Below are 56371 nucleotides of genomic sequence, written 5' to 3' on the forward strand. Positions count from 1 at the left end.
TGAATTAAAGCCGCTGATCGAAAAAATGGCGGAAGAAGGGCCGGGGGCCCCGTCTCATTTTGAATTTTGGACTTTGTTATCATTATGTTATTTTGCAAAAGAAGCCTGCCCTTGGTTTGTGGTGTGGGAAACCGGGATGGGAGGACGATTTGACTCCACCAATGTGGTGTACCCGTTGGTATCCGTGATCACCGAAATCGGTTATGACCACAAAAAGTGGCTGGGCGAAACGTTGGAAGAGATCGCAACGGAAAAAGCGGGGATTATCAAACCCGGAGTGCCTGTGATATGCGGCAGCGAAAAAGAAGAAGCACTGTCCGTCATCAAACGTGTTGCCAAAGACAAACATTCCCGATTATATATGTATAATGAAGATTTTTCTGTCATCGCACATCATCAGGATCTGGATGAACAAATATTCACGTTTCAAAATGTGTATCGCGAGCTGGAAAATCTTTCGCTCCCGCTGGCCGGGGATCATCAGTTGCAAAATGCGGCAACGGCATTGATGACGTTGGAAATTTTGCGCCAAAATTATGCAACGGTCATCGAGCCGGAGCATTACATCAACGGATTGAAAAAAACAGCGTGGCCGGGCCGGTTGGAAAAAGCGGGTGACCAGCCGCACATCCGACTGGACGGCGCTCACAATACAGAGGGGATCAAGGCGCTGGTTCAAACCATAAAAAAATATGGATCCCGTTATCGCCGAATCGGTTTTATGATTGCCATGATGAAAGACAAACCGGTCAGGGAAATGTTGGAGCACCTTGCGCAAACAGCTGACTTTGTTGTGACAACCTCGCTTGAGGAGCATGCTCGTTCCCTTGAGGCGGAGGAACTGGCTCGCATGTTGAAAGAAATCAATCCGGATTTAAATGTGGTGCCCGTCCAAGGAGAACAAGATGCACTTCACGTATTCCTGAACCAATTGGATGATGATGATTTAGGCATTGTGGCCGGATCGCTGTATTTGGTTTCTGCAGTGCGGCCGTTATTGATGAACCATGGGGGAAGACAGGGACTTACATGAAGGTTGGTGATTTCACGATGAATAGTCAAAAAAGGGTTCACTTTGTAGGAATTGGCGGATATGGCATGAGTGCCATTGCACGGGTTCTTTTGGACTTGGGTTATCAGGTGTCCGGTTCGGATGTGGCCGAAAACGCATTGGTGAAAAACCTGATGGAGCGCGGAGCCGAGGTTTCGATCGGGCACTCGGCTGAGCATGTTCACGGGGCGGACATCGTTGTCTATTCTTCAAGCATTTCTCCGGACAATGTGGAACGGGTGGCGGCCAAAGAACAAGGGATTGAAGTGCTTCACCGTTCTCAAATGTTGGCTCGCCTTTTAAATGACAAAAAAGGGATCGCTGTTGCAGGGGCTCATGGAAAAACAACCACTTCCTCCATGGTTGCCCAGACGCTGGAATTGTGCGGAGTGGATCCGACCTATATCATCGGTGGAGAGATTGTTGCCTTGAAAGGAAATGCCAAAGCCGGCCGGAGCGATTATGTCGTCGCCGAAGCGGACGAAAGCGACGGGTCTTTCCTGGAGTATTATCCGCATCTGGCTGTCGTGACCAATATTGAAGCGGATCATCTTGAAAATTATGGCGGCGATTTTGAAAACTTGAAAAAGGCGTACCGTTCCTTCCTCAATCAGGTAAGGCCGGACGGTGCGGCAGTGCTGTTTTGGGACGATGGATATGTCCGGGAAATGGCGGATGATGTAAATGGCCGTATCATCACGTATGCCATTGAACGCGATGCGGATTACCGGGCGGTGAACATCCGCGAAAATTTGCGTCAGATTCAGTTTACCGTTGTGCGCGGGGAGGAAGTTTTGGGGGATGTGCTGTTAAACATCCCGGGACGCCACAATGTGGCCAATGCTTTGGCGGCCGTCATTGTCTGCTTGGAAGCCGGGGTGCCGTTTGAGCAAATTGTGAAAGCGTTGTTCCGTTTTCAGGGAGCCAAACGCCGCTTCCAAGTGATTGGCGAAGAACAAGACATCTTGATTGTGGATGATTATGCCCATCATCCGACCGAAATCCAAGCCACATTAAAAGGGGCAAAGGCGCTCGACCGCCGGATGGTTGTGGTCTTCCAGCCGCAGCGGTATTCACGCACGCATTTATTGATGAATGAATTCAGCCAGGCTTTTTACGATGCAGATGAAGTGATCATCAATACAATTTATGCACCGCCCGGCGAGCAACCGATTCCCGGCGTCACCGCCGAGCGTTTGGCCGAACTGATCAAGCAAAACAGCAATGCCAATACACGGTTTTTGGCCACCAAAGAAGAAGTGGTTGAATATCTGGTTCAACATCTGAAGCCCAACGATTTGGTGATGACCATGGGAGCCGGCGATATTTGGCGGGTGGCTCACATGCTGAAAGATGAATTGCAAAAAGAACGGGTGAATGAGTAACAATTCATAGCGGAGTCGGAAAAGAGCCGGTATTTCATCGGCTCTTTTTCTGCAGGAAGGATTTATGCTATGCTTTGCATGAGGAAGGAGGAGAGACCGATGAAGTCAGGAAAATGGCTTACGTTGATTTTGATCGGCATGTTGGCCGTTTTGGCCGGATGCAGTGCCGGCGATCGTCCGGCAGAAGAAACCCAAACCGGACAAAGTGCCGCATCCGATAATGATGTGTCCGATCTGAATTGGAGGGTCCCTTCATTTACATATACCAATCAAAACAACGAAACCGTCGGGTTGGATGATTTGAAGGGAAAAGTATGGCTGGCCGACCTTATCTTCACGCGTTGTCCCAATGTTTGTCCGCCGATGACAGCAAACATGTCCAAAGTTCAAGAAGCTCTGAAACAAGCCGGGGTGGAAGCGGAAATCGTATCTTTCACGGTGGACCCGGAACATGATCAACCGGAACAGTTGCGGGAGTTTGCCGAAAAGCACCATGCCGATTTGAATTCATGGCACTTTTTGACCGGTTATTCCCTGGAGGAGATCCAAAAGCTGACCCGGGAGGCTTTTAAGGGTTCCATCTCTCAGCAGGAAGGGCCGTCCCCCGATGTTCCGCTTTTGATCAATCACCCGACACAATTTTATCTGATTGACCAAAACGGGAAAGTCGTGAAATTTTATGACGGATTGAAGCCGGACGCTGACCGGATCATTCAGGATATTAAAAACTTGCAAAAATAAAAGGCTTGAGATGATTCTCAAGCCTTTTTTTTAACGGGAGTTGATGAGACGTTCCCCTTGGCGGGGCAAATAAAGAAAACTGAGCGCCGAGCTGAACAAGGCACCGGCGATGATCCACAACAAGCATTCCAGGGTTGACAATGCATCAACCCCCCAAGCGAATAACGCAATCCATAAGGTTTGGATTCCCAGGTTTACCCATCCGATGAACGTCAACCCTTTTGCCCATTGAGCGGCTGAGAGGGGATATAACCGGCGAATGCCCGGGTATTGTTTCGGATCTGCCAATTGCGGCAATTGCTTGATGAACATCCAGACACAGGCGACATAGACGCCCGCGCTCACCCATCGGTTTGGAAAGATCCCGATCAAGATCATGGCCCAGATGAGCAGGCGGATCTGAATGGAAAACAGCTCGCTTTTCCGAAAAAAGGTGCGCCAATACAAATAAGAAGATGCTTTTTGCCAAGACCAACTGGGAAGGAGCCGGATCAGCCATGTCCGTTTCTTGACAGGGGTTTTGAGCCGCGGCATGTCCATAAACAGGCCGGCCAGCGAATGATAACGGGCTAACGTTTTTGTTTCCGTTTTCTGCATCAACCGCCAGGGATAGGGATAGGCGGGAGCCTTTCGGTAAATGGCAAAGGCTAAAAGCACAAGGCCGATGAGCATGCCTGACGCGAGGATTCCCTGCTGATGCAAAAAAGCATAAGCGGCCCCGCCGTTGAAAAGAAAGCGGATTCCGGTCACCAGACGCACTTGATGCACGGGAAGCAAAACGGTTAACCGCATTTGCCACCATTCGGCGAAGATGTTTGCCACTTGGATGACGGCAAAAAAGATAAAGGAGGCAAAAAAGAACCCATGGCTTTTCCAAACCGCGAGATAAACCGGATAAACCAGCAGGGTGAAAATGGCCAGGTGAATCAGATGGATGGCTGTGCTGTAGATCAATCCGGCCCGAAAATATGGCTTCATCCGGGTTTCCAGAGGCAGAAGAAAAACGGAATCCGCCGGTTGAATCCATGTGCGGATCCGGCTGGATGTCAAGAGCAAGGCATAAGGAAGGGTTAACAAAAGTTCGATCGGAAAATCGGGGGGCAGCCAGATCAGGAATTGTTCGTAAGCAAAATACACAGCAATGAATAAGATTCCCAGAAAAAGGGGCGTCCCCCCGCCGCTGGCCACCATCCGGATGCGTTGCATGGCAGCCAACCAGGAATTTTTCATTCGGTCATAAAAAAGTTTACCGGTATTCATGATCGCTTCCCTTCTATCGCCAACATAAACAATTCATCCAATGCCTTGTTTCGGGTTCCTGCCTGCCGGTTCATCTCGGACAAGGTTCCGGAGAAGCGCACTTCGCCTTCATGAAGCAATACAAAGCGCTCACAATGTTTTTCGGCCGTTTCCAAAATGTGTGTGGACATTAAAATGCCCATCCCCTCTTTTTTTCCTTCTTCCAACAATTGGAGCAAAGAACGGATGGCCAGCGGATCCAACCCGACAAAGGGTTCGTCAATGATCAAAAAACGGGGGCGGACCAAGAAAGCGCACAAGATCATGATTTTTTGCTGCATTCCTTTGGAAAAATTGTCCGGAAACCAGTTTTTCACTTTGTTCATCCGAAAACGTTCCAGCAAGGCCCCTGCGCGCTGTTTAAACTCTTCCCGAGACAATTGATAAGCACCGGCTGTCAGTTCCAGGTGCTCCCATAAAGTGAGTTCTTCATAAAATTGCGGGGTTTCCGGGATATAAGCGAGTTGGGACCGGAACGATTTCGGATTTTCTGACAACGTGTGCCCGTTGATGGTGACGGTGCCGGAAAAAGGGGTGACAAGGCCCAGGATATTTTTGATGGTGGTGCTCTTTCCGGCGCCGTTCAATCCGATGAGGCCCACCATTTCACCGGGTTTCACCGAAAAATTGACATTTTTGATGACCGGATGTTGACGGGCATATCCACCGTAAAGTTGTTTGACTGAAAGCATAAAATACTCCTTTATGCATTGAAAAATGGATATGGTTTACCATTAGTTTGCGTGAAAAAAGAAAGGATTGCAAGCAGGGAAATGATCCGCGGATGGAAAGGAAATTTCAAAATAAAGTAGAATTGGTAAAAATTGTTGATGTTTTTTGCGGGAGGAGGGAAGCGGATGCTTTTGGAGGAAGCCGTTCATCTTGCCTTGAAAGAAGGCGCGACCGATTTGCATTACATTGAGGGGGAGCATCCTTGTGTGCGGGTGAACGGGAAGGTCTTTGTTTTGTGTGCCGGCCGGGGAAAAAGAGAAGAAATTGAAAAGTGCATGGCATCCGGGGCCGATCCGGCGAGGGAGTCGGATTTCACATGGTATTCAGGTCATCACCGGGCGAGGGTCCATTGTTATCAAAAACAAGAACGGCTGGCGCTGGCCATCCGCTTTTTGCCGGATCGCATTCCGACTCCGAAAGAGCTTCATCTTCCCCCGGTGCTGTATCAAAAAGTGATGTTTCAAACCGGTTTGCTGTTGGTCACGGGCCCGACCGGAAGCGGAAAAACGACAACGCTGGCTTCCTTGATCCAGGAATTGAATCGTACGGAAGCCTTACATATCCTGACTTTGGAAGATCCGATCGAGTATCTCCATGCGTCAAAAAAGTCGCTGGTCATCCAACGGGAAATCGGGAAAGACACCGAAAGTTATGTAAGCGGCATGTTGTCCGCTTTGCGGCAAGGTCCGGATGTGATCATGGTCGGGGAGTTAAGAGACACTGAAAGCATCATGGCCGCCCTTCACCTTGCCGAAACGGGGAAACGGGTCATGGCCACTTTCCATGCCGGGAATGTGGAAAAAGCGATTTACCGGGTCATTGACAGTTTTCCCGCGGATCGGCAAAGATGGGTGCGGTCACAACTGGCTGCTTCGCTGTCGGCAGTGGTGGCACAAAAGATGGCCGGACCAAACGGCAGGCAGAAGCGGCCAGTGTTTGAAGTTTTGTTGAACCATCGTTCTGTTGCCCATCTGATTCGAAATGGCGAGATCCACCAGCTCCCTTCCGTGATGCAGGCTCATCAGGCTTCAGGCATGCAGACCATGGAAATGGAATTGAGAAAATTGCAAGAGGAAGGAATCAGTTGCATTGAATGAATTTGGATGGATGACGGCGGTCTTGAGCGGAATTGTTGCTTATTGGATTCCCGGGCTGGCTTATTGGATCGGATCGGGAAAAGTCGGGGAGCCAGTGCGTTATTCATTCCGTTTGAAACCATTGTACCGGGTTTTCTTCGCCATCTTTTCCGCCGGCTTGTCATGGGTGGTTCAATGGAAGCTGGGGACCGGTTGGGAAAGTTGGATGGCGACGGTGCTGGTTTGGTTGTTATTGGTGATAGCATTGACCGACATCTGGTTTTTTCTGATTCCCGATGTGGTCACTTACAGCGGGTTTTTCCTTTTTATGTCGTGGCGTTTCTTTATGGATGGAACCCATGTGCCCGTTTATTTGGCCGGAGGATTTTTCATCACGTCGGGGTTGTCTCTGGTAAGCTGGATCAGCCGCGGGCTGGGTTGGGGCGATGTCAAGCTGGTCGCCATGGCATCCTGGGTGATTGAATGGCCGCAACTTTTGTTGTCCATCTGGTTAGCTACACTGAGTTCCATGCTTCATGTGACCGGACGTCTCCAAACCCGGGGGAGGGCGGCCATCCGTGAACCGCTTCCTTTCGGTCCTCATTTGGCCGTCGGAATGATCCTTTCTTTATTGTGCGGGGATATGCTCCGGGATTGGTACGGGGAACAGTTTTTGCAATTTTCCTGCCCTGTTTTGGTTCTATCGTTCCTATGAATTCATAAACTATATTAACAGGATGATAGAGAGGGGGCAGTCAATCCATGGAAAAACTGAGAAAATCTCAAGTGCAAGTGCATAAAACCGGATTAAAGGTAAGGCTCCAAACCAGACCGGTAGCTGCAAAGCCGAAGCATGACTGTTCCGTCACAGCGGAAACCAAACCGCTGAACAAGCCGAAAACAAAAACGCAAAAGCCGTTTTTGGAACCATGGCTGAAAATGAAAAATTTGACGGCAGGAAGCGTGTGGCCGTGGGAAAAGGCAAAGAATGAAAAACGGGTGATTCAGTGGGCTTCCCCGAACAATCCGTTTCATCATAAAAGAACCGGGAAAAAAAGGCGGTTCAGCCCTGCCTGGCAAATGATATGTTCGGCCGGGGCCGCGCTGGTGATCGGCACCGTCATGGGACTTTCCGTGTTGAATTTGTTTTTTAACGAAAATGCCACGTTTTCCAACCGCACCATTGATTCTCATCTCAATCCGCCGGCGGATGCGGGGGGGAAAGAAACGCCGGTACCGGAACCAACCGGCCGTTCCCAGTCTCTTCCCCCGCTTCAGACCGTGATGTTGCAGGCGGGAAGTTATGAAGAAAAAGCTGGAGCGGAAAAAGCGATGAATCAATTCCGGGTGCAAGGGTTGGCCGCCGTGATGTCGGAACAAGCTCCGTACCGGATTTATCTGGGGATGGCGCCTGACCGGGATCTGGCGTTAAAATTGTCGGCGATTTATCAGGAACAGGATGTCTCCGTCTATTTGAAGGAAGTCCAATTACAAGGAGAAGCGGCATTGGATCCGGAAGTGAACCAAGTACTTCTGGATACATTGAAACAAGGAAACAACCTGGTGCAACAACTAAGCAGCCTGTCAGCCGGTGCCATCCGGGGGAAGGCACAGCAGGAAACACCGCTGAAGGTGCCGGGGGGGTTATCTGAACAATTCCAAAACTTCGTCGTCCGGATGCAATCGGTGAAAGGAAAACTCCCGGGTGACGCCAAGGAATCGGCAGACAAGATGATCCAAGCGTTGGATCAGGCCGTGCAAAGCGGGTTGGCTGCACAAAAAAATCCCGGACAGGCGCTTCTGTGGCAGATGCAAGAGGGGTTGATCCGGTATACGGTTGGTTACGAGAAATTGATTCAATCCTTAAAAGAACAATGAAATTTTTTGGTCGAATGGCTCCAAGGGCATTTGGAATCTTGTTGTAGAGCTTGCCATCTGATAAACTAAAAAATGATATATGAATTGACGGCACCCCGCGAAAGCGGGTGCTTTTTTCCTTGACAAGACAATCTGTAAATTTTTGGAAATTGATTATAACGTTGGCTGGTTTTTGTTTTCAGGCAGGTGTTCATGGATGGATATGAAACGCGAAATCGTTTTGGCTTCCGGATCTCCTCGCAGAAGAGAATTGCTTGCTCGTTTTGGAGTTCCGTTTCGTGTTCAAACAAGCCACATTGATGAGAACAAGGATTTACCCGGTTTGCCGGAAAGAGTTGTGGAAGAACTGGCAAGGCGCAAAGGGAAGGCGGTTGCCGCCGGATGCCGGGATGCATTGGTTATCGGAGCAGATACAGTGGTTGTGTTTAACGGAAACATTTTGGGAAAGCCGAAAGATGAACAGGATGCCGCTTCCATGTTGAGGATGTTGTCAGGAAAAGAGCATCAGGTTTATTCCGGTCTTTCTGTGATCACCGTTGATCAGGGAGAAATCACGAGAGAGGTTGTATCGCACCGGATGACGCGTGTTTGGATGCGACCGCTTTCCGATGAGAAAATCAAATGGTATGTGAACACGAAAGAGCCTTTAGATAAAGCTGGAGCTTACGGAATCCAAGGGTTGGGAGCTTGTTTGGTGGACCGGATTGAAGGATGCTTTTTTAATGTGGTCGGCATGTCTTTGTCCCTCTTGGATGAAATGCTGACCGAAACCGGTTATACCCTTGCACAGGATTAACGTCGGAGATTCATCTCTGCTGCCCTTTGACAACTTGGTTCAATCCTCCGGGAGGAAGGAGTGGAGCGGCCGGCAGAGGAGGATGGAAGATGAAGGAACCGAAAAATTCTTTGCCGATGTTAAAAGATGTTCCGGAGGAAGAAAGACCCCGTGAGCGGATGTTGCGCTTCGGGCCGGAGAAGTTGTCCAATGCGGAGTTGTTGGCTCTTTTGCTTCGGACGGGAAGCACGGGAGAATCGGTCATGGTGCTGGCGCAACGTGTGTTGAGCAAAACGGGGGGTCTGAAAGCCCTCACACAAATCTCACTCCAAGAATTGATGCAAATTCATGGCATCGGCCTTGCCAAAGCCGTGCAAATCATGGCAGGGGTTGAACTCGGGCAACGGATTTCAAGGTTGCTGCCTGAGGAACGGTATGCCATACATTCCCCGCAAGATGCTGCCCGCTACGTCATGGAAGAGCTTCGTTTTCTGAAACAGGAACATTTCGTTTGCCTTTTTTTAAACACCAAGTATCAAGTCATCGGAAAACAGTGCATTTTTAAAGGGAGTTTAAATGCCTCTGTTGTACATCCCCGGGAAATCTTCCATGAAGCGATCCGTTTCAGTGCTGCGGCAATCGTTTGTGTACATAATCATCCCAGCGGGGACCCGACCCCCAGCCCGGAAGATCTCGAAGTGACGGAGAGGTTGGTGGAAGCAGGGAAATTAATGGGGATTGAAATTCTGGATCACCTGATTATCGGGGATCAATTGTATATGAGCATGCGTGAGCACGGCATGATTCCGGAGGAATGACCGGCGATGAATTAGATCAGGTATCATGGGGAGGAGGAATTTTATGTTTGGCGGTTTTGTCAAAGATTTGGGAATTGATTTGGGGACGGCCAACACCTTGGTATATGTCAAAGGGGAAGGAATCGTGGTCCGGGAGCCGTCCGTGGTGGCCATGGAATCGGGAACCGGAGAAATCAAAGCGGTGGGAAATGCAGCCAAACTCATGATCGGGCGCACCCCCGGTAACATTGTTGCGATCCGCCCGATGAAAGATGGTGTGATTGCGGATTACACCACCACGGCAACCATGATGGAGTATTTTATCAAAAAAGCGATGGATCAAAAGATGATCATTCCCCGTAAGCCGAATGTGATGGTCTGCATTCCGTCAGGGGTGACCCCCGTTGAAAAGCGGGCGGTGGAACAAGCATCGACGCGGGCCGGAGCCAAAGAGGCTTACACGATTGAAGAACCCTTTGCGGCGGCCATCGGGGCCGGTCTGCCCGTATGGGAGCCGACCGGGAGCATGGTGGTGGATATCGGCGGCGGCACCACCGAAGTGGCGGTCATTTCCCTCGGGGGAATCGTGACGTGCCAGTCGTTGCGGGTGGCCGGCGACAAAATGGATGAAGCGATCATCCAATATATCCGCCGGAAGCATAACTTATTGATTGGCGAGCGGACGGCGGAGATGCTGAAATTGGAGATTGGCTCGGCGATTCCGACCGATGATGATTCCGGCAAGGAAGAACGGGAAATCAAAGGAAGGGATTTGCTCACCGGTCTTCCCAGAAAAATTTCCATCACTTCGAGAGAAATTGCGGAAGCCTTGTCCGAAACGGTCAGAGAGATTATCAATGCCGTGAAATTGACTTTGGAAGAAACCCCGCCGGAGCTTGCGGCCGATATTTTGGAACGCGGGATTACGTTAACCGGGGGAGGGGCTTTGCTTCGCAATATCGATGAATGTTTGCATCAGGAGACCCACATGCCCGTGATGATCGCGGAAAACCCGCTGGATTGCGTGGCGATTGGGACGGGTGCTTCTTTGGAGCATCTTGATAAATTGAATCCGAAAAATCAATCCGGTTATCTGGAGTCGTTTCGGAAACGTTTTTATTAAAGGGTTGTGAAATGGATGAGGCGCAGTACCAATCGGTTTCTAATTGTGATGGCCCTTGTTGTTGCGATCTTTCTGACCGTCAATGTGACACGGGGGGAAAGGGGAACGCTTACGGCACCGGAAAGCTGGTTTATCAACGGCTTCGGATGGATCCAATCCTTGATTCATCTCCCTGTCCAACCCCTTCTTGCGGCGGGAAATGAAGAAGAAAGCCCCGAAACCGCCATGATGAAATTGAAAGTTCAAGCGCAAAACCTGGAAAAGGAAAATGAGGAGCTGAAAAAGCTTCTCGGCTACAAAAAAGAGCATCCGATGGATACCATTACGGCCCGGGTGGCTTACCGCAATCCGGACCGTTGGAATAACCGGCTGGTGATTAACCGGGGCTCGGAAGACGGTGTCGAGCCCAAAATGCCGGTCATCACTTCCGAGGGATTGATCGGACGGGTGGAAAATGTGACAAAGTACATGTCCGAAATTCAGCTGTTGACGGATTCCGAAGGAGGCCCCGGGATTGCAGCGGTGATTCAGACCGGTTCGGAGGAAGTGTTGGGAATTGTCGAGGGGTATGATCCCCGGAAAAAATGTTTGATTTTAAATAAAGTCTCCGTCACTGCCCGGCCGAAGAAAGGACAAATGGTGGTGACTTCCCGGTTATCGGATGTTTATCCGGGGGGGATTTTGATCGGTACCGTCGACGATGTGAAAATGAGTGAAGGAAAAGTTGAACAGGTGGTTTACGTCAAACCGTCCGCATCGTTTGAGAATCTGGATTTTGTCATGGTGGTGAAAGATCCGGAGAAATTACAATTAAATCAGCTTCAGAAATAAAAACATACCGGGAACAGGAGGGGAAAATCGATGAAAAAATACTTCGTCGCTTTTCTCTCCTTCCTATTTATATTGGAAGGATCCAAATTGCAGTTATTGCTCCCTCAATCTTGGGGGAGCACTTTTGTCATGATTCCGGCATTGGTGGTAAGTGGTTTGATTTCTATTTCTTTCTATTTGCCGCGCCGTTATGTATTATTGATCAGTTTTATCTTCGGATTGTTCCATGATATTGTTTACGGGCCGGCCATCGGGATCAAAGCGTTCACGTTCCCTCTTGTCGCATACGGCACTTATCTGTTATCCGGCGCTTTCTCGTTGTATCAATGGATCGCAGGGATCACCTTCTTTTTGGGGCAATCCGCATATTTCATCATCCTCTATGGATGGTATTGGTTGTTTGGTTTTGCAAAGATGGATTTTTCTTATGCCTTTTGGCTCCATATCGTTCCGTCCATCCTGTTGAATTTGTTGCTGGCCTATCTCATTCATCAGCCGATCCGCTGGATCTATCAGAAAAAACGAAATCGCTCCATTATCTTTGACACGATTTTGCGTTAAGCCTTTAAAGCGCGACACGGATGGAAGGAAAATAAAGGGAGAAAGCGAAATCAATAGTGAGGCGGGTGACGTCAAGATGGGTAAAGTGTTAAAACCGGGCGTAACGATCAAAGGCACCAAAGACGGCCTTCTCTTCTATCTCGATGATTCGCGTCCCTTTTCAGCTGTATTGGAAGAGTTAAAACATAAGCTGGAAAACACGCAAGCCGCAAATATTTGGGATGGTCCCGACATGAAAGTCATCATCAAACTGGGGGAGCGGCAGATTACCCGGACGGAAGAAAAGTCGATACGCGCATTGTTCTCCAAGCGAAAGAACTTGATTATTCACGAATTCCAGTCGGAAGGAAAGCATTATCTGCAAAGGGAAGAAGATGAGATTGAAGTCAAATCGGGGACGGTGCGTTCCGGTCAAGTGTTGGTACATAGCGGAAATCTCCTTTTTCTGGGGGATGTGAATCCGGGCGGAACAATTCAATGCACGGGAAGCATTTATGTATTGGGGGCGTTGAGGGGGCTGGCCCATGCCGGATGTGAGGGAGATGAAAATGCCATCATCGTCGCATCGGTTTTGCGTCCCACACAGCTTCGCATTGCAGATGTGATTTCCCGCCCGCCGGATCGTTGGGACGAGGCCGAAGTGGGGATGCGTTTTGCTTATTTGTCGGATCATCAAATTGCCGTGGAGAAAATTCATCTTCTGGGGCAGTTGCGTCCGGAATTCGAGTGGAAAACAAACAGACGGCGTTTTTTATAGATGACAGATGGTTTGGAGGGTGAGCATTGGGAGAGAGTGTTCTTGTAACCTCGGGCAAAGGGGGCGTGGGGAAATCGACGACTTCGGTCAATATTGGAACCGCCCTTGCTTTGTCCGGGAAAAAAGTGTGTTTGGTCGATGCAGATATTGGTCTTCGAAATCTGGATGTATTGATGGGATTGGAGAACCGGATCATTTATGACCTGATTGACGTGTTGGAGAAGAAATGCCGGATTGAACAGGCTTTGATCAAGGATAAGCGTTGTGATGAGCTTTATTTGATGCCGGCCGCCCAAACGCGGGATAAAACCGCCGTTTCCAGAAAACAAATGCGTTGGTTGATTGCCGAATTAAAAGAGCAATTTGATTATGTGTTCATTGACTGCCCGGCGGGCATTGATGTCGGTTTTAAAAACGCCGTATCCGGTGCGGATGCGGCAATTGTCGTCACCACACCCGAAAATGCGGCCATCCGGGATGCGGACCGGGTGATCGGTTTATTGGAAAAAGAGGAAGTGGCGGCACCGAAATTGGTGGTAAACCGGTTGCGCAAGCAAATGGCCAGAGACGGAAGCATGATGGATGTTGATGAAGTCGTGGCGGTCCTGGCCGTGGATCTTCTGGGGGTGGTTCCCGATGATGAGCAGGTGATCCGGGCCGGGCACACGGGCGAACCGATCGTTTATGACCATCGGAATCCAGCCGGAAAAGCATACCGGAATATCGCGCGCCGGATTCAGGGGGAAATGGTTCCCCTCATGGTTTTGGAAAAAGAAGCCGGCGTGTTCACCAAAATGAAAAAATGGTTGGGATTTGCTTGATGCGACAAACGAAGCAGGCCGGGACGGTCTGCTTTTTTCATATTCCGGATGGGTTGGACATATATTGATGAAAAATGGACAAACGGGTGATAACCTATGGCCAGTGAACATGAGTGGGTTCGGCAAATTCGAAAAAGACGGGAGCAACAATGGCGTCAGATGAATAAGATCAGAGAACGGAATCTTGCCGGAAACCGTTTGGAATCCGGTTCGGTCCCGTGGTATCAGGCATCCGTGAAACAGCCGGAGGAAAACAAAGCCAAACGCAAACCGCTCCAATCATTTTTGAATCAGTGGATCATTGTGATGATTTTGTTTTTGGCAACCGCCGCGGTTTATTCGTTGCCGTCTGCCCGGACCGCTCCTGTGAAACATTGGATATCCCGGTCGCTCACAGAGGAATTTCAATTCGCAACCGTGTTGGACTGGTATCAAAAATATGCCGCCGGATCCCCGGCGTTGTTGCCTGCCTTTTCGGGGAACCATCAAGAAAAAAAAGAGGAGCAGTGGACTGCCCCGGTGGCGGGGAGAATAGCCTTGCCGTTTGATGAGAAACGAAAAGGAGTGGTTCTCGTCACCCCGGAGTCGGCCAAAGTGGTGGCTGCGGGAGAGGGAAGGGTTCAATTTACAGGGTATAAAGAAGGACTTGGCAACACCATCATTATTCAGCATGCCAACGGGACCGAAACATGGTACGGCTGGTTGGAAGATATGAAAGTAAAAGAAAAAGACTGGGTTCAAAAAGGAAAAGAGATTGGTACGGTCAAAAAGATGGAGAATCAATCCTTTTTCTATTTTGCCATCCGGAAAAATAAAGCATTCATCAATCCGGTGAGCGTGATTCCGTTTGATTAAGCGGATGGTTCCGGTGCCCGTTCGAATTCATCCTTTGTTTTGGCTCATTGTCTGTTCAGCGGTATGGACAGGCTATTTTATTGAGATCATCACTTTGTTTGTGCTGGTGTTGATTCATGAATTGGGCCATGCCGCCGCTGCCGGTGCATTCGGCTGGAGGGTGGATTCCATTGAGCTGTTGCCGTTTGGCGGTGTGGTGAAAACCGATGAATGGGGAACGGTGCCGTCCCGGGAAGAGATGACCGTCGCTTTGGCCGGACCGTTTCAACATATCCTGATGATCCTCATCAGTTTGTTTTTCTTCCGGCAAGGATGGTGGACAAAGGAGTGGACAGAATATTTTATCCAAGGGAATCTCATGATCGCCGGGTTTAACCTGTTGCCTGTCTATCCTTTGGACGGGGGGCGTGTTTTTCTTTCGGCGCTCAGTTATTTTTTCCCGTACCGGTTTTGCCTTCACTTTACACTGTGGACGGGAATGGCCGGGTCGCTGGCATTGTGCGTGCTGGCCCTTTTTTGGTCACCCGGGGGGATTTTGGTTCACCTGCTGATTCTCGGCATCTTTTTGTTTTATTCCAATTTGCGGATGTTCAGGCAGAAAAATATCCATTTTGTCCGTTTTCTTCTCTTTCGGCGTCATCATCCCGATCTGTCCCGCCCGGTCAAAAAGTTGCGCATGAAACCCGACACCCGTTTGAATGAGGTGATTTTAAAGCTCTGTAAAGAAAAATACCATGTTTTGGAGATTGTGGATCAAAACGGGGAACTGGTAAGTATATTGCCCGAAGAATGGCTGCTCGATGCTTACATGTCTTGTCCGTACGGCAAAACAACCATCAAGGAATGGTTTGCGTCATGAAATTGGGTGGAGTTGGAAGCGAAAACACTTTGACAATTTCCATTGGAATGTGCTAAGATAAGCGTTGTTGTTATCACCGCTCACAACAGGATTCCAAAAGGCTTGATGCCTTTCCTGCCGGTGGCGAGTCTCTATTTAAGAGGAGGATTGGAAATGTACGCTGTAATCGAAACAGGTGGCAAACAATATCGCGTGGAGAAAGACAGTGTTCTCTACATTGAAAAACTGGATGCACAAGAAGGGGAAACCGTCACCTTTGATAAAGTTTTGCTGGTGAATGACGGTGAACAAGTCAAAGTGGGAACCCCTCTGGTGGAAGGTGCAAAAGTAACCGGTAAAGTATTGAAACATGGAAAAGGAAAAAAAATCACCGTGTTTAAATATAAACCGAAAAAGAATTACAAACGGAAAAAAGGGCATCGTCAGCCGTTTACCAAAGTGGTCATCAGCGGCATTGAAGCCCAATGATCCAGGTTCGGGTGAAGCGTGACGGCCAAAACCGTGTGAAACGGGTGTTGATTACCGGGCATGCCGATTATGGCGAGTATGGAAAAGATATTGTATGTGCCGCTGTTTCCGGCATTTCCATCGGCATGGTGAATGCCATTGAACAAATGTTTGGTGTCCAGGTTCATCGTGATGATGATGGAGACGGGAAAATTGATTGTTTTTTGCCGGATCAGGTGAAAGATCCTGATACTCGTGAAAAAATCGGCTTGTTGCTGGAAGCGATGGTCGTCTCACTCGAAAACGTGGCGGAAGCCTATTCTTCTTATGTTAGAATAAGTGATTGGAAATCATAATGAACAGAAAGAGGTGGACATGATGCTGAAACTTAACCTGCAATGCTTTGCTTCGAAAAAAGGTGTGGGTTCCACAAAAAACGGTCGGGACAGCATTTCCAAACGTCTGGGTGTAAAACGCGGAGACGGCCAATTCGTATTGGCTGGAAATATTTTGGTTCGTCAACGCGGAACCAAAATTTACCCGGGTTTGAATGTCGGCCGTGGCGGAGACGACACCTTGTTTGCGAAAGCTGACGGAATCGTACGTTTCGAGCGTATGGGACGCAACAAAAAACGCGTCAGCATCATTCCGGTTGCAGAAAAAGAAGCAGCCGCTGCACGTGCGTAAGATTGAATTTCAAATAGCATTCCAATGAAAGGTAAGCATTGTTCGTCGTCGGGCAAGTGCTTACCTTTTATTTATGGGTTTTTCTTTCAGGGGCAATCTTGTACAATAAATGGCAAAGCAAAATTTCGGATATACATAAGATGGGAGAGGTTTATTTTGAAGCGGGGGTTTATGCTCAGTAAGCCGTTTGTTCCGTTGATGTTGGTGATGACCGGGTGGCTTGTGCATCCGTTTGGAAAATCGGGGGATGTTTTCTTTTTCCTCGCTTCATGGTGTGCTCTTTTGGGAGGGATCTTTTATTGGCAACGCCAAAATGAAATCCGGGAAGCCGGCCGGATCAAGAAAATGTTGTCCGATTTGCGGCATGAATGGATGAATCATATTCAGGTTTTGATGGGATATTTGATGATGAAAAAAGAAGAGGCCATGAAAGATTACTTCAACCGGCTGGTGAAACAAGCCCAAAACGAGCGCATCATCTCGAATCTGTCTTATGCTCCGCTGGCGGTTGCTTTGCTTGACATTCGCCATCGTCTGAAAGAGTGGGAGCTGTCTTTGGATGTTTCGGATCAGTTCCGGTTTGAATCGGTGGAAGAAGAAAAGAAATTTTTAAAAATTTGGCAGCAGTTGATGACGATGATCGAAAACAGGCAGCAACAAACGGATGCGTATACCGGGGTCTCTTTTTCTTTGGAAAAAGAGGAAAACCAGGTGCGGGTCGGGGTCCGGTCAAACGAGGCTTCCCTTTGTTCCGGAAAATGGTTGCCGTTATTGGAAGAACGTCTGAAAACGGTGGAACCATCGATCGCGATCCAAAACCTGGAGAATGCATTCGTGTTGACATATCAACTGAAGCCGAATGGACTGGGAAGGTGACGAAGCAATGTTTGTGGATAAGGTCAAGGTTTATGTAAAAGGCGGGGATGGTGGAAACGGCATGGTGGCATTCCGCCGGGAAAAGTATGTACCCAAAGGCGGGCCGGCAGGCGGAGACGGAGGCCGTGGCGGAGATGTCGTTTTTATCGTGGATGAAGGCTTGCGGACGTTGATGGACTTTCGGTACCAAAAGCATTTTAAGGCCAAACGGGGAGAAAACGGGCGTTCCAAATCACAACACGGTGCCAATGCAGAAGATTTGGTGGTGAAAGTTCCTCCGGGAACGGTGGTTCGTGATGCTGATACCGGTGAATTGATTGCGGATCTGACGGAAAGCGGCCAGAAAGCAGTCGTTGCCCGTGGAGGCCGTGGCGGCCGCGGAAACATCCGGTTTGCCACCCCCGTCAATCCGGCGCCGCAAATTGCAGAAAACGGGGAACCGGGTGAAGAACGTTGGATTGAGCTTGAATTGAAATTATTGGCGGATGTCGGCCTTGTCGGGTATCCGAGCGTTGGAAAATCAACTTTGTTATCTGTTGTTTCTGCAGCCAAACCCAAAGTGGCCGCCTACCACTTCACGACGTTGGTTCCCAACCTGGGAGTGGTTCATGTCGAAAGCGGACGCAGCTTTGTGATGGCGGACCTTCCCGGATTGATTGAAGGCGCACATCAGGGAGTCGGCTTGGGGCATCAATTTTTGCGCCATGTTGAACGGACCCGGGTGATCGTCCATGTCATTGACATGGCAGGCTCCGAAGGACGGGATCCTTATCAGGATTATTTGCAGATCAATGAAGAGTTGAAGCAATATCGCCAGGAATTGGAGAAGCGCCCGCAAATTGTGGCGGCTAACAAAATGGATTTGCCGGATGCCGAAGAAAACCTTGCATTGTTTAAAGAGCAAGTGGGAGAAGAAGTGCCGGTTTATCCGATTTCCGCAGCGACCGGCGAAGGGGTCAAAGAGTTGATTTATGCGGTTGTTCAGCTGTTGGAGAAAGTGGAAAAAGAGATGCCGGCTTACGGGAAATCGATGGAACTGCCTGCACAGAGGAAGGTCTACCGGAACAAAGAAGAGGATGAACCGGCATTTACCATTCGCAAAGAAAATGAAGTTTACGTGGTGGAAGGTGAGCGGATCCAAGCGTTGGTTCAGCGGACGAACTTTTCCTATCATGACAGCATCATGCGCTTTGCAAAAATCATCCGGAATATGGGAGTGGAAGAAGCGCTCCGCAAACGCGGGGCAAAAGATGGAGATACGGTACGGATCGGGGACATGGAATTTGAATTGAATGATGCCGTGGATTATTAAAAAAGCAACCGGTGATCCGGTTGCTTTTTTATTGGCGGATGATCCCGGTGGCATGGGAAGGACGGGCGTTTTTGTCCGAGGTCTGATCCAGTTTGAACATGAATTTACCTTCATCATGCGCAATCTTTTGTATTTTCTTTGTGCCCGGCGGGACCTCTCCCTCGGCGATGGTCGGACATTCCAAATGGTCACAGTAGGTAAATACATAGAAATAGATCGGAGAAGGGCCGTCATTTTGTATTTCCATGGTCATGGTTCCTTTTTCAAGGTGAAACCAATCGGTCCAGGATGAGGGCTGGGACTGGTTCGGGGTTAATGTCAAAGAATGTTCAACCGGAAATGAAAAGCCTACTGAAAAACAAACGAGTAAGAGGATGGAGAAAATTTTTGTTTTCCAGAGTTGTTGCATTTCATCACCACCTTGCTCTATTTAGTATAAGCAGGATTGGATGGAATATGAAAGGGAAACCGGACAGTTTCCCGAAAATTTAGTGAAGGTTATGTTCCTTTTTGATGAAATTAAGTAAATTTTTACATCCTTCGCTGACTAAATCATAGGTTTCTTGAAAATTGCCGGTGTACCACGGATCGGGCACTTCGGTGTAAGAAGTCCCGGGAATAAAGTCGACAAACCGGTAAATTTTGTGATCCGGGTCCGGAGCCAAACGCTTCAAATCGCGCACGTTATGGTTATCCATGCCGATGATATAGGTGAAAGCGGAAAAGTCGTCCCGCTTTACTTGACGAGCTGAGATGCCTTCAAAGGAGATCCCGGCTTCGGTTAATTTTTTTTGCGTTCCACGGTGAGGGGGTTCTCCGGTATGCCAGTCCCCGGTGCCGGCTGAGTCTGTCTGGATTTCCTGATCCAGCCCTTCTTCTTTGACCAGATGGCGGAACACGGCCTCGGCCATGGGGGAACGGCAAATGTTGCCCAGGCAGACAAACAGTACTGAAATCATTGACAAATCGCTCCTTTTGGTTGCAAATGATCGCAGATTTTATCATAACACGAAAAAATATATGAAAAAAGCTTGCTTGAAAACGTTCTCAAAGATTAAAATGTCCGTATATAGAAAACATTTGTTTTTTAATGGGGGACAGTTGGGTATGTCAGAAGATATATTCGCATTGGTTCGTGTGGATATGCTTCCTGAAGCCATCCAGAAAACATTGGAAGTGAAAAAATTGCTTGAAACCAAAGAAGTGACCAAGGTGCAGGAAGCAGTGGAAAAAGTGGGCTTGAGCCGCAGTTCGTTCTACAAATATAAAAACGGTGTTTTTCCGTTTAACGCGATGGTGAAAGAAAAGATTGTCACCATTGCCTTGACGCTGGAACACCGGGCAGGGGTTTTGTCCCAAGTGCTCCAATATATGGCCGGTATGAACACCAGTGTCCTGACCATCAACCAGACCATTCCCTTGCAAGGGGAAGCCACGGTGTCGATGTCCGTGGATACCACGCAGATGGAAGCCGATATCCAAACCGTTTTGCACGGGCTTTCCCGTTTGGATGGTGTGCGGCGGGCCGCCGTTGTCGGATCCGGCGAGTAAAAAGTGAGTGAGGAGAGGAGCAAAGATGAGAACAGGAATTTTGGAAAAGTACAGAGAGGATCTGCCGATCAACCCGGAGACGCCAAAGTTGACTTTGTACGAAGGAGAGACCCCGCTTTATTATGCTGAAACATTATCCAAGGAATGGGGAGTCCGGTTGTATTTGAAATTTGAAGGCGCAAACCCGACCGGTTCCTTCAAAGACCGTGGCATGGTTTTGGCCATTGCCAAAGCAAAAGAAGAGGGAAGCAGGGCTGTGATTTGTGCATCGACGGGAAACACGGCCGCATCGGCAGCAGCCTATGCCGCCAAAATGGGCATTCAATGTTTTGTAGTGGTGCCGGACGGGCATGTGGCCATGGGCAAGCTATCGCAGGCGGTCATGTACGGGGCCACGGTTTTGTCCGTGAAAGGAAATTTTGACCAAGCGCTGAAAGTGGTGCGTGACATCACGGAAACCCACCCCGTCACCTTGGTTAATTCGGTCAATCCGTACCGGATCGAAGGACAAAAAACCGCGGCATTTGAAATTGCGGAACAGTTGGGGAAAGCCCCGGATGTGTTGGCGATTCCGGTCGGAAATGCCGGCAATATCACGGCGTATTGGAAAGGATTCAAAGAGTATCACCAAAAAGGAATCATCCAAAACCTCCCGCAAATGTGGGGATTTGAAGCAGAAGGGGCAGCCGCCATTGTCCGAGGGGAACCGGTTGCCGAGCCGGAAACGGTGGCGACCGCAATCCGGATCGGAAATCCGGCCAGCTGGAAACAGGCGGTTCAAGCTGCGGATGAATCCAAAGGGTTGATTTCGGCCGTTACAGACCGTGAAATGTTGTTTGCCTATCAAGAGATCGCCAAAAAAGAAGGAGTGTTTTGTGAACCGGCATCTGCCGCTTCCGTGGCCGGCGTGATGAAAATGCTCCGTTCGGGAAAAGGGAAACAAAAAACAGTGGTGTGCGTGTTGACGGGAAACGGCCTCAAGGATCCGCACACCGCCTTGGACACGGTTCAAGTAAAGCCGCGAGTCATCGCTTGTGAAAAGGAAGCGATTTTGGATTGTCTGTTTGAAAAAAACAAAAATCAGGGAGTTTTCCGTCATGAGTTTCTCTCCGTTTAGGGTGAAAGTTCCGGGCAGCTCGGCCAATCTGGGTCCGGGATTTGATTCGATCGGGATGGCTCTGAATTGTTATCTGACGCTTTATTTTGAACCGTCACCCTGTTGGGAGATCACAGTCGGGGGAAAGCATGCCGGTCAAGTTTCCCGGGATGAGGATAACCTGATTGTCCGTGTCATCCGGGATGTCTCCCGGGAACAGGGCGTCTTTCTTCCGACTTTTAAGTTGCATATTGAAAATGACATTCCGGTGGCCAGAGGTTTGGGAAGCAGTGCAGCGGCGATTGTGGCCGGCCTCATGGCGGCCGATCATCTGCTAGGCATGAACTGGAGCCGCAAAGAATTGTTGAGAAGGGCCACGCTGTTGGAAGGGCATCCGGATAATGTCGGGGCTTCCCTTTTCGGAGGGGTGGTGATTGCCTCCTGGGATGGCCGGCGGGTGGAGGCGGTGGCATGCGAACCACCGGATATGCCCGTGATGACGATCATTCCGGAACAATCCCTGTTGACCCAAACGGCCCGCCGGGCGCTGCCGGATCAATATCCCCGGGATGATGCGGTGTTGGCAAGCAGCCGGGCCAATTTGCTGGTGGCGGCTCTGTTTTTGAAGCAGTGGGACTTGCTGAAAACGGCCATGCAGGATGCTTTTCATCAGCCCTACCGTGAAACGTTGATTCCCGGTTTGAAAGAAAGTTTAGACCAAGCAACTTCCCACGGTGCTTATGGGATTGCTTTAAGCGGGGCGGGACCGACCATGGTGGCTTTCGTGAATGACTGGATGGAGCTGGAACGGTTTTTCCGCCGGTTGTTTTATGATCTGAATGTGCCAGTCCGGATGGAAAAGATGTTTCCGGCTGGTCAAGGGGCGGCAGTGGAGTTGACAGCCAAAGAAAAACATAGTAAATTCATTTGAAAAATATAAGGAGTTTGTGCATGGATAAACGTGTTGCCTATCTTGGACCTGTCGGAACGTTTAGTTATATGGCTGCAAAAGCTTTGTTCGCGCATGAAAAAGACATTCAATTCATGCCTTATGCTTCGATTCCCGATTGCCTGAAGGCCGCTCAAGAAAAAGAAGCCCGGTGGGCTGTCGTTCCGATTGAAAATACCATTGAAGGATCGGTGAATTCCACACTGGATTGGCTGATTCACCATGTGGATCTGCCGGTTTGCGCTGAATTGGTTTATCCGATCACCCAGTGTATCATGGCGCATCCGTCTGTCATCAACCGGGATCCGCATGAGATCAAGCGCATCTATTCCCATCCGCAGGGAATCGCCCAATGCGAGTTGACCCTCAGAAAACGGTATCCTTGTGCCGGGTACAAGATGATGGAAAGCACGGCGCAAGCGGCGGAAATGGTTGCGGGGCATCCCGGGGAACCGTGGCTTGCCGTCGGTCCGGAAGCTGCCGCCCGAGAGTACGGGTTGCAAATCATACAGGAACATGCAGAAGATCATCCGAACAATCTTACCCGCTTTTTTGTTGTCAGCCGTGAAGAATCCTCTTCGTTCCCGGATTCCGACACCCGCAAAACCAGCTTGCAGGTCATCTTGCCTTCCGACTATCCGGGGGCGCTGTATCAAGTGTTGGCGGCTTTTTCCTGGCGCAAAGTGAATTTGACGCATATTGAGTCCAGGCCGACCAAAACGGGGCTGGGAAATTACTTCTTCTGGATCGATGCCGAGTTGCCGGTTGAACATGTCTTGATGCAGGGAGCCATCAAAGAGATTGAAGCGTTGGGATGCCAAGTTCGTGTTCTGGGGTCGTTCCCTTGTTTTTTCAAGGGAGTCGGAAAAACATTAGCGATCCACAAGAGAAGTTGAGAAATTGTTTGACATCTGTAAACCGGCAGGGTATAATGATTAAAAATTTATCGATAATGAATTTTCAGTTTAATCAGAAGGGTGCCTAGGGTTCCGTTCTTCGGTTGAAGAAGTCTGGACCGAGCGGCACCAACACCAACCGGTGTACACCGTGGGGATAAAAGCCTCCAGCGGCAGGTTCTGATTCTCAAGGATTGGAATTTGCCTCTGAGGGGCTTTTTATCATAACATCCATTCCATAAGGAGTGTTTATTTTGACGGGGACTGAACGATGGATTTTCATGAATGGGGAATACAAACGAAAAGAAGAAGCATTCATTTCCGTTTTTGATCACGGTTTTTTGTATGGTGATGGTGTTTTTGAGGGGATCCGCGCTTATGACGGAAAAGTTTTTAAGTTGAAAGAACATATTGACCGTTTATATGATTCAGCCAAATCCATTTTGTTGACGATTCCATATTCGAAGGAAGAAATGAGCCGCTTGGTTTGTGACACCGTGCGCCGGAACCAGCTCCGGGATGCTTATATCCGTTTGGTGGTGTCACGGGGAGTGGGGGATTTGGGGCTGGATCCGAATAAATGCTCCCAATCGAGCGTCATCATTATCGCCGATCAGGTCCGGTTATTTCCCAATGAATATTATGAACAGGGAATTTCCATCATCACTGTTCCCACGAGGCGAAACATTCCCGATGCCCTGGATCCCAAGATCAAATCGCTCAATTACCTCAATAACATTCTGGTGAAAATCGAGGCCAATTTGGCCGGGGTTTCCGAAGCTTTGATGTTGAATTCTGAAGGGTATGTCGCGGAAGGATCGGGAGACAACATTTTCATCGTCAAAAACAACGTTTTATATACACCGCCCAGTTATATCGGGGCGCTTGAAGGGATCACCCGTGCCACCATTATGGATTTGGCCCGGCAAAAAGGGTATGAGGTCAAAGAACAGCCGTTTACAAGACATGATGTGTATGTGGCGGATGAAGTGTTCCTGACCGGAACGGCTGCCGAAGTCATCGGGGTTGTGGAAGTGGACGGACGAACCATTGGGGAAGGGGTTCCCGGAAAGGTGACGAAAGAACTAAAAGAAGCGTTTGCGCAATATGCCCGCCAGGAAGGGGTTCCCGTCTACGAAAACAAAAAATTCGGAGTCGTGGGATAATATCCCCTGCTCAATCAATGCCGGACATAAGCAAAGCCATGCTCTTTTGAGCATGGCTTTGCTTTTTCAAGACGAAATGTCTTTTTGCACAAAGGTGATCCATGAGATGAACAAAGCGGCCAAAGCCCAGATGCTTAAAATGAACAGGGAAAAGGGGAAACTCATGTCTTCCATCATCATCGGTTTTCCGGCCAAATAATCCGTCAGGCTTAAATGCGTGAATGCGAAGTATTTGAGGATATTCCACGACGGAGCCATTTGCATCAGCAGGTTGCCGGAGATGATGCCGGCCAACAAAATGCCGATGCCGGCCGCTGTACTTCTTACCAAAACGGAGACCATAAAAGATAGGGTGCCAACCACGATGCTGGAAAACCAAACGAGCCCGAAAGCCATAAAAATGTATTTCCATTGCGGAATGAGACGGACATGTTCGGTCAGCAGCTGATCCCCCTGGATTTGAAAACCGGTTAAAACCGGCAGGGACCATCCCCGGTAGCCAAAGGCGATGCCGGAGATGACGTATCCGATGACCGCCGTCAGCAATAACAAAAGCGAAATCCCCAGTAACAGAGCAATATATTTGCTGAGTAAAATTTTCCACCGCGGAACCGGCCGGGTTAAAAGCAGTTTGATGGTTCCCCGCACATATTCCCCGGAAACGATGTCAGAAGCCAATACGACCACCAATAACGGCAGGAACAGGGAAGAGGACTGTTCGATGAATTTTCTGAGGAATGTGGGGGCACCCGGAGCTGCCGGATTGATGTTGTGTTCCAAATAATATTGTTGCTGTTCAATATTGATTTTGGCCCATGTTTTCCACTCTTCCGGAATTCTGCTGGATGCAAGGCGGTTTTGCTGATCCACGATTTGTTGTTGTAATAACAAGCGCCAGTCGTCGGTTCCCGATTGTTTGATCTGTTCCGCTGTATTTCGGTATTGCGCGTAAGTGAAAAGAGGGATTAAAATAAGCAAAATCAGCAAAATCACCAAAATCCGTTTGTTTTTTATCATTTTTACGACTTCATTGTAAATCAAACGGTTCAAGAGGCATCCCCCTTTGTCAGGTTCATGTAAAGATCCTCCAATGTTTGTTTTCGGGGCGTGATTTCCCACACTTGAATCTGGTGGTTTAATAAATATTGGTTGGTTTCGCTGATTTTCCCGGCAGGCATTTCCACCGACAAATGGGGACCGGGTTTTTTCTCGATGTTTGTAACATAGGGAAGTTGTTTCAAACAATGCATCCCTAGGTCACAAGGGGTCACTTTCCACTCCACCCGTTCAAGGTCGCCGGCGGGGGGATGGACCGGACCGGTGTAAATGAATTGTCCGTTTTGGATAATGGCCACCCGGTCACAGAGGGCTTGGATTTCATGCAAAATGTGGCTGGAAAGAAATACGCCGATTCCTTCTTCATGGGCGAGCCGCCGGATGAAAGACCGCAAGTCGTGAATGCCGGACGGGTCGAGCCCGTTGGTCGGCTCATCCAGAATTAACAGCTTTGGCCGGTTTAACAAAGCCTGGGCAATCCCCAGCCGTTGTTTCATTCCCAGCGAGTAGGTTTTGACCGGATCGTGAATCCGTCCGGAAAGCCGCACTTGTTCGATCACTTCATCAATCCGTTTTTTTGGAAGGCCGGCCATGCGCGCGAAAAATTCCAGATTCTCATACCCGGTTAAAGATGGGTACAATTCGGGATTTTCCACGATACACCCGACATGGGAAATGGCTTTGGTAAACGATTTTTTCAGGTCGTGGCCGGCAATGTGGATGCTTCCTTCACTCGGGCGGACGAGTCCGACCAGCATACGGATGGTTGTGGTTTTTCCGGCGCCGTTCGGGCCTAAAAAACCGAATATTTCTCCCGCACGGACTTCAAAGGAAAGATTTTGGACAATGTGCCGGCCGCGGATGATTTTGCCCAATCCTTGGACCGACAGCACCGTCTCATGAGTCAGCTTGTTCTGCATGGGATTTTCCCACCTCCGGGGATTCAAGGGTCATCACTTGCCACAACCGATCGGCAATTTGTCTGTATCCTTGTTGGTTTGGATGGAAATGATCGCTGTAAAGATACGTTTCAGGATGTTTCCAGAACAAATCATACACCGGAATGACAGTGACTTGCGGAAAAGATTGGGCGGTGGCCGTCAGGGTATCATTCCAATCTGCCACGATTTTGGATGTCAGTTCATTCCCTTTTAAATCGGCAAACGGATTGTAGAGGCTGAGAAGATAAACGGAACCGTCCGGATTCAACTGCTGAATGTCTGACAAGATGGACACGAGATTTTTCCGGAAACGGTTTTCCCTTTCCGAAATGGCTTGGGGGTCGGTTTTTTCCAAGTCTTCGCTTCCGTGGAACAAATCATTGCCGCCGATGGTGATCACCAGCGCATCCGCTTCTTTGACAAATTCCCGGATGTGTGCTCTTTTTAATTGATCCCGCAAATGTTGGGAAGTTTGTCCCCGGACGCTTAAATTGATGGATTGGGAACGGGGAAAATGGTGTTGCCACTTTTTTTGGATGATCCCGAAGTAACCTTGTCCGCTGTGGTCGCCGACTCCGCGGGTCAAGGAATCGCCGAGGCCTAGCAAAAGCTTTTTGCCCGGTTCCAGAGAAAGGGAGGCCGTTTCCGGCAGGGGTTGTTTTTTTTCAGGCGGTTTTACCATCTCGCGGATGGCCCATCCAAAACCGGCCAGCATGAGACACAAGGACCCCCAGGTGAGGATATAGATGGACTTCAACCAAATGGACATGGATTTCATTCCGGGCTCCTCCTTATTGGTGATTGCAAAAGACTTTTTATGAAACGCCTTATTTCTTTAAGCAAGAAAGTGTTTGTTCATGCATAGGATGATATTGATTCAGCCTTTATGAAGGGGGTTGTCCAATGAAAATCCATATTGCCCGTGAAGGGGAGACATTGTGGGATATTGCTCAAAAGTATAATATACCGCTGGAACGGTTACAAGAATGGAATTCGGATTTGGCGGATACGGAGAAATTGCAAAGAGGTGAGAAAATCCGGATTCCCACCGGCAAGATTCCCCTGGCCGTTTCCAGACAGGACACCCGGGAAACCGCCGGACCGTCGGAAGTGAAGGAATTACCCAAGGGGGAGCAGAAAGAACCGCATATCCAAGAGGAAGAAGATCCGCCTTTCCAAAAGGAGTCCGCCGAAAGTAGCGGTGTTGTGACAGAAGAATTACCCAAGCCGCCGTCTGTCGGTGAATTTTCGGAGTGGTCGCCGACGGTGTTGGACGATTCTTCCTCGTTTGTGACGGATTCGTCGTATTATGATGCTGAACCGAATCTTTCCTATTTGGATGCGCCGGCCCCTTATCCTGCTTATTGGCAAGGTTTTGCCCCGATGCTCCCGGTTCCGGTGTTTCAAGATCCCTTTATGATAAGCAGCGCATGGCCTTTGCAACCTTTTTATCCGCCGCCTGTCCCGATGAACCATCCCGATGCCTATGGCAACCATATCGCCATGGAATACCGGGAATGGAAAGAAAGTTCTTCAAGTGTTGGATAAAGAATGAGGGAGAGCCGATGATTCAACCCCATCCACTTCATATACAAAAGTTATTACATACACCAGTGCGGCGCATCAGTCCTTACCGTAATAATTGGTGTATTGAGACCGATTTTATGTGGTGGATTGCAAAGCCTTTTGACGGCTTGAAAGCCAGTTGGCTGATACAAGTGGATCGTGAACTGAGAGAGCGCGGCTTTCAGTCGATGCTTCCGATGATAACCGATGGTGAAAGTTGGATTCTTACCCCGTTTATTCAGGGAAAAACATGCAATTATAACAATGTCAGTGAAGTCATCCGGATGATTCATACTTTGGCGTTTTTCCATCAGGCGGGCCGATATCTGAAAACGCCGCCGCCGTCAGGGGCGGCGTTTCTTTTCACTCACCGGTTGCAAAGGCGGTTGCAAAAATTTTATCAAATCCTCACACGAATGGATCAAATCGAAGACAAACGGTTGCGGGATCTTTTAACCGAAGCCGGAACGGATTTTTATTTGGACGGCATCAAAGCTTGGGAGCGGCTGGAGCAAATCCCCTTTCAGGAATGGGTGGAACATGAGCGGATGCAACACATGCTGGCCCACCGCGATTTGGCCAGCCATAATTGGATGATGGACCAAGCGGGAAGATTGTGGCTGATCGACTTTGAAACGGCGGATTATGATGCGCAAGTGGGGGATCTCTGGCAAATGACGATGCGAATCCTGGCTGCAAACCAATTTCCGGATCAAGGATTGGCGACGGTTCTTCAGGCTTACCAGTCTGTTCGCCCTTTAAAGGCCATGGAAAAAGAGATTCTGGCCTGTTTATTTTTGTTTCCAAATGAATTTTTTCGGGAAATGATCGGGTTGGTGGAAAGAAAAAGAGGATATGAAATCAAGGCTTCTTATCCATACCTCAAACAAATCGCAGTCAATAGAAAGAAATGGAAAAAACAAATTGCCGAATTCTTGTATTGGTAGTCCGATCGCGCTTATGTTATGATGTAGAGTGATTTTATCGAAGCCTTGTTCTTGCTTGAGGAGGCAAAAGAATGAGAGTAGGACTTGCACAAATCAGACCACGCTTGGGGCGAGTGGATTTAAATCTGGAATTGCATGAGGAAATGATCCATCGGGCCCGGGAGGAACAGGTGGATCTTCTTATTTTTCCGGAACTCAGTCTGACAGGATACCAGTTGTTGGATCTGACATACGAAATGGCCAGAGATCCTTTTAGTCCTGAAATACAAGGGCTGATCCAATCCGCCGGTGATATGGATCTGGTGTTTGGTTTCGTGGAGCACAGCCCTGAACATATTTTGTATAACTCTGCAATTTATGCGACGGCCGGAAATTTGCATTATTTGTATCGAAAAGTGTATTTGCCTACATACGGAATGTTTGATGAAGCTCGTTATTTTGGAAAAGGCGAATGGATTCGCAGCTTCCCGACCCGGTTTGGACAATTCGGCTTGTTGATTTGTGAAGATGTTTGGCACAGCTCTGCCCCTTATCTGCTGGCTCAGGACGGGGCGCAGGTAATGATTGTGTTGTCCAATGCTCCGGTGCGGGATGTCAGCAGCCCGGTACCGGGTTCCCAAAAATCATGGGATTTGATGCTGAGAAACAACGCTGTTTGCCACGGAAGTTACATGATTTATTGCAATCGCGTGGGAACCGAGGACGGAGTCACTTTCTTCGGCGGTTCTCAAGTGGTGGATCCGTTTGGGGAAGTGGAAGCGCAAGCGGAACTGTTTACAGAGGATCTCATGATTGTTGACTTGGATCTGGACAAGATCCGGAAAGCCCGTTTTCAACTTCCCGTGTTGCGGGATGAAAATTTGGACTTGACCATTCGTGAATTAAATCGCATCAGGCAAAAGCGGACTGGAGGGGGAAGCTGATCATGCAAATGATTGATGAGATGTTGGAAAAAGCGCCTTTTTTGCGCTTGGATGAAGAAGTGGCGACCCGTCTCTTGACAACCGCTTTGCGTGAAGAAGTGAACAAGGCTGGATTCGATAAAGTCATTGTCGGCTTGTCGGGGGGAATCGACTCTGCTTTGTCCTTGTATTTGTGTGTCAAAGCTTTCGGAGCGGAAAACGTGATCGCCGTGCGGATGCCGTATAAGACAAGCAGTCCGGCGAGTTTGGAAGATGCGCAACTGGCTATTGACGATACCGGTGTGGAAAGCTTGACCATTGATATCACCCCGCAGATTGATGCGTATTTTGAACGCGTTCCGGATGCGACGCCTTTGCGGCGCGGCAATAAGATGGCCCGGGAACGCATGTCCATTTTATATGACTTATCCGCTCAATACGAAGCACTGGTGATCGGCACAAGCAACCGGACGGAATTGTTGTTGGGTTACGGCACCCAATACGGAGATTCGGCCTCGGCCGTCAACCCGCTCGGGGACTTGTACAAAACCCAAGTCCGCCAGCTGGCGGCTTACCTGGGCGTGCCGGAGCCGATCATCGTCAAGCCGCCGAGTGCTGATTTATGGGAAGACCAAACCGACGAAGACGAACTCGGGTTTAACTATTTGGACGTTGACCGGCTCTTGTATTACATGATTGACCGGCAATATACCCTGGAGCAATTGCAAGCCCTCCAGTTTGATGATGCATTTATTCGTCAGGTGAGTAAACGGATCATACGCAATCAGTATAAACGGACGATGCCGGTGATTATCAAATTGAGCGAACGGACGGTCGGCATCGATTTCCGTTATTTACGGGATTGGGGATCGTAATTTGCAAGGGGAGTGATGGAGGATGGCAGGGCATTCCAAATGGAAAAATATTCAACATCGCAAAGGGCGTCAAGATGCGCTGAAAGGGAAAATTTTTGCCAAACTGGCACGTGAGATTTATGTGGCGGCCCGAAGCGGGGATAAAGATCCCGAGAACAATCACCAATTGCGGATTGCAATCGCCAAAGCCAAAGCCAAAAACATGCCCAATGAAAACATCGAACGTGCGATTAAAAAAGCCGCAGGCGGCGGAACAGGCAAAAATTATGAAGCGATTACTTATGAAGGTTACGGTCCGGGCGGAACGGCCATCATGGTGGAAGCTTTGACGGACAACCGGAACCGGACCGCTGCCGATTTACGCCACATCTTTTCCAAAAACGGCGGAAACCTGGGTGAGTCCGGGTGTGTTTCGTGGATGTTTGAACGGAAAGGATTGCTGGTGATTGACCGGGATCAAACCGATCTGGATGAAGAAGAACTGATGCTGACCGTTTTGGAATGCGGTGCCGAGGATATCGAATCCACCGGGAAAAGCTATGAGGTGACCACTGCACCGGAAGAGTTTGAAACGGTCAAAGAAGCGTTGGAGAAAGAAGGGTTTTCTTTTTCCACGGCGGAAGTCACCTTTGTCCCGTCCAACAAAACAGAAATCCACGGAGACATCATCAAAAACGTGATTTCGCTCATTGATGCGTTGGAAGATCATGATGATGTGCAAAATGTTTATGCCAATTTTGAAGTGGACGATGAGGAATTGGCTGAATACATCCAGGATTGAAGCCGTGTATATGCACACGGCCGTTTAGGAGGAGACCATCTGCCAATCGATGGTCTCTTTTTTGTGCGGGAGGGCGGCCGCGCACGTTTTTGCCGGAGGCTAGGAAGTAGACGGTTTCCCGCCTGTGGAGGTGTGAGGCCGTTGGTTTGGGGGCTGATAAAACGTTGGTCGTTGGAGAAAATAAAAAGAAACAAAGTTCATGTCTTGTCATCTGTTCCATAAAATATACTGTAAGCCAATTTTGGAACAGGGGTTTTCTGGATGGGAAGGATCTATTGGAACTTTGTGCTAGACAAGGCGATTCAAGAAGCTTTGGAGATACAAAGCGGTCAAGGAACCTGGGAAGAGTGGGAAAGCAGATGGCCGAAAGAGGTGAGAGAACAGGCCAAAAGGGAATTAAAAATTTTTGACATGTTGGGATGGAAGAAACGCTGACCGCTTCGGGAAGCGTTTTTTTATTGGGCTTTTTGCCGGAGGGAATCGGCGGTGGAAATCCTTGGCCAATTTGTACGGAGACTTGTGATATAATTAGTCATGGTTTAAGAATAAATGTTCGCTTTGTTCTGGGGAGGAACCACTGAGATGCGTATTATGGGCATAGATCCGGGGATCGCCATCGTGGGATACGGCATCCTTGACAAGCAGGGGAGCACCCGGCTGGTGGATGTCGATTACGGCAGTATCCAAACGCCGGCCGGGATGCCGGTTCCCGCGCGTTTGAAGGAAATTTATGATGCTTGTACATTGCTTTTTTCCAAATACCGGCCCGACGTCGTGGCCATTGAAAAATTGTATTTCAACCGGAATGTGACGACGGCATTTACCGTCGGACAAGCAAGGGGCGTGATGATGCTGGCTGCGGAAGAGGCCGGGATCCCGATCACGGAGTATACCCCTTTGCAAGTGAAAATGGCTGTGGTGGGTTACGGAAAAGCAGACAAGAAGCAAGTGCAGGAAATGGTGAAATTGTTGCTTCATTTGCCGTCCGTGCCAAAACCGGACGATGTGGCGGATGCGCTAGCGATTGCCATTTGTGAAGCGCATTCTTCCGGAACGGTGCAAAAATACAAAAAGTGGGGATTGAAGCGATGATCGATTTTGTGAAAGGGATAGTTCATTATCTGGAAGAGGATTATTTGGCGGTGGAAACAGGCGGAATCGGTTACCAGGTTTATGTGACGAAACCGTATGCCTATGAGCAGGAGGCGGAAGTGTTTTTGTACACCCATTTTGTGGTGCGGGAAGATGCCCAACTGTTATACGGATTTGACACCAAACAAGAACGGGATTTGTTCCGCCTGCTGTTGGAAGTCTCCGGCATCGGCCCGAAAGCGGCGATGGGCATGCTTTCCGGAATGAAGCCGGATCAGTTGGTGCGGGCGATCCAAATGGAGGATGTCAAACAATTGACCCGGTTGCCGGGAGTGGGGAAAAAAACGGCTCAACGCCTGGTGTTGGATTTAAAAGACAAGTTGAAAAAGATTCATCTTCCGGATCTTGCGGTTGCATCCCCGATGCCCCGGTCCGTGCCGGCTGCAAAAGAAAGGGATGTGATTGAAGCATTAAAGGTCCTTGGCTATAATGAAGAAGAAGCAAAATGGGCTGTACAGGAAGTGTTGAAAGGATCGGAAGAAGAGTTGGACACCGAAACATGGATTAAACAGGCATTGAAGATCATGATGAACAGGTAGGAGGGTCGGACATGGAAGAGAGGATCATCTCTGCCAAGGCGAACCATGACGATGAGATGGTCGAATACAGTCTGCGCCCTCGGTATTTTCACGAATATATAGGGCAAAAGCAGGTAAAAGAGAATCTGAAAGTATACATAGAAGCGGCCAAGATGCGCGGCGAGTCATTGGATCATGTGCTGCTGTACGGTCCGCCGGGACTCGGGAAAACCACGCTTTCCCAAATCATTGCCAATGAAATGGGCGTAAACATCCGGGTCACCTCCGGCCCGGCCATTGAACGTCCGGGGGACTTGGCGGCGATTTTAACCAATCTGGAACCCAATGACTTGTTGTTTATCGATGAGATTCATCGTCTGAATCGCTCGGTGGAAGAAGTTTTATATCCGGCGATGGAGGATTTTGCTTTGGACATTATGATCGGAAAAGGCCCCAGCGCCCGTTCGGTAAGGCTGGATCTTCCCCCGTTCACCTTGGTCGGGGCCACCACCCGGGCCGGTTCCCTGTCTTCGCCGTTGCGGGACCGGTTTGGGGTGATGAGCCGTCTGGAATTTTATTCGGTGGAAGAGTTGGCCTTAATTGTGGAGCGGGCGGCCGATTTGTTAAATGTCCGGGTGGTTGGAAACGGAGCCAGAGAGATTGCTTCCCGGGCGCGGGGAACGCCGCGGATAGCCAACCGGCTGTTAAAAAGGGTCCGGGATTTTGTCCAGGTTGAAGGTGACGGATTGATTACGGAAGAAGCCGCCCGGGATGCATTGGATCGCATTCAAGTGGACAAAATGGGGTTAGACCATGTGGACCACCGGCTCTTAATGACCATCATCGAAAAGTTCCGGGGCGGTCCCGTCGGCTTGGACACGCTGGCGGCCACGATCGGGGAAGAAGCGCACACGATTGAAGACGTATATGAACCGTATTTGATGCAAATCGGTTATTTGGAGCGCACCCCGAGGGGCCGGATGGTTACCAAACAATGTTACGAGCATTTTAACATGGAGTGGCCGAAATGAATCCTTTTGCAAAGACGTTGATTGTCATGGGCTTGGTTCTTGTGGTGATCGGGCTTCTCTGGCAAGTGGGAGGGAAGTATTTGCAGTTGGGCAAACTTCCCGGTGACATTGTGATCGAAAAAGGAAATACGCGGTTTTATTTCCCGATTGTCACTTGCATTGTAATCAGCATTGTCTTATCGTTATTAAGCTATTTGTTTCGCCTGTTTCGATAGGAACGGGCTTTTTTCTTTGAGCTTGGATGGAAGAAGGAAGGGAACGACGAAATGGATGTATCCTTGTACGATTATCATTTGCCGAAAGAATTGATCGCACAAACTCCGGCCGAAAGGAGGGATGCCTCCCGGCTAATGGTGGTGGACCGGAAAACATCACAAATCCGCCACGCGAAGTTTACAAATATCCTCGATTATCTCAATCCCGGGGATGTGCTTGTCTTAAATGACAGCCGTGTCCGCCCGGCCCGGTTAATCGGTGTGAAAGAAGAAACCGGTGCGAAGATTGAGCTGCTCTTGTTAAATCCGCTCGGAAATGACCGGTGGGAAGCATTGGTCCGCCCGGCAAAAAGGGTCAAACAGGGAACCGTGATACAATTCGGGGAAGGCCGGTTGAAAGCTGTCGCCCAAGAGCAGACGGAAGTGGCGGGCGGAAGGGTGTTTGCGTTGCAGTACGAAGAGGAGGATCTCGAAAAGTTGTTTGAACAACTGGGGCAAATGCCTCTTCCCCCGTATATCCATGAACAGCTGGACGACCCGGAACGGTACCAGACCGTTTTTTCCAGAGTGGTCGGATCGGCAGCGGCCCCGACGGCAGGACTCCATTTCACGGAGGAGTTATTGGTCCAAATCCGTGAAAAAGGAGTCAAAGTGGTTTTCATCACGTTGCATGTGGGGCTTGGAACTTTTCGTCCTGTGACGGCCAAGCGGATTGAGGACCATCAGATGCATGCGGAATACTATGAGATAAGCGGGGAGACCGCAAGAGAAATCAATGCCGCCAAACAGAGGGGAAATAAAGTGGTTGCTGTGGGAACCACCTGTGTGCGCACTTTGGAGACCGTGTACCGGAAATTAAACGGGGAAATCAAAAAAGATCAGGGCTGGACGGATATCTTCATTTATCCCGGGTTTCAGTTCGGTGTGGTGGACGGTCTTTTGACGAATTTCCATCTCCCGCAGTCCACCTTGCTGATGCTGGTGAGCGCTTTTGCCTCCCGTGAATTGATTTTGTCGGCTTATGAAGAAGCAGTGAACCAACGATACCGGTTTTTCAGTTTCGGGGACGCGATGCTGATTCTTTAAAAAGAGTTTACGAAAAGCTTGTTCTTGTTCATGGTGTTCTCTATAATGTTTAGAAGGAGTATGACATTTTTGTCAGAATGGTTAGTTCAATAGGAGGAAACACCTTGGCTGTAAAATATGAACTCACTAAAACGTGCAAACAGTCCGGCGCCCGGTTGGGTCGCTTACATACACCACACGGAACCATCGATACTCCTATTTTTATGCCGGTGGGAACGCAAGCAACCGTGAAGACAATGAGCCCGGAAGAACTCAAAGAAATGAATGCGCAAATTATTTTAAGCAATACCTACCATCTGTTTTTGCGTCCGGGACATGATATTGTCCGGGAAGCAGGGGGATTGCACGCATTCATGAACTGGGATCGTCCGATATTGACGGACAGTGGCGGGTTTCAGGTGTTCAGTCTGAGCAAGTTGCGCGACATCACGGAAGAAGGAGTGACGTTCCGTTCCCATATCAGCGGGGAAAAGCTGTTTATCGGTCCGGAGAAGGCAATGGAGATCCAAAACGCATTGGGAGCAGACATTATCATGGCGTTTGACGAATGTCCGCCATACCCCGCTGACCGTGAGTATGTCAAAGCTTCAACCGAACGTACATACCGGTGGTTGAAACGATGTATGAAAGCGCATCAGCGTCCGGCCGAGCAAGCCCTGTTTGGCATCGTCCAAGGCGGGATGTATCAGGATTTGCGGGAGGAAAGTGCCCGTCAGCTTGTTGATTTGGACTTGCCCGGTTATGCCGTGGGCGGGCTCAGTGTGGGTGAATCCAAGGAACTGATGTATGAAGTGCTTGACTATACCACTCCTTTGTTGCCCGGGCACAAACCGCGCTATCTGATGGGGGTCGGATCACCCGATGCGCTCATTGAAGGATCCATCCGGGGGATCGACATGTTTGACTGTGTATTGCCGACAAGAATTGCCCGCAACGGGACGGCAATGACCAGCCAAGGGCGTGTTGTGGTGCGCAATGCCAAATATGCTCGAGACTTCACCGCACTGGATCCGGAATGTGATTGCTATACTTGCCGAAACTATACCAAAGCATATCTGCGGCATTTGATCAAAGCGGATGAAACCTTCGGCTTGCGTCTGATCACATACCACAATCTTTATTTTCTGCTTGAATTGATGAAACAGGTTCGCCAAGCGATCCTGGAAGACCGGCTGCTTGATTTCCGTGATGCATTTATGATGAAGTATTACGGAAGTTTGCATCCGGAAAAACCTTTTTGAAGGAGGACCAATTTATGGGACAATGGGGTACGTTGATACCGCTTATTCTGATGTTTGTCGTGTTTTATTTTCTGTTGATCCGCCCACAGCAAAAACGGCAAAAAGAACGGATGACCATGTTGAATGCTTTGAAAAAAGGTGACAAAGTGATCACCATCGGCGGGATTCACGGAACGATTGTGGATTTGACGGAAGACCGGGTGACGTTAAAAGTCAGTGACAATACCCGTTTGGTTTTTGAACGCTCTTCGGTGAATTCGGTGGTAACCGATGAGGATACAACCTCAGAGAAAGAAGAGAAGAAAAAAGAAGAAGCCAAAGAGGAATCCAAATAAGGCCAAAAAGCTTCTGATCTTGTGATCAGAAGCTTTTTTTGGTTTTACCGGGCATTTAATCTTTTTTGGTTTGTACCCCCATAACTCCTCCCAGTGCGCCTCCACCGAAGGAAAACAAGGAAAGCCAAAGCGGATGAATGGACGTCAGGCTGTCAAAAGCCAAAAAGGCGATGAGCAAGATGATCAGGGCATAGATGATTCCTTGAATCCCGCCGGCCATCCAACCGCGATGCTCCGATTTGCGGGCGGTGACAAAGCCTCCGCTTAACAAGGCGGCGAAATTCAACACATAGGCAATCATCGGGAGGCGGTGGGAGGACAAGGTGGAGTATTGCAAAAACAAGGTTACCATCAGCGAGCCCAAAAGGACAATTCCCCAGATGACGCATTGCCCGATGAGCCAGGGAGACCGGACGCCTTTTTTGGCGGAGTCGAAAAAAGCTTCTTTCATTGCTTTTCCTCTCCTTTCTTTATTAATACATCCTTATGCCTGGTATTTTTTGAGCATTCATAAAGAGGGGGCATTTGGTCAAACTATGTTTTGAAAAGGAGGTGACCAAGGTTGATATGGACCATCATTTTACGCACGGTATTTATCTATTTTTTCCTGCTTGTGATTATGAGATTGATGGGAAAAAGGGAGATCGGCAAACTGTCGGTGTTTGATCTGATTGTTTCGTTCATGATTGCCGATCTTTCCGCAATGGCGATCGATTCGGAAAAGCCCCTGTATATCGGCATTATCTCCATATTGACCTTGGCGATCTTTCAAGTGTTCATTTCCTATCTTTCTTTAAAAAGCAAAAAAATCAGAGAATGGGCGGACGGAAAGCCGGTGGTCATTGTGGAAAAGGGAAAAATCCTGGATGATCAGATGGCCAAAGCCCGCTACAACATGGATGATCTGATGGTTCAACTGAGAGAGAAAAACATTGCCGATATTTCCGATGTGGAATTTGCGATCTTGGAAACCACCGGGAAGTTAAGTGTTTTTCCAAAAGAAAAAAAGACTTCCGAAGAAAGCGTACATAAGTCCTTGCGTCCGTTTCAAATGCCGGTTCCACTCATTATTGACGGGAAGGTCCAGGATGACGGGTTGAGACAAATCGGAAAAACCCGTTTCTGGCTGAAAAATGAGATTCAAAAACAAGGGTACCGGGATTTCAAAGAAATCTTTTATGCTTCTATAAACAACAATGGAAAACTGTTCATCGACCGGAAAGATTCTTAAACTCCTTACTTAGGCAGGATCCGGGCAACCCACTTTCCGATCAAAGGAATACGCAAGACATCGTTTTTTTGGATGAGTGAAAAAAGAATCAAGCAGATTCCATAGGACAACAGGGTGACTCCGGCTTGGATGACGGTTTGGATCAGCATCGAATCCGAACCGCTGAAATTGCTGAAACGAAAAACCACCGCGGCGATGAAAATGGTTAAGGCCAGCTTTCCCCATTCCTTTATTTTCAGGTGAAATGGAACCAGCTTGACGATATCGATGAAATGCAACGTCGTAACGATCAAAATGCCGCAGTTGATGGCAAGCGCCACTCCGTCGATGCCAAGTTCCGGCCGGGATGCGAGCATGAGAATGAGAATGGTTTTGAAAACGGCCCCGATGATGGAGTTGCGCATGGGTGCTTGTGCTTTGTCCAATCCCTGCAAGACCGAAGCGAACGGACCTTGCAAAGCATGAATCATGGTGAAAGGGGCCATGATCCGGATCAAGCGGGCGACATCCGGCTGGCGATACAACAGAATGGAAAGCGGTTCAGCCAAGAGATACAAAATCAGGGCACAAGGCGCGGTGACAATAAAAGATAACCGGATCGCTTGTTGCAAACGGTGCTCGATCAGCCGGTCATTCTTTTTTGCGGCCGCTTCACTGACAGCCGGAACCAATGACACGGACAAGGCGTAAGTGATGAACGCGGGAAAGAAGGTCAACGGGACGGCCATTCCTTCCAGTTGCCCGTATAAAGCGGTCGCTGTTGTTGTGGCAAATCCGGCCATGGCCAAACTTTGCGCTACGACGATCGGTTCGATGGCGTAAGAGAAAGAACCGATCATGCGGCTGGCTGTCACCGGAGCAGCTAAACGAAAAAGATCGCGGAAAGTTTGCCGGAAAGGTTTCCAACCCGGTTTCAAAAAGGTTTTGTCCAACTTTGGGCGGGTCGGATCTTTTTTGAAGGAACGGATCAAAAACATCATGCCGGCGAATTCACCGACCACCATTCCGAGCATGGCTCCGGCCGCGGCATATTCCACGCCGAATTTCAATAAATAACCGGCGATGAGAAGGACGGTGAAGATGCGGACGAATTGTTCGACAATGGTTGAAATGGCATAAGGGCTCATATTTTGCCGCCCTTGAAAATAACCGCGGAATATGGATGAAACGGCAATGATCGGAATAATCGGGGCGATTCCGAGCAAGGTGTAAATGGCCCGTTCATCCGTGAGGAGCATCCGTGCAATCCATGGGGCTGCTATGAGAACGCCTCCGGTGACGATGGTGCTGGTTATGATGACGATAAATATCGAAATAATGAGAATGGAACGAATCCTTCCTTCTTGCTGTTTTGCTTCCGCTTCGGAGACGAGTTTGGAGATGGCCACCGGCAGTCCGGCGGTGGTGATCACGATGGTGAAGGACAAGATCGGAAACGCCATTTGAAACAGGCCCATTCCCTCATCGCCGATGATTCTGGACAGGGCAATCCGATAGATAAAACCGAGAATTTTGGTGATAAACCCGGCGCTGACCAAAACAAAAGTGCCGTATAAAAATCCTTTGCGCACCATCACGCCCCTCCTTCGCTGATTCCTATTTAAACGTATGAGTTGCTGGGACAACTCATGACAAAAATGTTTAACAGCAAAATTTTTCAACAGGGCTTGCATGAATGCCCACAGAGTTGTTAACTAAAATAAGTAGGATTTTTGGGAAACCTTTCAGAATAATACCTTTAAAACGGGATGTGAATGAGAAGTGAGAAAGAAACAAGGTCCTTTGAAACCGGTGGGAAGTTATCAGAAGGATTCTGTCGAACTGATGCCTGAGCATGAGCTGATGCAATGCATTGAAGAGTTGTGCAACAGCAAAGCCAGGGAATTTCGGATGTATGGTTATGAAAATGTGACGGGTGAGCAGGTTTGGGCTTGTGTCTCTGAAAATTACCGCAGGGGATGGCCCCGGCTGAACCGGCTGGTGAATGACATCATTTCTTTGAAAGCAAACCGCTTTATGAACTGGTTGATGTTATCGGTATACAAGGATGATGATGACAAGAATGAAAAGAAATAAACGACAGCCGCGATCCCGCTGTCGTCTTTTTTTGCAAAATTGACATGGCTTTTGGATGCAGGGATAATTAAAATTACGGTGTTTTATACATAAAAGGAGGACAAGGAATGAGGGTGCGAAAAGTCAATATCGTCGTATTTATCCTCCTGGTGGTTGCAATTTTCGGCTTGGCGGCCACAACTACCGGTTATATATGGAAACATGTCACATTGGGCTTGGATTTGCAAGGCGGATTTGAAGTGTTATATGAGGCGGAGCCCGGACAAAAAGTGAATACGGAGATTTTGAAAGACACCGCCGCGGCCTTAAACAGCCGGATCAATGTCCTGGGCGTGTCGGAACCGGATATCACCATTGAACCGCCCAATCGCATCCGGGTGCAACTGGCCGGAGTCAAAGACCAAAACAAAGCACGGGAATTGCTGGGGAAACAGGCGAAGCTCACCTTCCGCGATGCTTCGGGGAAAGTGTTGCTGGAGGGAAGCGATTTGAAGGAAAAAGGGGCAAAAGTCGATTATGACCAGATGGGACAGCCGGTTGTCACGTTGCAACTGAAAAATGCGGATAAATTCGCCAAGATCACCCGTGAACATCTGGGACAACCGATTGCCATTTATTTGGACGAGCAGCAGCTCAGCGCACCGGTGGTTCAGCAAGTGATCACCGGGGGAACGGCACAAATCACCGGCCAAAAGGATACGGAGGAAGCACAACAACTGGCCGATCTGTTGAATGCCGGTGCCATTCCGTTGAAAATGAAGGAAATTCAAAGCCATTCCGTGGATGCCAGCCTTGGGGAAGACTCCTTGAGGGACAGTCTCATCGCCGGGGCTTATGCCGTGGTTGCGATCTTTATTTTCATGATCGGTTTTTACCGGTTGCCGGGATTTGTGGCGGTTACGACCCTGGTGGCTTATTCGTATTTGCTGCTGTTGACTTTCATGGTGATGGGCGTGACCTTAACCCTGCCGGGGATTGCCGCGTTTATTCTGGGGATCGGAATGGCGGTGGATGCCAATATCATTATGAATGAGCGGATTCGTGAGGAAATGCGTGTCGGCAAAAGCATGAAAGCATCCGTCCGTGCCGGTTCCAAACGTTCTTTCTTGACCATTTTCGATGCGAACATTACCACCATCATTGCCGGAGCGGTGTTGTTTATCTTCGGAAGTGCCGGTGTCAAAGGGTTCTCGGTGACACTGATTGCCGGTATTCTCGTCAGCTTTGTGACGGCGGTGGCGCTTTCCCGGATCATGATGAATTTGCTGGTCCGGTCCAACTTGCTGAAAAGCCCGGTTTGGTTCAGGGTGAGAGAGGATGAGATCAGTGATCTATAAGTTTGATATTGTGAAGCATCGAAAAAAGATTTTTATCCTGACGCTGTTGATCGTGGCGGTTTCCATCATTTCGCTGTTCGTTCGGGGGCTCAACCTGGGAGTCGATTTTGTCAGCGGAACCCGGCTGGACATTCATGTGAAGCCAAATGTGGATCTGGAAAAAGCACGGACCGTTTTGACCGGACTCGGGTATCACGATCCGGATGTCCGCACGGGTGGATCGGAAAATGAGTTTGTTTTTTTCCGGGTCAGCCATAGCATGGAGCGAAACCAGATCAATCAGATTGAAGCGGCTTTTGAAAAGGCCTTTCAAACCGACGTGAATATTCAGGCCCAGACCGTGAGCCCGGTGGTCGGGCGGGAAACGGCCATGAACGCCATCAAAGCGGTTCTCATCGCCTCCATTTTCATCATGATTTATGTGGCGATTCGCTTTGAATTCCGGTTTGCTGTTTCCGCCGTGTTGGCATTGCTGTATGATGTCATGTTTGTGGTCGGAACCTTTTCCCTCTTTCAGATCGAGGTGGATTTGGTTTTCATCGCCGCGGTGCTGACCATTGTGGGATATTCGATCAACGATACGATTGTGATATTTGACCGGATCCGCGAAAACATGAAACAGGAAAATCCCGCCAAATGGGATGACTTGGCGGCGATTGTGAATAACAGCATCATGCAAACGCTGGTCCGTTCCATCAACACCGTGTTAACGGTGGTGTTTGCCGCTCTTCTTTTGTGGTTGTTGGGCGGAGAAAGCATCCGGAATTTCTCGCTGGCCCTTCTCTTGGGATTGATTTCGGGTGCTTATTCTTCCATCTTTGTGGCCAGCCCGCTCTGGGTCACTTGGAAATGGAAATCGATGCAAAAAAAGCATCCTTCCAAAAAAGCCGTGACGGAATAAAAATGCACCGGAGAAGCCATGTCCTTTCCATGGCTTCTTTTTTGGGGCTTTTTTTCTGTCTTCTGACCGTTTTTCTTTGTGCTATAATGGTTAGCGCGAAGAGAGAGGTGTTCGGTCATGTTGCATGCAAGAGCAAGGTGGGATGTGGAGCCGGTGGATGAGGATTTAAGCGAAGCGATGTCTAAAGAACTGGACATTCATCCCATCATTTCAAAAATGCTGATTCGCCGGGGGGTCAAAGAGATCCCGGAGGCCCGCCGTTTTTTAAATCCTTCCCTTGCCGACCTGAATGATCCTTTCCTGCTGGATGGAATGGAAACCGCTGTCCAAAGAATTCGCCAGGCCCTCAGGGACAAAGAGCCGATACTGGTTTACGGGGATTATGATGTGGACGGCGTCAGCAGCACCTGTTTGATGCTGAAAACGCTCCGGCGGTTGGGGGCAACCGTGGATTACTATATTCCCCATCGTTTCCGGGAAGGATACGGGATCAATCAAGAGGCCTTAAAACAAGCCAAGGAGCGCGGTTTCCGTCTCGTTCTTTCAGTGGATACGGGGATTGCCGCGGTCAAGGAGGCGGCTTATGCCAAAGAGTTGGGATTGGATCTCATTATTACTGATCACCATGAACCCCAGGAAACGCTGCCGGATGCATTGGCGGTGATCAATCCGAAGAAGCCGGGATGCCCCTATCCTTTTAAAATGCTTGCCGGGGTCGGTGTCGCTTTCAAACTGGCCACAGCTTTGTTGCAAGAGGTGCCGGAAGAGTGGCTGGACATCGCTGCATTGGGAACCATTGCCGATCTGGTTCCGCTGGTTGAGGAAAATCGCATTTTGGCCTGTTACGGATTGAAGAGAATGAGCCAGACGGTTCATATTGGATTGAAGGCTTTGATTCAGGCTTGCGATATTGATCATGACGTGTCGGCTAGTCATGTGGGATACCTGCTCGGTCCCCGGATCAATGCATGCGGACGGTTGGACACAGCGGACACGGCGGTCCGTTTGCTGATGACGGAGGACCCGGAAGAAGCGGAATCCCTTGCGGGAGAACTGGATGCGCTCAATCGAAAACGGCAACAATTGGTGGATGAGATGACCCTGGAAGCAGTGGAAGAGATTGAGAAGAATCCGGACAAGCACAAGTATGTGATTGTCGTCGCCCGCCCGGGATGGAATGTGGGCGTGGTCGGCATTGTCGCGTCCCGGTTGGTCGAAAAATATTACCGGCCGGTTGTGGTGTTGGGAATCGACGAAGAAAAACAAACGGCCAAGGGATCGGCGAGAAGCATTCAAGGATTTCATTTGTTTCAAGCTTTGTCCGAGTGTAAAGAATGGTTGCCCGAATTTGGCGGACACGAAATGGCTGCGGGAATGACGCTGGAGGCCCGCAACATTTCCAAACTGCATGAGCGGCTTTCGTTGTTGGCGAAAGAACGGATCCGCCCGGAAGATTACGTGCCGCTCAAATGGGCGGAAGGAGAATTGGATGCCGAGCAAATCGGGGCAGACCTCATTGAACAGCTGGAGATCCTGGCTCCGTTTGGAGTGGGAAATCCACAGCCGCTGTTTATTGTAAAAGAAATGCCTGTCGCGCGGATTCAGCGCATGGGAAGGGAACAAGAACATGTCAAATTGTATTTGAACCGGAAGAACGGGATCTTAAGCGCGGTCGGTTTTCGCATGGGGGATCAGGCTGACGGGCTCACTCCCCACGGCCGGATCCGTTTGCTCGGTGAGCTGGAGATGAATGAATGGAACGGCCACAGAGCTCCCCAAATCATTATCCGGGATATGGAGGTCCGCCATCTGCAAGTGTTTGATTTCAGAAGCAACCGGAAAGAATGGTCGCAGCTTGCCGGATTGAACCCGGAAGAAATATGTTTTATCTGTTCCAACGGCTCAACGCTGTTTAAACAATTGTCCCAATCGACGAATCGAATCGTGGTGACATGGGAAGAGCTGATGGATAAAAAGCAACAGGAAAGCATGAAGCAAGCCAAACATCTGGTCTTGGCGGAATCGCCCCCGACATTGGAGGTGTTTCGTAACCGCTTGAAAGACGGACGGGAAGCGGAACGGATTTATGTCATGTTCGGGGATAAAGAGTTTGATCATTTGTTGCCGAAAACCCCTTCCCGTGAAGATTTTTCAAAGTTGTACCGGGTGATTGCAGGGAAAGGGAAGATCTCCCTGCGCAAATATATGTCTTCGCTGATGCGGGTGACAGGATTGCAAAAGCGTGTCATTTCTTTTATGATTCAAGTGTTTGAAGAATTAGGGTTTGTCAGCTTGGATCAGGAAGATTTGATCGTCCATGAAAACCCGGCCAAGAGGTCGCTGATGGAATCCAAAACATATCAACACCAAAGAGAACGGGAACGGGTTTTGGAGACACTGGTTTATTCAAGCTATAAAGATTTGTGCCGTTATTTGTTTGAAACGATTTCTTTTACACACATGGGAGGATATACAGATGGATTTCAAAGAAAAGATTCGAGTGATTCCAGACTTTCCGCAACCGGGGGTGCGGTTTAAAGATATCACCACGCTGTTAAAAGATGGAAAAGCTTACAAAGAAGCCATTGATCAGATTGCCCGCCAACTGGAAGGAAAAGAAATTGATCTCATTGTCGGGCCGGAGGCGAGGGGGTTTGTCATCGGTGCTCCTTTGGCATATGCCTTGGGAGTGGGATTTGTACCGGTGCGCAAGTCTGGAAAGTTGCCGTATGAAACGGTGGAAACCACATACAGCTTGGAATACGGAAAAGATGCGTTGGCAATGCACAAAGATGCCATTGTTCCAGGGCAAAAAGTATTGGTTGCCGATGATTTGCTGGCAACGGGCGGAACCATTTCCGCCACATTGGAATTGATTCAGCAATTGGGCGGAGATCCGGTGGGAGCGGCCTTTTTTGTGGAACTGGGTTATCTTGGCGGAAGAGATAAATTGAAAGGATTGGATATCATTTCATTGGTTCGCTATGACTAAAGCCGGTGGATCCCCCCCGGTTAGACCCGGCCGTTTTTGCATGGCCATTTCACGCACATAGCAGATTTTGTCTGCATGTGCGTTTTTTTGTGCTTGTTTTGCAAGATTTAATAAAAAAACAGAATAATGTATTATAACAAACTGTTGCACAACAGAAACTGTTGTAATATAATATGTTCAAACACAACATTCGGATGGAGGGGTTTTCGTGGAGTCCCAACACGCTCCTGAACAACAAGAAGTCCGTTGCGAACAGTGCGGGGCCGTTTTGAAGCAGGAAGAGGAAGCCAGTCCGGAAGAACAGGTTCATTACTACTTGTTAAAATATTACGAATAAAACCAAAAAGCATTCACTTTTGATAAAAAAACCGGCGTTTTGCCGGCTTTTTTTATTTTTGTTGATGGTTTTATTCTAAAAGAATGGTATATTTGATGAGTACAGAAATGTTCCGTGCATTTTTTAAGATTTGGGGGTTGTCATCCATGGCTACTCTGCTTTATATTACATCAAACCCGAAACAAGAATCGGAATCGGTGAGCTTGCAAATAGGCAGGGCGTTTTTGAATGCCTATGAGCTTTCCAATCCTTTTGATGAAATCATTAAATTGGATGTTTACCGGGATGAGATCCCGCTTTTGGATGTGGAAGTGTTTGATGCGTGGGCCAAAATGAAAGAGAGTGTTCCGCTTTCTTTGTCAGAAAGAAAAAAGCTGGCCAGAATCAATGAATTGGCCGACCAGTTTGTCATGGCCGACAAATATGTGTTTGTCACCCCGATGTGGAATTTCGGGGTGCCTCCCATGTTGAAAGCTTATATTGACCTCATTTGCATGGCCGGCAAAACCTTTCGTTATACCGAAGAAGGATCTGTCGGCTTGTTGGTGGGAAAAAAAGCGGTACATATCCAGGCGCGAGGGGGGATTTATTCACACGGGGCGATGAAAGCGATGGAATATGGAGACAGTTATTTGCGCATGGTGCTCGGTTTTATGGGGATTTATGATGTGAAATCGATCATTGCGGAAGGTACGGCCGATCCGTCTCAATACCAGGAGATTATCAATCAGGCCAAGCAATTGGCAAAGCGAACGGCAGTGGAATTCGCCAAACCAGTGGGCGAAGGCATGACCTGAGGAAGGAAATTTTTTTAAGTTGACTTGATTAATTATATATATTAAGCTTCTTACTAAAGGTTAGTTTATACAGAAGCAGGAGGAACAGCAGTGGCTAAAATTTTATACATCACAGCAAATCCGAAACCGGAAAACGAAGCCTTCAGCTTGCGCTTGGGAAAAGCGTTCTTGGAAAAAGTAAAAGAAATCAGTCCGGAAGATGAAATCATTGAATTGGATTTATACAAGGCTGACATTCCGTTTCTGGATGAGGATGTCTTTAGCGGATGGGGAAAATTGGCTCAAAATCAAAGCCTGACCCCCGAAGAAGAACAAAAAGTCAACCGGCTCAACGAATTGGTTGACCAATTTGTGGATGCGGACAAGTATGTGTTTGTCACCCCGATGTGGAACTTGTCCTTCCCACCGCGCTTGAAACTATATATTGATGCCATTTGCATGGCCGGAAAAACATTCAAATACACGGAAAACGGCTCGGTTGGTCTCCTTGAAGGGAGAAAAGCCGTTCATTTGCATGCACGCGGCGGCGTTTATTCCGAAGGTCCCGCCCGGGAATTGGAGTTTGCGGATCGCTACCTCCGTGCGATTTTGGGCTTTATCGGAATCACCGATGTTCAGTCTGTTGTTGCTGAAGGGATGGCAGCCAATCCGCAAGAAGCTGAGTCCATTTTTGCAAAAGCTGTGGAACAAGTGCCACAAGCAGCTGCTCGGTTTGTTGAGTGAGCCATTTGATTTTTGCGCCTTAAAAAGGCGCATTTTTTTTTATGGAATGGTTGTTTCGCTTGTGGCAGGAACTTCGATCTGATCGGCGGTAAAAGGTTTTGTCGGATTTGAAAGAAAAATCATGCAACAGGCGATAAAAAACAAAAATCCCAACGACAAACCGGAAATAATCAGATCTTTATTCACATTTGAAAACCTGCCTTTAAAATGGTTTCTGTTTTATTTAGACTGATTTTACCCTGGCCGGGTTGCAACAAATATGAAAAAATTGTTGCGGTCCGTGTGTCCGCCGGAGGAGAATGAATTATCAGAATCATTGATTTAGACAAAAAACTAAATATTTTGTTAAAATAGAAATTGGATCTGACTATTATGCGAATGAATGGGGAGGCGAGGCCATGCCCTTTTATCATCATTTGGGACAATTGCCCCCAAAGCGGCATATTCAATTCCGCCAGCCTGACGGCAGTCTTTACCGGGAACAGGTGATGGGGACCAAAGGATTTTCCGGGATCCAATCCATTTTGTATCATATTCATCCTCCGACACAGGTGAGTGAAGCCAAGTGGATCCGCCCGTGGTCGATTCCGGTGGAGGAAGAAGGTGCCCAACGGCACCGGCATTTTATCACTTTTCAAACCAAAGCGGGAAAAGACCCCGTGGAAGGGCGCGTGTATTGGCTGGTCAATGAGGATGTGGCGATTGCCACGGTTCGGCCAGTGGAAGAGATGAATTATTTTTTTCGAAACAGTGACGGCGATGAAATCCTTTTTGTGCATGAAGGTGAAGGGGTGCTGGAGACGGTTTTCGGCGACCTTCCGTATTCCCCGGGGGATTACCTGGTCATTCCGGTCGGCACCACCTGGCGACTCAACATGAAAGATCAAAACCAGCGTTTTTTGGTGATCGAATCCACCGGGGAAATCACGACCCCCCGCCGCTATCGGAATGAGTTTGGCCAATTGTTGGAACACAGTCCGTTTTGCGAAAGGGACATACGGGTGCCGGAGACGTTGAACCCCCGGGATGAAAAAGGGGAATTTGAAGTCCGGGTCAAGGTGCGCGGCGGGCTTCATGCCTATATTTATGATTTTCACCCGTTTGACGTGATCGGATGGGACGGCTATTTGTATCCATGGGCCTTCAGTATTCATGATTTTGAGCCGATCACCGGCTCCATCCATCAGCCGCCGCCGGTCCATCAAACGTTTGCCGGCACCAACTTTGTGGTTTGTTCCTTTGTCCCGCGCATGTATGATTATCATCCGCTGGCGATCCCGGCTCCTTATTATCACAGCAATGTCCACAGCGATGAGGTGCTGTATTATGTGAAAGGAAATTTCATGAGCCGGCGCGGCATCCATGAAGGTTCCCTGACGTTGCATCCTTGCGGTTTGCCTCACGGTCCGCATCCCAATAAAGCCGAGGAAAGCATCGGAAAAGATAGAACGGAAGAGTTGGCGGTGATGATTGACACATTCCGGCCGCTGAAAGTAACCAAGGCAGCCTTGGACATGGAAGACCGGCAATATATGTACAGTTGGCTGCCGGAATAGAAAGGGGAGAATGATGCAGCTGGATCCTGGGCGGTTGAGTCAAAAGGAAAATTATAAATGGTTGATCGGAACGGTGTTGCCCCGTCCCATCGCCTTTGTGACGTCCATCAGTGCCTCCGGGGTTGTGAATGCGGCCCCGTTCAGTTTTTTTAATGTGGTGGCCACCGAACCTCCGATGGTGGGGTTTGCTTGTATGCGCAAGCCGGACGGGGAAATGAAAGACACGGCGAAAAATATCATCGGTCAACGGGAGTTTGTTGTTCACACCGTAAGCGAGGAAAATGTGGCTTTGGTGAATGAAACCGCAGTAGACTTTCCGCCGGATCAAAGTGAAGCGGAAAAAGTCGGGCTTCATTTGCTCCCGGCGACCGTGGTTCGCGTTCCCCGGATTCAAGAGGCAAAAATTCACATGGAATGCAGATTGCACTGCCATTTGCCGATCGGGGGAAACGGGCGGCATCCCAATGCGGATTTTCTGATCGGGGAAGTGGTTTGGGTGCATCTGGATGAAGGGCTGTATGATCAAGGGAAAGTGGACACCGGTGCACTGAAACCGGTGGGGCGGATGGCAGGAAGGACATACGTGAAAGGGGGAGACATGTTTTCCATGCCCCGGCTTTCCTATGATCAGTGGCTGTTAAAACACAAAAAAGCCGGGGCGAATAACCCCGGCTGACTGCGAACGGATTGGGCCGGACAGTTATGGTCCGGATTCATTTCTTGTGTTTGCGGGCCCGGTCCCGTTCGTTTTTCTTCAATAATTTTTTGCGCAAGCGGAATGTTTTGGGAGTGATCTCCAAAAGTTCATCCTCTTTCATGATTTCAAGTGCATCATCGATGGAGAGTTGGCGCGGCGTGTCCAGACGGAGCGCTTCTTCCGCGGTGGCGCGCCGGATGCTGGTCAAATGTTTTTTCTTGCATACATTGACTTCCAGATCTGTTTCGCGGATATGTTGCCCCACAACCATTCCTTCATAAACTTCCGTGCCGGGAGTGATGTAAAGCTGTCCGCGTTCCTGGGCGGCATGAAGGGCATAGGTGGTGGCTGTTCCCGATTCCCAGGCGATCAGGGAGCCGTGATCATATGCCTCGATGTCTCCGGCATAAGGTTCATAACCATGAAACATCGTATTGATCATCGCTTCCCCGTGCGTCGCCGTTAAAAGTTGCAACCGGAAGCCGAGCAGTCCCCGTGACGGGACTTTGTATGTGAAACGGATGTTTCTGCTGTCCAACACCACCATATCCTGCAATTGTCCTTTTCGTTTACCGAGCAATTCCACGACGGCTCCTTGTTGCTCCGAGCTGGTTTCAATTTCTACGATCTCATAAGGTTCCAGCTTGATTCCGTTCTCTTCTTTCAGGATCACTTCCGGCTTGCTCACTTGGAATTCATAACCTTCCCGGCGCATGTTTTCGATCAAAATGCTTAAATGAAGTTCACCTCTGCCGGATACCAGGAAGTGATCCGCCGAATCCGTCTCTTCAACACGTAATGCCACATCTCTTTCCGTTTCACGCATCAGGCGCTCACGAATTTTTCGCGATGTGAGAAATTCACCGTCTTGTCCGGCGAAGGGACTGGTGTTGATCCCGATCATCATGCGCAAAGTGGGTTCCTCCACTTTGATGGGGGAAAGCGGTTCCGGATGATCCGGATCGGTGAGCGTGTCCCCGATTCCGACTTCACCAAGGCCGGTGATGGCAATGATGTCTCCGGCACTGGCCCGTTGGACTTCCATGCGGTTTAATCCTTGGTGTGTGAAAACTTGTCCTGCTTTCACGGTGCGTTTTTCGCCGTTTTGCGGAAGCAAGGCAAGGGTTTGGTTCTTTTGTATGGTTCCCCGGTTTAAGCGGCCGATGACAATCTGCCCTTTGTAATCGTCATAATCCAGCAAAGTGGCTTGTATCTGTGCAGGCCCGTCCGGATCGGCCACAGGAGCCGGAAGTTGCTCGATGATGGTGTCCAGAAGCGGCTCCATGGTCGGTTTCAGTTCCTCCGGAGAAAAACCGGAGGAACCGGTCAGGCCGCTCGCGTACACAATGGGGAAATCACATTGTTCTTCCGAGGCCCCCAAGTCGATAAACAGGTCAAATGTCTGGTTGATCACTTCTTCCGGTCGGGCGCTTGGACGATCGATTTTATTGACGACCACAATGGCTTTGTGTCCGCGTTCCAGCGCTTTTTTCAACACAAACTTGGTTTGCGGCATGGGTCCTTCAGTGGCATCCACAAGCAGCAGAACGCCGTCGACCATATTCATCACCCGTTCCACTTCTCCACCGAAGTCGGCGTGGCCGGGGGTGTCGACAATATTGATTTTGATGTCTTTATAATGAATGGCTGTATTTTTAGACAAGATGGTGATTCCGCGTTCCCGTTCCAAGTCGTTGGAGTCCATGACCCGTTCTTCGACTTGTTCGTTTTCCCGGAAGATATGGCTTTGTCTTAACATGGCATCCACAAGCGTTGTTTTTCCATGATCCACATGAGCAATGATCGCGATGTTTCGAATGTTTTCCGGTTTCATTCTGTTGTGGGGTCACACGGACCCCAACCCCCTTTTCCTTTAACTTGAAAAATATTTACAAACGAAATCGTATCACAGGATATGATTTCGCGCCAGCAGGATGATGGAGGGTGTGGAGAGGATTGGATCGGTATCAATACTTGAAATGGTTTTTTCTAAGGGAAAAAAAGAGCTATTTGCTGGGAATTGTCGCACTGCTTTTGATTGCGTTGATACAATTATTCCCGCCATATGCCGTGAAGGAAGTCGTGGACTTGATGGCAAGCCGCACACTGACTGTCCGGGATTTGTGGTTTTGGACGGGATTGTGCCTTCTGGCCGCGCTCATCCGGTATGTGCTCGGATATGTATGGCGGATCGCGTTGTATGGCGCGGCAAACCGGCTGGGGAAATGGCTCCGGAATCAAATTTTTGTCCATTACACCCGGATGTCGCCGTCGTTTTTTCACCGGTGGCGAACAGGGGATTTGATGGCCCATGCCACCAATGATATTCAAGCCATTGTCGCAACCGCCGGGGATGGGGTTTTAACACTGGTTGATTCATTGATCACCGGCGGACTGGTGGTCTTGACGATGTTTTTCTTTATTGATGAGTCGTTGACGGTAGTGGCGTTATTGCCGATGCCGGTGATTGCCTGGACGACACGGAAATACGGGAAAATGATGAACCGCCGGTTCCGGGACGCGCAGGAGGCCTTTTCAAGGATGAATGGCAAGGCGCAGGAAAACATTTCCGGTGTGCGGATGGTCAAAGCGTTTGGCATGGAGGAAGCGGAGAAAGAAGCGTTCAGCCGGATTACCGGTGAAGTGGCAGACAAAAACATCGCTGTGGCGAGAGTGCATGCTTTGTTTGATCCGACCATCATGTTGTCCACAGGTTTTTCTTTTTTGTTCAGTATAGCTTACGGGTCTTATCTGGTTGCCGGAGAAAGCCTCACGATCGGCCAGCTCACTCAATTCACCATCTATCTGGGGCAATTGGTCTGGCCGATGCTGGCTTTTGGCTTTCTCATCAATATGGTGGAGCGGGGAAGAGCTTCTTATGACCGTGTGATAAAGCTTTTGGAGGAAGAATCGGATGTAAAAGACGGACCGGAGCCCGAGCGGGAGATTCCGGACGGAGACATCATCATCCGGGTAAACCGGTTCCATTATCCCAGACAAAAAACGCCGGCTTTAAAAGATATTCATCTTTCCATCGGCTGCGGGCAAACGATCGGAATCACAGGGAAGACCGGGAGCGGGAAAACCACCCTCATCCGGTTGTTGTTGCGGGAATTTGATGTGACCGATGGGGAAATCTTGTTTGGTTCCTTCCCGGTCGAGCGGGTGTCGCCGGCATCGCTGAGGAAAAAAATGGGTTATGTTCCGCAAGAACATATTTTGTTTACCGGAACCGTTTATGAAAATATTGCTTTTGCCAAACCGGACGCGAAGCCGGAGGAAGTGGAAAAGGCGGCCAAAATCGCGTCCATTCATCAGGATGTTTTGAATTTTCCCGATGGTTATGAAACGATCGTCGGCGAACGGGGCGTTGCTTTGTCAGGGGGGCAAAAACAGCGGATTTCCCTGGCCCGGGCACTGATCACCGACCCGGATGTCTTGATTTTGGATGACGCTTTGTCAGCTGTGGATGCACGGACGGAATACAACATCTTGAAACAGCTTGCCGAAAACCGGAAGAACAAAACCACGTTGATCATTGCCCATCGGATCAGTGCGATCGAATCCGCCGATTGGATTATCGTGTTGGATCAGGGGCAAATCATCGAACGGGGAGATCACACGTCTTTGATGAGAAAAAACGGTTGGTACCGGCATATGTACGAGCGGCAACAACTGGAATTGTGGTGAATGTGGGGAGGAATGAATGGATTGTGGTGTTCCAACGCCTTTTGCGATATTTGAAACCTTATCAAAAGCGGTTTTGGCTGGCATTTGCGGCCTTGTTGGCCGGGTCGGGCGCCGAAGTGACCGTGCCGCTTCTGGTCAGCCATTATCTTAACGAATACCTGGTTCCCGGGCGGTTTGACCTTGCCGTCTTAAGTGTTTACGGATTGGGAATCCTTGTCTTGCAAAGTGTTGCGGCAGGACTCAACTACTACCAGATGCTTTCTTTTCATACTGTGGCACAATGGGTGGTAAGATCGTTGCGTGAGGATGTGTTTTTGCATGTCCAGCGATTGGGGCTCCGGTTTTTTGATCAGGTGCCGGGAGGGTCTCTGGTTTCCCGGATCACCAATGACACGGAGGCCGTGAAAGATTTTTATGTGCATGTTTTGTCTTCTTTTTTGCAAAACACGGTGTTTATTCTTTTTGTTTTTGCCGGGATGTTCTGGCTCGATGTCACCTTGGCTTCATGGTTGATGATCGTGCTTCCCGTTGTTTTTTGGCTGATGAAAAAATATCGTGATTTCAGTTTGCCGGCTTACCGCGATTCAAGACATCAGCTGAGCCGGATGAATGCCAAATTGAATGATTCCATCACGGGGATGAACATCATCCAGGCTTTTTTGCAAGAGCGGCGTTTTATCAAGGAATTTTCCCGGGTCAATGATTTGCATTACCGGTCCGGAATGAGAAACATCCGGTTCTTCGCTTTGATGTTGCGGCCCGCGACACAGTTTTTGTCCATCGCCGCAACGGTTGCCGTGTTGTTGTATTTCGGCTTTGTCTCCCGGGACGGAGCGGTTCAATTGGGGATCTTATATGGATTCCTTAATTTGATTGAAAGAATCTTCGAACCGGTCAATGAAATCATGATGCGTTTGTCCCCTTTGCAGCAATCGCTCACGGCGGCGGAAAGAGTTTTTGAATTGATGGATCAGAAAGAATTTGCCCCGGGAAAAGAGGGGGATCACTCACCCGAAATCAAAAAAGGGCACATCCGGTTTGAAAATGTTTCCTTCTCTTACGATGGAAAGACGGATGTGCTGAAAAATATCACTTTTGAAGTCAAACCCGGGCAAACCGTCGCGTTGGTGGGGCATACGGGAAGCGGAAAAAGTTCGATCATTCATTTGCTGATGCGTTTTTATCCGGTGAAACGCGGAGAGATTTTTATTGACGGGGTGCCGCTTCGCTTTTATGACAACGGGGAATTGCGCCAAAAGATCGGTTTGGTGATGCAGGAGCCGTTTTTGTTTGCGGGGGATGTGACCGGCAACATCCGCCTGCATCATCCGATGAATGAAGAGCAAGTGAAAAAAGCTGCCCGGTTTGTCCAAGCGGATGCCTTTATTGAAAAATTGCCACGGGCCTGGGAAGAGCCGGTTGTCGAGCGGGGAGCCACTCTGTCCGGCGGACAGCGGCAGTTGATTTCTTTTGCCCGTACCATGGCGATCGAACCGAAAATCCTGTTGCTGGATGAAGCCACCGCCCATGTGGATACTGAGACGGAAGAAGCGATTCAAACGGCGCTGAAAAATATGCGCCGGGACCGGACGACACTGGTCATTGCGCACCGGTTGTCGACCGTCCAGGACGCGGATTTGATTTTGGTTTTACATCAGGGGGAAATTGTGGAGCGGGGAACACATCAGGAATTAATGGCAAGGAAGGGGTTATACCGGAAAATGTACCGCTTGCAGAAGGGAGGCTCCTCTTTCTTACGGCCACGGTAGATCAGTGCACTTCTTTTTTCTCTTCCAGATCCCAAACCGGGATCTTTTTTACATCATCGGGATTGGTTTCGGAATGAACCTGTGCTTTTTCAGCGCTTTCGTCCACCATGTCAATCCAGACCGGTTCTCCTTGGTACAAGACCGTGATTTTCTCCGGTGATTGCAAAATCTGTTTTGCGCGTTCGATTTCCATGTCCATCGCTCCTTTTTTAAGGTTCTGCTTTTATCATGTTTGGAAAAATGGAAAACTATACAAAAAGAAAATTGATGACGCGCGAAGGGATTTGGCAAAAAACCAAGAAATGTTAAAAGCGTTTGTAAAGAAAGAACGGATGGATAAGGGTGGAGCGTATGTTGATTGTTCGTCCGAAAGAAAACCAATTGTATCTGCCTGAAGACATGGAGCGGCGGAAAGCTTCCGGCCCAAGAAATTTCAAAGATGTACGGGATGATTTTGAGAAAGATTACGGACGGATTGTGCACAGTGCGGCGTTTCGCCGTCTTCAGTCCAAAACCCAGGTGTTTTGGCAAAGTGCAGGGGATTTTCACCGGACCCGTTTGACGCATTCCATGGAAGTCGCCCAAATCGCCCGGGGCATAGGCATTTATCTGAACAAGCACTCCCCTTTTTTTTCGGAAAATCAGGCGCTGGATATTTCATTGTTGGAAGCGGCGGCATTGGCCCATGATTTGGGACATCCCCCCTTCGGCCATCGCGGGGAAGAAGTGTTGCATGAATGTATGTCGGACTATGGCGGGTTTGAAGGCAATGCGCAGACATTCCGGATTTTAACGAGGCTGGAAGGGGAATCGCATGCCGGCGGATTAAATTTGACACGCGCGTTGCTGTTGTCCGTGATGAAATACCCGATCTTTCTGGATACCGCCATGAAGCAAAAACGGGATCGGGATGAGCCGTCTCTTCCACCGAAAGCCAGCATGTTTCGCTGTGATCAGGAAGCGTTTGAATGGGTTGTGTCGTCCCTGAGCGAAGAAGAAAAGGCTTATCTGATGAAGACCGGAGATGCCAACCGCCGCCTGACCGTTCATCAAACGCTGGAGTGCTCGATCATCGACTTGGCGGATGATATAGCTTAC

The 56371-nt window shown here is 49.1% G+C and carries 63 protein-coding genes and 1 other annotated feature (2 of these 64 only partly in view); of the genes, 52 read left to right on the top strand and 11 right to left on the bottom strand.

Annotated features, from left to right (window positions below; translation table 11 throughout):
* From I8U23_RS00275 to I8U23_RS00285, 3 genes are all read left to right on the top strand, one after another.
* Positions 1 to 1033, top strand: partial view of a bifunctional folylpolyglutamate synthase/dihydrofolate synthase gene (locus I8U23_RS00275; RefSeq protein ID WP_165489752.1) — the 3' portion only. Its footprint begins 272 nt before the window's first position; the window shows 1033 of its 1305 coding nt (coding positions 273–1305); its start codon lies beyond the left edge, outside the window; it ends in the stop codon at positions 1031 to 1033.
* Positions 1034 to 1050: 17 nt separating this feature from the next.
* On the top strand, positions 1051 to 2436 hold the full coding sequence (gene murC, locus I8U23_RS00280) for a UDP-N-acetylmuramate--L-alanine ligase (protein WP_037993770.1): 1386 nt from the start codon (positions 1051 to 1053) through the stop codon (positions 2434 to 2436).
* 99 nt (positions 2437 to 2535) lie between these two features.
* Positions 2536 to 3177: an SCO family protein gene (locus tag I8U23_RS00285; protein WP_037993522.1), complete on the top strand. Its 642-nt coding sequence runs from the start codon at positions 2536 to 2538 to the stop codon at positions 3175 to 3177.
* 30 nt (positions 3178 to 3207) lie between these two features.
* Here the strand turns inward: I8U23_RS00285 and I8U23_RS00290 are convergent, their stop codons facing one another.
* Complete coding sequence (locus tag I8U23_RS00290) at positions 3208 to 4437, bottom strand: ABC transporter permease (protein ID WP_037993520.1); 1230 nt, start codon at positions 4435 to 4437, stop codon at positions 3208 to 3210.
* The gene (locus tag I8U23_RS00295) at positions 4434 to 5168 is read right to left on the bottom strand and encodes an ABC transporter ATP-binding protein (protein WP_037993519.1); all 735 of its coding nucleotides are present in this window, start codon (positions 5166 to 5168) and stop codon (positions 4434 to 4436) included. Before I8U23_RS00295 ends, I8U23_RS00290 begins: the two co-directional genes overlap by 4 nt.
* 165 nt (positions 5169 to 5333) lie before the next feature.
* On the opposite strand from I8U23_RS00295, the gene I8U23_RS00300 reads away from it, so the two are divergent.
* The 17 genes from I8U23_RS00300 (at position 5334) to obgE (ending at position 18863) form a co-directional block, all read left to right on the top strand.
* Positions 5334 to 6305: a type IV pilus twitching motility protein PilT gene (locus I8U23_RS00300; protein WP_062842944.1), complete on the top strand. Its 972-nt coding sequence runs from the start codon at positions 5334 to 5336 to the stop codon at positions 6303 to 6305.
* Positions 6298 to 6999 (top strand): prepilin peptidase, encoded by a 702-nt coding sequence (locus I8U23_RS00305; RefSeq protein WP_037993517.1) that lies wholly within the window; start codon positions 6298 to 6300, stop codon positions 6997 to 6999. The genes I8U23_RS00300 and I8U23_RS00305 overlap by 8 nt, the downstream gene beginning before the upstream one ends.
* A gap of 47 nt (positions 7000 to 7046) precedes the next feature.
* Entirely contained in the window at positions 7047 to 8162 is a 1116-nt protein-coding gene (locus I8U23_RS00310) for an SPOR domain-containing protein (protein ID WP_037993514.1), read from the top strand.
* A 196-nt stretch (positions 8163 to 8358) separates the two neighbouring features.
* Positions 8359 to 8958, top strand: coding sequence for a Maf family protein (locus I8U23_RS00315; RefSeq protein ID WP_037993512.1), 600 nt, complete (start codon positions 8359 to 8361; stop codon positions 8956 to 8958).
* An 89-nt stretch (positions 8959 to 9047) separates the two neighbouring features.
* Positions 9048 to 9755, top strand: coding sequence for a RadC family protein (gene radC / locus I8U23_RS00320; RefSeq protein WP_037993511.1), 708 nt, complete (start codon positions 9048 to 9050; stop codon positions 9753 to 9755).
* A 43-nt stretch (positions 9756 to 9798) separates the two neighbouring features.
* A complete protein-coding gene (locus tag I8U23_RS00325) occupies positions 9799 to 10857 on the top strand; it encodes a rod shape-determining protein (RefSeq protein WP_037993509.1) in 1059 nt (352 codons plus the stop codon).
* A 15-nt stretch (positions 10858 to 10872) separates the two neighbouring features.
* A complete protein-coding gene (gene mreC, locus I8U23_RS00330; protein ID WP_082240566.1) occupies positions 10873 to 11688 on the top strand; it encodes a rod shape-determining protein MreC in 816 nt (271 codons plus the stop codon).
* Between the two features lie 30 nt (positions 11689 to 11718).
* Entirely contained in the window at positions 11719 to 12249 is a 531-nt protein-coding gene (mreD, locus tag I8U23_RS00335) for a rod shape-determining protein MreD (RefSeq protein WP_037993505.1), read from the top strand.
* A gap of 76 nt (positions 12250 to 12325) precedes the next feature.
* The gene (locus tag I8U23_RS00340; RefSeq protein ID WP_037993502.1) at positions 12326 to 13006 is read left to right on the top strand and encodes a septum site-determining protein MinC; all 681 of its coding nucleotides are present in this window, start codon (positions 12326 to 12328) and stop codon (positions 13004 to 13006) included.
* Positions 13007 to 13032: 26 nt separating this feature from the next.
* On the top strand, positions 13033 to 13827 hold the full coding sequence (gene minD, locus I8U23_RS00345; RefSeq protein WP_037993501.1) for a septum site-determining protein MinD: 795 nt from the start codon (positions 13033 to 13035) through the stop codon (positions 13825 to 13827).
* A 96-nt stretch (positions 13828 to 13923) separates the two neighbouring features.
* Positions 13924 to 14682, top strand: coding sequence for a M23 family metallopeptidase (locus I8U23_RS00350; RefSeq protein WP_062842945.1), 759 nt, complete (start codon positions 13924 to 13926; stop codon positions 14680 to 14682).
* A 13-nt stretch (positions 14683 to 14695) separates the two neighbouring features.
* Positions 14696 to 15541: a M50 family metallopeptidase gene (locus I8U23_RS00355; protein ID WP_165489750.1), complete on the top strand. Its 846-nt coding sequence runs from the start codon at positions 14696 to 14698 to the stop codon at positions 15539 to 15541.
* Between the two features lie 68 nt (positions 15542 to 15609).
* Positions 15610 to 15682 (top strand) — a sequence feature (ribosomal protein L21 leader region).
* A 12-nt stretch (positions 15683 to 15694) separates the two neighbouring features.
* Positions 15695 to 16009, top strand: coding sequence for a 50S ribosomal protein L21 (gene rplU, locus I8U23_RS00360; protein ID WP_037993499.1), 315 nt, complete (start codon positions 15695 to 15697; stop codon positions 16007 to 16009).
* Positions 16006 to 16344 carry a ribosomal-processing cysteine protease Prp gene (locus I8U23_RS00365; protein WP_037993497.1) on the top strand — a complete coding sequence of 113 codons (339 nt, stop codon included), beginning with the start codon at positions 16006 to 16008 and terminating at the stop codon, positions 16342 to 16344. Before rplU ends, I8U23_RS00365 begins: the two co-directional genes overlap by 4 nt.
* A 22-nt stretch (positions 16345 to 16366) precedes the next feature.
* The gene (gene rpmA / locus I8U23_RS00370) at positions 16367 to 16675 is read left to right on the top strand and encodes a 50S ribosomal protein L27 (protein ID WP_037993495.1); all 309 of its coding nucleotides are present in this window, start codon (positions 16367 to 16369) and stop codon (positions 16673 to 16675) included.
* Positions 16676 to 16831: 156 nt separating this feature from the next.
* On the top strand, positions 16832 to 17551 hold the full coding sequence (locus tag I8U23_RS00375; protein WP_037993492.1) for a Spo0B domain-containing protein: 720 nt from the start codon (positions 16832 to 16834) through the stop codon (positions 17549 to 17551).
* A gap of 7 nt (positions 17552 to 17558) precedes the next feature.
* Positions 17559 to 18863: a GTPase ObgE gene (gene obgE, locus I8U23_RS00380; protein WP_037993764.1), complete on the top strand. Its 1305-nt coding sequence runs from the start codon at positions 17559 to 17561 to the stop codon at positions 18861 to 18863.
* Positions 18864 to 18891: 28 nt separating this feature from the next.
* On the opposite strand, the gene I8U23_RS00385 is transcribed toward obgE, so the two are convergent.
* Positions 18892 to 19272, bottom strand: a complete 381-nt coding sequence (locus I8U23_RS00385) for a hypothetical protein (protein ID WP_037994003.1) — start codon at positions 19270 to 19272, stop codon at positions 18892 to 18894.
* Between the two features lie 79 nt (positions 19273 to 19351).
* A complete protein-coding gene (locus I8U23_RS00390; protein ID WP_037993998.1) occupies positions 19352 to 19822 on the bottom strand; it encodes a low molecular weight protein-tyrosine-phosphatase in 471 nt (156 codons plus the stop codon).
* Between the two features lie 148 nt (positions 19823 to 19970).
* Between I8U23_RS00390 and I8U23_RS00395 the strand changes: the two genes are divergently transcribed.
* The 5 genes from I8U23_RS00395 (at position 19971) to ilvE (ending at position 24521) form a co-directional block, all read left to right on the top strand.
* Positions 19971 to 20414: an ACT domain-containing protein gene (locus tag I8U23_RS00395; protein WP_037993997.1), complete on the top strand. Its 444-nt coding sequence runs from the start codon at positions 19971 to 19973 to the stop codon at positions 20412 to 20414.
* A 25-nt stretch (positions 20415 to 20439) separates the two neighbouring features.
* Positions 20440 to 21531 carry a threonine synthase gene (thrC, locus tag I8U23_RS00400; RefSeq protein ID WP_037993994.1) on the top strand — a complete coding sequence of 364 codons (1092 nt, stop codon included), beginning with the start codon at positions 20440 to 20442 and terminating at the stop codon, positions 21529 to 21531.
* Positions 21512 to 22441, top strand: coding sequence for a homoserine kinase (thrB, locus tag I8U23_RS00405; protein WP_037993992.1), 930 nt, complete (start codon positions 21512 to 21514; stop codon positions 22439 to 22441). The genes thrC and thrB overlap by 20 nt, the downstream gene beginning before the upstream one ends.
* A gap of 20 nt (positions 22442 to 22461) precedes the next feature.
* On the top strand, positions 22462 to 23355 hold the full coding sequence (pheA, locus tag I8U23_RS00410) for a prephenate dehydratase (RefSeq protein ID WP_037993989.1): 894 nt from the start codon (positions 22462 to 22464) through the stop codon (positions 23353 to 23355).
* A 254-nt stretch (positions 23356 to 23609) separates the two neighbouring features.
* Positions 23610 to 24521 carry a branched-chain-amino-acid transaminase gene (gene ilvE, locus I8U23_RS00415; protein ID WP_255347156.1) on the top strand — a complete coding sequence of 304 codons (912 nt, stop codon included), beginning with the start codon at positions 23610 to 23612 and terminating at the stop codon, positions 24519 to 24521.
* Between the two features lie 66 nt (positions 24522 to 24587).
* Here ilvE and I8U23_RS00420 read toward each other — a convergent pair whose 3' ends face one another.
* The 3 genes from I8U23_RS00420 to I8U23_RS00430 are packed head-to-tail and all read right to left on the bottom strand — an operon-like array spanning position 24588 to position 27296.
* Positions 24588 to 25571, bottom strand: coding sequence for an ABC transporter permease (locus I8U23_RS00420; RefSeq protein WP_198050593.1), 984 nt, complete (start codon positions 25569 to 25571; stop codon positions 24588 to 24590).
* A complete protein-coding gene (locus I8U23_RS00425; RefSeq protein ID WP_049719909.1) occupies positions 25568 to 26497 on the bottom strand; it encodes an ABC transporter ATP-binding protein in 930 nt (309 codons plus the stop codon). Before I8U23_RS00425 ends, I8U23_RS00420 begins: the two co-directional genes overlap by 4 nt.
* Positions 26475 to 27296, bottom strand: coding sequence for a GDSL-type esterase/lipase family protein (locus I8U23_RS00430; RefSeq protein ID WP_049719910.1), 822 nt, complete (start codon positions 27294 to 27296; stop codon positions 26475 to 26477). Before I8U23_RS00430 ends, I8U23_RS00425 begins: the two co-directional genes overlap by 23 nt.
* A 125-nt stretch (positions 27297 to 27421) precedes the next feature.
* Between I8U23_RS00430 and I8U23_RS00435 the strand changes: the two genes are divergently transcribed.
* From I8U23_RS00435 to yajC, 13 genes are all read left to right on the top strand, one after another.
* Complete coding sequence (locus I8U23_RS00435; RefSeq protein ID WP_049719911.1) at positions 27422 to 28066, top strand: LysM peptidoglycan-binding domain-containing protein; 645 nt, start codon at positions 27422 to 27424, stop codon at positions 28064 to 28066.
* Between the two features lie 116 nt (positions 28067 to 28182).
* Positions 28183 to 29031: a phosphotransferase gene (locus tag I8U23_RS00440; RefSeq protein ID WP_037993980.1), complete on the top strand. Its 849-nt coding sequence runs from the start codon at positions 28183 to 28185 to the stop codon at positions 29029 to 29031.
* A gap of 71 nt (positions 29032 to 29102) precedes the next feature.
* Positions 29103 to 29954: a nitrilase-related carbon-nitrogen hydrolase gene (locus I8U23_RS00445; RefSeq protein WP_037993979.1), complete on the top strand. Its 852-nt coding sequence runs from the start codon at positions 29103 to 29105 to the stop codon at positions 29952 to 29954.
* A gap of 2 nt (positions 29955 to 29956) precedes the next feature.
* Positions 29957 to 30808 carry an NAD+ synthase gene (locus tag I8U23_RS00450; protein ID WP_231564571.1) on the top strand — a complete coding sequence of 284 codons (852 nt, stop codon included), beginning with the start codon at positions 29957 to 29959 and terminating at the stop codon, positions 30806 to 30808.
* 22 nt (positions 30809 to 30830) lie between these two features.
* A complete protein-coding gene (locus I8U23_RS00455; RefSeq protein WP_037993976.1) occupies positions 30831 to 31589 on the top strand; it encodes a YebC/PmpR family DNA-binding transcriptional regulator in 759 nt (252 codons plus the stop codon).
* Between the two features lie 261 nt (positions 31590 to 31850).
* Positions 31851 to 32024: a hypothetical protein gene (locus tag I8U23_RS00460; protein ID WP_156097712.1), complete on the top strand. Its 174-nt coding sequence runs from the start codon at positions 31851 to 31853 to the stop codon at positions 32022 to 32024.
* Between the two features lie 147 nt (positions 32025 to 32171).
* Positions 32172 to 32681, top strand: a complete 510-nt coding sequence (ruvC, locus tag I8U23_RS00465) for a crossover junction endodeoxyribonuclease RuvC (protein WP_037993975.1) — start codon at positions 32172 to 32174, stop codon at positions 32679 to 32681.
* Positions 32678 to 33280, top strand: a complete 603-nt coding sequence (gene ruvA / locus I8U23_RS00470) for a Holliday junction branch migration protein RuvA (RefSeq protein WP_037993974.1) — start codon at positions 32678 to 32680, stop codon at positions 33278 to 33280. Before ruvC ends, ruvA begins: the two co-directional genes overlap by 4 nt.
* Positions 33281 to 33291: 11 nt before the next feature.
* Positions 33292 to 34290, top strand: a complete 999-nt coding sequence (gene ruvB / locus I8U23_RS00475) for a Holliday junction branch migration DNA helicase RuvB (protein WP_198050594.1) — start codon at positions 33292 to 33294, stop codon at positions 34288 to 34290.
* Positions 34287 to 34505 carry a DUF2905 domain-containing protein gene (locus tag I8U23_RS00480; protein ID WP_037993971.1) on the top strand — a complete coding sequence of 73 codons (219 nt, stop codon included), beginning with the start codon at positions 34287 to 34289 and terminating at the stop codon, positions 34503 to 34505. The genes ruvB and I8U23_RS00480 overlap by 4 nt, the downstream gene beginning before the upstream one ends.
* 51 nt (positions 34506 to 34556) lie before the next feature.
* The gene (gene queA, locus I8U23_RS00485; RefSeq protein ID WP_198050595.1) at positions 34557 to 35591 is read left to right on the top strand and encodes a tRNA preQ1(34) S-adenosylmethionine ribosyltransferase-isomerase QueA; all 1035 of its coding nucleotides are present in this window, start codon (positions 34557 to 34559) and stop codon (positions 35589 to 35591) included.
* Between the two features lie 104 nt (positions 35592 to 35695).
* Positions 35696 to 36832 (top strand): tRNA guanosine(34) transglycosylase Tgt, encoded by a 1137-nt coding sequence (gene tgt / locus I8U23_RS00490; protein WP_175413188.1) that lies wholly within the window; start codon positions 35696 to 35698, stop codon positions 36830 to 36832.
* A 14-nt stretch (positions 36833 to 36846) separates the two neighbouring features.
* Positions 36847 to 37167, top strand: a complete 321-nt coding sequence (gene yajC, locus I8U23_RS00495) for a preprotein translocase subunit YajC (protein ID WP_037993966.1) — start codon at positions 36847 to 36849, stop codon at positions 37165 to 37167.
* Positions 37168 to 37222: 55 nt separating this feature from the next.
* Here the strand turns inward: yajC and I8U23_RS00500 are convergent, their stop codons facing one another.
* Positions 37223 to 37618, bottom strand: coding sequence for a TIGR04086 family membrane protein (locus tag I8U23_RS00500; protein WP_121874018.1), 396 nt, complete (start codon positions 37616 to 37618; stop codon positions 37223 to 37225).
* Positions 37619 to 37786: 168 nt separating this feature from the next.
* Here I8U23_RS00500 and I8U23_RS00505 point away from each other — a divergent pair, with 168 nt between their 5' ends.
* Complete coding sequence (locus tag I8U23_RS00505) at positions 37787 to 38398, top strand: DUF421 domain-containing protein (RefSeq protein ID WP_084712885.1); 612 nt, start codon at positions 37787 to 37789, stop codon at positions 38396 to 38398.
* Between the two features lie 5 nt (positions 38399 to 38403).
* Here I8U23_RS00505 and spoVB read toward each other — a convergent pair whose 3' ends face one another.
* Positions 38404 to 39972: a stage V sporulation protein B gene (gene spoVB / locus I8U23_RS00510; RefSeq protein ID WP_062842947.1), complete on the bottom strand. Its 1569-nt coding sequence runs from the start codon at positions 39970 to 39972 to the stop codon at positions 38404 to 38406.
* Positions 39973 to 40159: 187 nt separating this feature from the next.
* On the opposite strand from spoVB, the gene I8U23_RS00515 reads away from it, so the two are divergent.
* The 10 genes from I8U23_RS00515 to I8U23_RS00550 all read left to right on the top strand — a co-directional run bounded on the left by I8U23_RS00515 (position 40160) and on the right by I8U23_RS00550 (position 49793).
* Positions 40160 to 40474 carry a post-transcriptional regulator gene (locus I8U23_RS00515; RefSeq protein WP_231564570.1) on the top strand — a complete coding sequence of 105 codons (315 nt, stop codon included), beginning with the start codon at positions 40160 to 40162 and terminating at the stop codon, positions 40472 to 40474.
* A 107-nt stretch (positions 40475 to 40581) separates the two neighbouring features.
* Positions 40582 to 41811: a protein translocase subunit SecD gene (secD, locus tag I8U23_RS13650; RefSeq protein ID WP_309485127.1), complete on the top strand. Its 1230-nt coding sequence runs from the start codon at positions 40582 to 40584 to the stop codon at positions 41809 to 41811.
* A complete protein-coding gene (secF, locus tag I8U23_RS13655) occupies positions 41792 to 42712 on the top strand; it encodes a protein translocase subunit SecF (RefSeq protein ID WP_340711943.1) in 921 nt (306 codons plus the stop codon). Before secD ends, secF begins: the two co-directional genes overlap by 20 nt.
* A 117-nt stretch (positions 42713 to 42829) precedes the next feature.
* Entirely contained in the window at positions 42830 to 45250 is a 2421-nt protein-coding gene (gene recJ / locus I8U23_RS00525; RefSeq protein WP_049719916.1) for a single-stranded-DNA-specific exonuclease RecJ, read from the top strand.
* Positions 45189 to 45704, top strand: a complete 516-nt coding sequence (locus I8U23_RS00530) for an adenine phosphoribosyltransferase (protein WP_037993958.1) — start codon at positions 45189 to 45191, stop codon at positions 45702 to 45704. Before recJ ends, I8U23_RS00530 begins: the two co-directional genes overlap by 62 nt.
* 208 nt (positions 45705 to 45912) lie before the next feature.
* Positions 45913 to 46041, top strand: a complete 129-nt coding sequence (locus tag I8U23_RS13525) for a hypothetical protein (protein ID WP_255347154.1) — start codon at positions 45913 to 45915, stop codon at positions 46039 to 46041.
* A gap of 146 nt (positions 46042 to 46187) precedes the next feature.
* Positions 46188 to 46838: an FMN-dependent NADH-azoreductase gene (locus I8U23_RS00535; protein WP_037993956.1), complete on the top strand. Its 651-nt coding sequence runs from the start codon at positions 46188 to 46190 to the stop codon at positions 46836 to 46838.
* 90 nt (positions 46839 to 46928) lie between these two features.
* Positions 46929 to 47561 (top strand): FMN-dependent NADH-azoreductase, encoded by a 633-nt coding sequence (locus I8U23_RS00540; RefSeq protein ID WP_037993953.1) that lies wholly within the window; start codon positions 46929 to 46931, stop codon positions 47559 to 47561.
* A gap of 398 nt (positions 47562 to 47959) precedes the next feature.
* Complete coding sequence (locus I8U23_RS00545) at positions 47960 to 49117, top strand: homogentisate 1,2-dioxygenase (RefSeq protein WP_037993951.1); 1158 nt, start codon at positions 47960 to 47962, stop codon at positions 49115 to 49117.
* A 13-nt stretch (positions 49118 to 49130) separates the two neighbouring features.
* Complete coding sequence (locus I8U23_RS00550; RefSeq protein ID WP_049719918.1) at positions 49131 to 49793, top strand: flavin reductase family protein; 663 nt, start codon at positions 49131 to 49133, stop codon at positions 49791 to 49793.
* A 37-nt stretch (positions 49794 to 49830) separates the two neighbouring features.
* On the opposite strand, the gene typA is transcribed toward I8U23_RS00550, so the two are convergent.
* On the bottom strand, positions 49831 to 51648 hold the full coding sequence (typA, locus tag I8U23_RS00555) for a translational GTPase TypA (protein WP_037993947.1): 1818 nt from the start codon (positions 51646 to 51648) through the stop codon (positions 49831 to 49833).
* Between the two features lie 122 nt (positions 51649 to 51770).
* On the opposite strand from typA, the gene I8U23_RS00560 reads away from it, so the two are divergent.
* The gene (locus I8U23_RS00560) at positions 51771 to 53504 is read left to right on the top strand and encodes an ABC transporter ATP-binding protein (RefSeq protein ID WP_049720036.1); all 1734 of its coding nucleotides are present in this window, start codon (positions 51771 to 51773) and stop codon (positions 53502 to 53504) included.
* Positions 53505 to 53527: 23 nt separating this feature from the next.
* Entirely contained in the window at positions 53528 to 55273 is a 1746-nt protein-coding gene (locus I8U23_RS00565) for an ABC transporter ATP-binding protein (RefSeq protein ID WP_198050596.1), read from the top strand.
* A gap of 1 nt (position 55274) precedes the next feature.
* On the opposite strand, the gene I8U23_RS00570 is transcribed toward I8U23_RS00565, so the two are convergent.
* Positions 55275 to 55466, bottom strand: coding sequence for an H-type small acid-soluble spore protein (locus I8U23_RS00570; RefSeq protein ID WP_037993944.1), 192 nt, complete (start codon positions 55464 to 55466; stop codon positions 55275 to 55277).
* A gap of 158 nt (positions 55467 to 55624) precedes the next feature.
* On the opposite strand from I8U23_RS00570, the gene I8U23_RS00575 reads away from it, so the two are divergent.
* Positions 55625 to 56371, top strand: partial view of an anti-phage deoxyguanosine triphosphatase gene (locus tag I8U23_RS00575; protein WP_232335423.1) — the 5' portion only. It continues 576 nt past the right edge of the window; only the first 747 of its 1323 coding nucleotides appear in the window; it begins with the start codon at positions 55625 to 55627; its stop codon lies beyond the right edge, outside the window.

Origin of the sequence: Thermoactinomyces sp. CICC 10735 (genome assembly GCF_016055175.1) — a bacterium.
GTDB classification, from domain to species: domain Bacteria; phylum Bacillota; class Bacilli; order Thermoactinomycetales; family Thermoactinomycetaceae; genus Thermoactinomyces; species Thermoactinomyces vulgaris.

Excerpts from the sequence above, each read along its gene's own strand:
- murC (WP_037993770.1), top strand. The coding sequence starts at position 1,051 with ATGAATAGTCAAAAAAGGGTTCACTTTGTAGGAATTGGCGGATATGGC.
- I8U23_RS00285 (WP_037993522.1), top strand. The coding sequence starts at position 2,536 with ATGAAGTCAGGAAAATGGCTTACGTTGATTTTGATCGGCATGTTGGCC.
- I8U23_RS00290 (WP_037993520.1), bottom strand. The coding sequence starts at position 4,437 with ATGAATACCGGTAAACTTTTTTATGACCGAATGAAAAATTCCTGGTTG.
- I8U23_RS00295 (WP_037993519.1), bottom strand. The coding sequence starts at position 5,168 with ATGCTTTCAGTCAAACAACTTTACGGTGGATATGCCCGTCAACATCCG.
- I8U23_RS00300 (WP_062842944.1), top strand. The coding sequence starts at position 5,334 with ATGCTTTTGGAGGAAGCCGTTCATCTTGCCTTGAAAGAAGGCGCGACC.
- I8U23_RS00310 (WP_037993514.1), top strand. The coding sequence starts at position 7,047 with ATGGAAAAACTGAGAAAATCTCAAGTGCAAGTGCATAAAACCGGATTA.
- I8U23_RS00315 (WP_037993512.1), top strand. The coding sequence starts at position 8,359 with ATGGATATGAAACGCGAAATCGTTTTGGCTTCCGGATCTCCTCGCAGA.
- radC (WP_037993511.1), top strand. The coding sequence starts at position 9,048 with ATGAAGGAACCGAAAAATTCTTTGCCGATGTTAAAAGATGTTCCGGAG.
- I8U23_RS00325 (WP_037993509.1), top strand. The coding sequence starts at position 9,799 with ATGTTTGGCGGTTTTGTCAAAGATTTGGGAATTGATTTGGGGACGGCC.
- mreC (WP_082240566.1), top strand. The coding sequence starts at position 10,873 with ATGAGGCGCAGTACCAATCGGTTTCTAATTGTGATGGCCCTTGTTGTT.
- mreD (WP_037993505.1), top strand. The coding sequence starts at position 11,719 with ATGAAAAAATACTTCGTCGCTTTTCTCTCCTTCCTATTTATATTGGAA.
- I8U23_RS00340 (WP_037993502.1), top strand. The coding sequence starts at position 12,326 with ATGGGTAAAGTGTTAAAACCGGGCGTAACGATCAAAGGCACCAAAGAC.
- I8U23_RS00350 (WP_062842945.1), top strand. The coding sequence starts at position 13,924 with ATGGCCAGTGAACATGAGTGGGTTCGGCAAATTCGAAAAAGACGGGAG.
- rplU (WP_037993499.1), top strand. The coding sequence starts at position 15,695 with ATGTACGCTGTAATCGAAACAGGTGGCAAACAATATCGCGTGGAGAAA.
- I8U23_RS00365 (WP_037993497.1), top strand. The coding sequence starts at position 16,006 with ATGATCCAGGTTCGGGTGAAGCGTGACGGCCAAAACCGTGTGAAACGG.
- rpmA (WP_037993495.1), top strand. The coding sequence starts at position 16,367 with ATGCTGAAACTTAACCTGCAATGCTTTGCTTCGAAAAAAGGTGTGGGT.
- obgE (WP_037993764.1), top strand. The coding sequence starts at position 17,559 with ATGTTTGTGGATAAGGTCAAGGTTTATGTAAAAGGCGGGGATGGTGGA.
- I8U23_RS00385 (WP_037994003.1), bottom strand. The coding sequence starts at position 19,272 with ATGCAACAACTCTGGAAAACAAAAATTTTCTCCATCCTCTTACTCGTT.
- I8U23_RS00390 (WP_037993998.1), bottom strand. The coding sequence starts at position 19,822 with ATGATTTCAGTACTGTTTGTCTGCCTGGGCAACATTTGCCGTTCCCCC.
- I8U23_RS00395 (WP_037993997.1), top strand. The coding sequence starts at position 19,971 with ATGTCAGAAGATATATTCGCATTGGTTCGTGTGGATATGCTTCCTGAA.
- thrC (WP_037993994.1), top strand. The coding sequence starts at position 20,440 with ATGAGAACAGGAATTTTGGAAAAGTACAGAGAGGATCTGCCGATCAAC.
- thrB (WP_037993992.1), top strand. The coding sequence starts at position 21,512 with ATGAGTTTCTCTCCGTTTAGGGTGAAAGTTCCGGGCAGCTCGGCCAAT.
- pheA (WP_037993989.1), top strand. The coding sequence starts at position 22,462 with ATGGATAAACGTGTTGCCTATCTTGGACCTGTCGGAACGTTTAGTTAT.
- I8U23_RS00425 (WP_049719909.1), bottom strand. The coding sequence starts at position 26,497 with ATGCAGAACAAGCTGACTCATGAGACGGTGCTGTCGGTCCAAGGATTG.
- I8U23_RS00430 (WP_049719910.1), bottom strand. The coding sequence starts at position 27,296 with ATGAAATCCATGTCCATTTGGTTGAAGTCCATCTATATCCTCACCTGG.
- I8U23_RS00435 (WP_049719911.1), top strand. The coding sequence starts at position 27,422 with ATGAAAATCCATATTGCCCGTGAAGGGGAGACATTGTGGGATATTGCT.
- I8U23_RS00440 (WP_037993980.1), top strand. The coding sequence starts at position 28,183 with ATGTGGTGGATTGCAAAGCCTTTTGACGGCTTGAAAGCCAGTTGGCTG.
- I8U23_RS00445 (WP_037993979.1), top strand. The coding sequence starts at position 29,103 with ATGAGAGTAGGACTTGCACAAATCAGACCACGCTTGGGGCGAGTGGAT.
- I8U23_RS00450 (WP_231564571.1), top strand. The coding sequence starts at position 29,957 with ATGCAAATGATTGATGAGATGTTGGAAAAAGCGCCTTTTTTGCGCTTG.
- I8U23_RS00455 (WP_037993976.1), top strand. The coding sequence starts at position 30,831 with ATGGCAGGGCATTCCAAATGGAAAAATATTCAACATCGCAAAGGGCGT.
- I8U23_RS00460 (WP_156097712.1), top strand. The coding sequence starts at position 31,851 with ATGGGAAGGATCTATTGGAACTTTGTGCTAGACAAGGCGATTCAAGAA.
- ruvC (WP_037993975.1), top strand. The coding sequence starts at position 32,172 with ATGCGTATTATGGGCATAGATCCGGGGATCGCCATCGTGGGATACGGC.
- ruvA (WP_037993974.1), top strand. The coding sequence starts at position 32,678 with ATGATCGATTTTGTGAAAGGGATAGTTCATTATCTGGAAGAGGATTAT.
- ruvB (WP_198050594.1), top strand. The coding sequence starts at position 33,292 with ATGGAAGAGAGGATCATCTCTGCCAAGGCGAACCATGACGATGAGATG.
- I8U23_RS00480 (WP_037993971.1), top strand. The coding sequence starts at position 34,287 with ATGAATCCTTTTGCAAAGACGTTGATTGTCATGGGCTTGGTTCTTGTG.
- queA (WP_198050595.1), top strand. The coding sequence starts at position 34,557 with ATGGATGTATCCTTGTACGATTATCATTTGCCGAAAGAATTGATCGCA.
- yajC (WP_037993966.1), top strand. The coding sequence starts at position 36,847 with ATGGGACAATGGGGTACGTTGATACCGCTTATTCTGATGTTTGTCGTG.
- I8U23_RS00500 (WP_121874018.1), bottom strand. The coding sequence starts at position 37,618 with ATGAAAGAAGCTTTTTTCGACTCCGCCAAAAAAGGCGTCCGGTCTCCC.
- I8U23_RS00505 (WP_084712885.1), top strand. The coding sequence starts at position 37,787 with ATGAGATTGATGGGAAAAAGGGAGATCGGCAAACTGTCGGTGTTTGAT.
- spoVB (WP_062842947.1), bottom strand. The coding sequence starts at position 39,972 with ATGGTGCGCAAAGGATTTTTATACGGCACTTTTGTTTTGGTCAGCGCC.
- secD (WP_309485127.1), top strand. The coding sequence starts at position 40,582 with ATGAGGGTGCGAAAAGTCAATATCGTCGTATTTATCCTCCTGGTGGTT.
- secF (WP_340711943.1), top strand. The coding sequence starts at position 41,792 with ATGAGATCAGTGATCTATAAGTTTGATATTGTGAAGCATCGAAAAAAG.
- recJ (WP_049719916.1), top strand. The coding sequence starts at position 42,830 with ATGTTGCATGCAAGAGCAAGGTGGGATGTGGAGCCGGTGGATGAGGAT.
- I8U23_RS00530 (WP_037993958.1), top strand. The coding sequence starts at position 45,189 with ATGGATTTCAAAGAAAAGATTCGAGTGATTCCAGACTTTCCGCAACCG.
- I8U23_RS00535 (WP_037993956.1), top strand. The coding sequence starts at position 46,188 with ATGGCTACTCTGCTTTATATTACATCAAACCCGAAACAAGAATCGGAA.
- I8U23_RS00545 (WP_037993951.1), top strand. The coding sequence starts at position 47,960 with ATGCCCTTTTATCATCATTTGGGACAATTGCCCCCAAAGCGGCATATT.
- I8U23_RS00550 (WP_049719918.1), top strand. The coding sequence starts at position 49,131 with ATGCAGCTGGATCCTGGGCGGTTGAGTCAAAAGGAAAATTATAAATGG.
- typA (WP_037993947.1), bottom strand. The coding sequence starts at position 51,648 with ATGAAACCGGAAAACATTCGAAACATCGCGATCATTGCTCATGTGGAT.
- I8U23_RS00570 (WP_037993944.1), bottom strand. The coding sequence starts at position 55,466 with ATGGAAATCGAACGCGCAAAACAGATTTTGCAATCACCGGAGAAAATC.